The organism is Terrabacter sp. Soil810 (assembly GCF_001429645.1).
Lineage (GTDB): Bacteria > Actinomycetota > Actinomycetes > Actinomycetales > Dermatophilaceae > Terrabacter.
This window is the reverse complement of record NZ_LMSW01000011.1, coordinates 226,425-280,184: the sequence shown is the minus strand read 5'-3', so window position 1 is coordinate 280,184 and position 53,760 is coordinate 226,425. Positions and strand designations below refer to the sequence as shown.

The window sequence follows — 53,760 nt, the reverse complement described above, 5'->3', positions numbered from 1 at the left end:
CACCGAGGGCCCTGCTGACGGCGGAGCCGACACGAGCAGCCACGACGGCGGCGCCGACGGTGGGGCCGGAGCGGACCCGACCTCCTCGATCTGATGACCGCTGGCACGACGAGCCGGGTGCCCACGGACGACCGTGGGCGCTCGGCGCTGGCGCGTCTCGTGCCGTTCGCCGCCGACGAGTTCGCCCGCGACCACTGGGCGCACACGCCGGTGGTCACCCGCGCGGCCGACCTGCCGGGCGGCCTGCTCGACCTCTTCGGGGAGGACGCCGTCGACGAGCTCATCTCCCGTCGCGGTCTCCGGTCCCCCTTCCTTCGTGTCGCCAAGGGCGGGCACACCCTGGGGGACCGCGAGTTCACCCAGGGCGGCGGCGTCGGCGCGTCGGTCGCCGACCAGGTGAGCGACGACAAGCTCCTCGGCCACTTCGCCGACGGAGCCACGATCGTCCTGCAAGGGCTGCACCGCACGTGGGGCCCCCTCATCGACTTCACCCAGCAGCTCGCGGAGGAGCTGGGCCACCCGGTCCAGGCCAACGCGTACGTCACCCCGAGCCAGAACACCGGCTTCAGCGACCACTACGACGTGCACGACGTCTTCGTGCTCCAGGTGGGTGGCGAGAAGCGCTGGCGTGTCCGGCCCCCCGTGCACGACTCCCCGCTGCGCGACGAGCCGTGGACCGACCACCGGGCCGAGGTCGAGGAGATCGGGCGGCGCGCGCCGGACCACGAGTTCACGCTCCGCCCCGGCGACGTCCTCTATCTCCCCCGCGGCTGGGTGCACTCGGCGACGGCCCTCGGCGGCGTCAGCACGCACCTCACGCTGGGCGTCCACGTGTGGACGCGCCGGCACGTCGCCGACGAGCTCGTCTCCATCGCGGTCGCCGAGGCCAGCCGCGACGAGAGGATCAGGGCCTCCCTCGGCGTCGCACCCACTGGCTTCGACCACGAGGCCATCGCCCCGGACGTGGAGCTCGTGCGGGCAGCGCTCGTACGCGCCCTCGGCGAGATCGACGTGGCCACGGTCGTCGACGCCCTCGAGGCACGAGCCCGCGGCTCGCAGCGACCGGCCCCGATCAGCCCCCTCGCCCAGGTGGCGGCGGCCGACGCCCTTCGCCCCGAGACGACGCTCCGCCTGCGGCCGCACGTGGCCGCTCGGCTCGTGCCCTCCGGTGACGGCCCGGCCCGGCTGCGCAGCCGCCTCGCCGACTTCCCGGTCGAGTCGCACGACGTCGGCACGTTCGTCGCCCTGGTCGCCGGTGGCGTCCTGCGCGCCGACATGGTCGGGCTCGAGCTGGCTCGTCGGCTGATGCTCGCCGGCCTGCTCGTCGTCGCCGACGACTGACGGGACGACGCCGCCCCGATGCCCGACCCGCCTCCGGGCGGACGCGGTTTGTGGCCTCTCGACGGTCCTCGAACGTCGAGAGGCCACAAACTGGCCGGCGGATTCAGGCGCGTGCTGTCGCCCGGGGTGTCAGGCATGTGCTGACGCGGGCGGAGTCAGCGCTCGACCGCTGCGGTGAGGGACGCCCGGGCCCCGACGAGGCTCGGGCCGTACCAGGTGAGCAGCCGGCCGCTGACGAGAGCGGTGCGCGCGCGGTCGAACGCCTCGGGCCCGTCGTCGGGCGTGAAGACGTAGGGCTCGTCGGGCAGCAGGACGACGACGCCCTCACGGTCGAGCTCGTCGAGGTCGACGTGCGGGTAGCGGTCGTCGGAGCCGGCGAGGACGTTGCGCCAGCCGAGCCGGGACACGAGGTCGCCGGTGAAGGTGTCGCGGCCGACGGCCATCCACGGGTCGCGCCAGATCGCCACGGCCACGTCGACGACCGTCTCGGGCACCGGGCCTCCCCACTCGTCAGCGGCCGCGACGAGCCAGTCGGGCGTGCCCACGTCGAGCACGTCGCGGAAGAGCCGCCCGAGCGAGTCCAGTGCCGCCGGCACCGTCTCGATGTCGGTGACCCAGACGGGCACGCCGGCGTCACGCAGCCGCCGGACGTCGAGCTCGCGGTTCTCCTCCTTGTTGGCCACGACGAGGTCGGGCTCGAGCGCCTCGACGGCCCTGAGGTCGGGGTTCTTCGTGCCTCGAACCCGTTGCACGGCAAGGCCTTCCGGGTGCGTGCACCAGTCGGTGGCGCCCACGAGCCGCTCCGGGCAGGTCGTCGCCAGGGCCTCTGTGATGGACGGCACCAGCGACACGACCCGGCGTGGCGGTGTCGGCAACGACACGGCATACGCGAGGTCGTCGGCGAGCGTCACCGGCACGGTTCGTGGCCTTTCGACGGTTGGAGGGTGGGGTCAGACGTTGCGGCGGTACTGGCCGCCGACCTCGAAGAAGGCCTCGGTGACCTGCTGGAGCGAGCACACCCGTGCCGCGCGCATGAGGACGTCGAAGACGTTGCCACCCTCGATCGCCACCGCCTTGAGCTCCTCGAGCGCCGCCTTCGCCTCGACCTCGTGGGCCGCCCGGAAGGCGCGGACCCGCGAGAGCTGGCTCTGCTTCTCGTCCTCGGTGCCGCGGGCCAGCACCACGGTGCGGGGCACCTCGCCCTCGTGCGGGTTGCGGAAGGTGTTGACGCCGATGATGGGCAGGCTGCCGTCGTGCTTGCGGTGCTCGTAGAGCATCGACTCGTCCTGGATGCGCCCGCGCTGGTAGCCGGTCTCCATCGCGCCGAGCACGCCGCCACGCTCGGTGATGCGGTCGAACTCCTTGAGGACGGCGGCCTCGACGAGGTCGGTCAGCTCGTCGATGACGAACGATCCCTGGAGCGGGTTCTCGTTCATCGCGAGGCCCCACTCGCGGTTGATGATGAGCTGGATCGCGAGGGCACGGCGCACCGACTCCTCCGACGGCGTGGTCACGGCCTCGTCGAAAGCGTTGGTGTGCAAGGAGTTCGCGTTGTCGTAGATGGCGATGAGCGCCTGGAGCGTCGTGCGGATGTCGTTGAAGTCCATCTCCTGCGCGTGCAGCGAGCGGCCCGATGTCTGCACGTGGTACTTCAGCTTCTGGGACCGCTCCCCCGCGTTGTACTTCTCCTTCATCGCGACGGCCCAGATGCGGCGGGCCACACGGCCCAGCACGGAGTACTCGGGGTCCATGCCGTTGCTGAAGAAGAAGCTGAGGTTGGGCGCGAAGTCGTCGACCGCCATGCCGCGCGCGAGGTAGCTCTCGACGTAGGTGAAGCCGTTGGCGAGGGTGAACGCGAGCTGGCTGATGGGGTTGGCCCCGGCCTCGGCGATGTGGTAGCCGGAGATCGACACGGAGTAGAAGTTGCGGACCTTCCGCTCGATGAACCACTCCTGGATGTCGGCCATCATCTTGAGCGAGAACTCGGTGCTGAAGATGCAGGTGTTCTGGCCCTGGTCCTCCTTGAGGATGTCGGCCTGCACGGTGCCACGCACGTTGGCGAGGGCGTATGCCGTGAGCTCCTCGCGATCGCCGTCGCTCGGCTCCCTGCCCTCCCGCGCCCGGAAGGCGTCGAGCTGCTGGTCGATCGCGGTGTTGAGGAAGAAGGCGAGGATCGTCGGCGCCGGACCGTTGATCGTCATCGAGACGCTCGTCGTCGGGGAGACGAGGTCGAAGCCGTCGTAGAGCGCCTTCATGTCGTCGAGCGTCGCGACGGAGACGCCCGAGGTGCCGACCTTGCCGTAGACGTCGGGGCGCGGGTCGGGGTCACGGCCGTAGAGGGTCACGGAGTCGAACGCCGTCGACAGACGGGTGGCGGGCTGGCCCTCGGAGACCAGCTTGAAGCGCCGGTTGGTGCGGAACGGGTCGCCCTCCCCCGCGAACATCCGGGCGGGGTCCTCCCCCTCGCGCTTGAACGGGAAGACGCCCGCGGTGAAGGGGTAGTAGCCGGGGAGGTTCTCGCGGCGCAGGAAGCTGACGAGCTCGCCGTGGTCGCGGTAGCGCGGCAGCGAGACCCGGGGGATCTTGTTGCCCGACAGGGACTCTCGGGTCAGGACGTTGCGGATCTCCTTGCCCCGGATGCTGACGACCTGCTCGTCGCCGGAGTAGGACTCGACGACGGACGGCCAGGAGGCGAGGGCCCCGGCCACCGCGGTCGGCACGTCGGTGCGGGCCTGGTCGAGCAAGGCCTCCACGGCACGCACCGCGCTCTCGGCGCTGTCGACGTCGTCGGCCGCTGCGGCGGCCGCGAGCTCGCCGCGCACCGACTCGAGCCGCTGCACCCGGCTGGCCGCGGCGGCATACCGCTCGGTGGCCTCGTGGTAGCCGCGGACGGTGTCGCTGATCTCGGCGAGGTAGCGCACGCGCGACGCGGGCACGATGGTCGCGATGCGGGTGGACTGCCGGGTGGCGACCCGCGGCAGCACGCCCTCCTCGACCGGCATGCCCCGGTCGGCGAGCAGGCCCCGCAGCTCCTGGTAGAGCGCGGTGACGCCGTCGTCGTTGAAGGTGGCGGCCGACGTGCCGTAGACGGGCATGTCGGCGGGGTCCTTGCCGAAGGCCTCGCGGTTGCGCACCATCTGGCGGCCGACGTCGCGCAGGGCGTCCTCGGCGCCGCGACGCTCGAACTTGTTGATGGCGACGACGTCGGCGCGGTCGAGCATGTCGATCTTCTCGAGCTGGCTGCTCGCGCCGAACTCCGGCGTCATGACGTAGAGGGAGACGTCGGCGTAGTCGATGACGGCGGCGTCGCCCTGGCCGATGCCCGGCGTCTCGAGGATGACGAGGTCGAAGCCCGCGGCCCGTACGATGTCGAGGACATCGTCCAAGTGGGTCGGCACCTGCGAGCCGCCGCGCGTCGCGAGGCTGCGGAAGAAGACGCGGTCGCCGTCGAGCGAGCTCATGCGGATGCGGTCGCCGAGCAGGGCGCCGCCACCACGGCTGCGGGTCGGGTCGACGGCGAGGACGGCGACGCGGAGCTTGTCCTGCTGGTCGAGGCGCAGGCGGCGGATGAGCTCGTCGGTGAGGCTCGACTTGCCGGAGCCACCGGTGCCGGTGATGCCGAGGACCGGCACGCGGCGTCGGCCCGCGGCCTCGCGGACGGCCGCCAGCATGGCGTCGCCGATGTCGCCCTCCTGGGCGCCGGTGATGGCGCGCGCCACGGAGGCCCGCTCGCCGGCGAGCACGGCCTCGAGCGAGGGCGCACTCAGCTCCCACGGGTCGAAGTCGCAGTCGGCGACGACGGTGTTGATCATGCCGGCGAGGCCGAGGCGCTGGCCGTCCTCGGGGCTGAAGATCGTGACGCCGGACTCGCGCAGCCGTGCGATCTCCTCGGGGACGATGACGCCGCCCCCGCCGCCGACGACACGGATGTGGCCGGCGCCGTTCTCCTCGAGCAGCTTCACGAGGTACTCGAAGTACTCGACGTGGCCGCCCTGGTAGGAGCTGACGGCGACGCCCTGGACGTCCTCCTCGATCGCCGCGTCGACGACCTCCTGGACGGAGCGGTTGTGTCCGAGGTGGATGACCTCGGCGCCCTGCGTCTGCATGATGCGCCGCATGATGTTGATCGAGGCGTCGTGCCCGTCGAACAGGCTGCTGGCCGTGACGAGACGGACGTGGTGTGACGGCTGGTGGAGATCGCGCTTCGCTGCGTCGGACATGGAAAAATAGTAGGACTTCCTACTAATGGACGTCAACGCGTCCGCGTCCTACGATGACGCCATGAGTGCGCAGACCAACGCGGCGGGCAGCGCGGGCGCCGGGGTCGCCGCCGGCTCGGGCCTCGGCTTCGACCCGATCGCCCGGGCGCGGGAGCAGTGGGTCGAGCAGGGGTGGGGCCCCGCCGCCGACGGGATGGCCGCGATCACCTCCCTCATGCGCGCGCACCAGATCGTGCTCGCCCGGGTCGAGGCGACCCTCCGCCCCCTGGGGGTGACCTTCGCGCGCTACGAGGTGCTCATGCTCCTGTGGTTCAGCCGGCGCGGCTCGCTGCCCATGAAGGTCATCGGCAGCCGCCTGCAGGTGCATCCCACGAGCGTGACCAACGCGGTCGACCGCCTCGAGGACGCCGGGCTCGTGACCCGCTCGACCCACCCCGAGGACCGTCGCGCGATGCTCGTGGCCCTCACCCCGGCCGGCCGGGAGCTGGCCGAGCGCGCCACGACGGCCCTCAACACCGAGGTCTTCGAGCAGCCCGACCTCGGCGCCGCCGACGTCCGCTCGCTCGTCGACGTGCTGACCCGGCTGCGACGCGACGCGGGCGACTTCTGACCCCAGTTCGTTACGCGGACCGGCAGCGGCCGGGGCGCGACCTCGGCAGACTGGGGGGCATGCCCGACACCCCGCTGCCCCCGGACCACCTCGACCGGCTCGCGGAGCAGCGGCGCTCACTGCGGGCCCTCGCGCGTGCGGCGCAACGCCCCGGCGGCGGCTTCGGGTGGCTCGGCGACGACGGGAGGCTCGACCCGGCATACGGCGTCGAGCTGTGGATCACGGCGCGGATGACCCACGTGGCCGCCCTGGCGGTCCTCGAGGGCGACGCCTCGTTCGAGCCCGTCGTCGACCACGGCGTCGCGACCTTCGCCCCCGGCGGGCTGCTCCACGACGGCGAGCACGGCGGCTGGTTCGCCTCGGTGCACGGCGACGGGTCGCCCGACATCGCCGACAAGCGGGCCTACGAGCACGCGTTCGTCGTGCTCGCGGCGACGTCCGCCTCGGCCGCGCGGCGCCCCGGCGCGGACGAGCTGCTCGACGGCGCGCTGCAGACCTTCGAGCAGCGGTTCTGGCGGGAGTCCGACGGCCTGGCCCTCGACGTCTGGGACCGCACGTGGACCGACCTCGAGGACTACCGCGGCGTCAACGCCAACATGCACTCCCTGGAGGCGCTGCTCGCCGCGTGGGACGTGACCCGCGACCCGCGCTGGCTCGGGCACGCCCTCCGGATCACCGAGCGCGTCGTGCACGGCTTCGCGCGGTCGTGGAACTACCGGCTGCCTGAGCACTTCGACGCCCGTTGGGAGCCGCGCCCGGACTACAACCGCGACCGTCCGACCGACAAGTTCCGCCCGTTCGGCGTGACGCCGGGCCACCTGCTCGAGTGGTCGAGGCTGTCGCTGCACCTTCGCCACGCCCTCGGGGCCGAGGCGCCGGCCTGGCTGCTCGACGAGGCACGCTCGCTCTTCGACGTCGCGGTGCACGAGGGCTGGGACGTCGACGGCCACGAGGGGTTCGTCTACACCACCGACTTCGAGGGCCGGCCCGTCGTGCGCGACCGGCTGCACTGGGTCGTCACCGAGGCCATCGGCGCCGCCCGCACGCTCCACCTCGCCACCGGCGATCCCACGTATGCCGCGTGGTACGACCGCTGGTGGGAGCACGCCCACCAGTGGTTCGTCGACCCCGAGCAGGGCTCGTGGCGCCACGAGCTGTCACCCGAGCTGGTCCCGTCGAGCGTCGTCTGGCAGGGGCGCCCGGACGTCTACCACGCCTACCAAGCGTGTCTCGTCGGCGCTCTCGGCGAGATCACGTCGTTCGCGGGGGCGCTGCGCGACGGGGCGCTGCAGACGCCCCGCAGCGCCTAACCCTGCTGCTGTTCGAGCAGGGCCCAGATCTCGCTCTCCGGGTAGCGGCGATGTCCGCCCAGCGTCCGGAGGGCGTGCAGCTGGCCCGACCGGGCCCAGCGGCTCACCGTCTTGGGGTCGACGCGGAAGATCGTCGCGACCTCCGCGGGGGTCAGCAGTCTCTCGACCGCCATGTCGTCGCCGTCCATGTCTGTCCGCCTCGCCCCGTCGCAGCGTCAGTGGAGGTCTCGGACTCGGGGCTGGCTGCTCAACCCCGAGTCCGGTGGATCCCGGGTCACCGCGCGCGGTGGTCCCAGGCTCCCGACACCAGCTACGGTACGGGTAGTTAATTAGACAATCAAGCGACCAGATCGGCACATGAGATGGATCTCAGGAGGTGGTGCGCGTGAGCCCCCGCGCCCATGCCCGCGACGACGCGACGATCGCCCTTCGGGAGCTGATCCTCGCCGGCGAGCGTTACCGCATCGCGGTGGCAGCCCACCTCGACCTCACGGTGAACGAGAGCCGGGCCATCAGCTATCTCCTCGCCCGCGGACCCATGGGCCAGACGGACCTCGCAACCGAGCTGGGCCTGACGACGAGCTCGACGACGACCCTCGTCGACCGCCTCGAGCGGCGCGAGATGGTCAGACGTGTGCCCGACCCGAGCGACCGGAGACGGAGCACCGTCGAGATCCCCGAGTCCGGGGTGCGCCGGCTGCGCGAGGTGCGCGACTGGATGCCGCACGCCTTCGACCCGATCGGCGCCGACGAGCTGCCCGGCGTGGCCGCCTCGCTGGGCACCATCGCGGCCGCGCTGCGCTCGGTCACCGCCGAGATCGACGCAGCCCGGGCGGAGAGAAGCGGCCGCAAGCGCCGCTGAGCCCCGGCGCGGGCGCGGGGCGGTCAGCCGATGACGCGCTCGAGGAAGGTGTTGCCGAAGACCCGGTCCGGGTCGACCCGGTCGCGCAGCGCCCGGAAGTCGGCCATCCGCGGGTAGAGCGGCTCGAGCTCCGCGACTCCCGCGACGAAGCACTTGCCCCAGTGCGGACGCGCCCCGAGCGGCAGGAGCGCCGCCTCGATCGCCGGCAGGACGGCATACACCCGCTCCTGGTCGCGACTCCAGGTGAAGTGGACGGCCACGACGTCGTGGCCGTAGGAGCCGCTCAGCCAGAGGTCGTCGGCGACCACGGTGCGCAGCTCGCTGACCTGGAGCACCGGTGCCAGGCGCTCGCGCAGGCCGCGCATCCGCTCGATCGCGGTCAGGGCGTGCTCGCGCGGCAGGAGGTACTCGCTCTGCAGCTCCTCGCCGCGGCTCGGGGTGAAGGCCATTCGGAAGTGCGGCAGCCGGTCGAGCCACGGCCCGGGGACACCGCCCTGCACGGTCACCGCCTCGGTGTCGCCGTCTGCGAACATGTGCAACGTCGTCGCTGCCGGGGCACCGAAAGGCCGGGGCGGGGCCTCGTCGCCGCGGCTCTTGAGCCAGACCTGGTCGATGCCGGCGTCGCCCCACCGGGTGAAGAGGCTGACGCTGTAGGCGCTGCCGATGACGGCGTCGAGCCCGGACGCCAGTGTCTCCCAGGACAGCCCGGTGCGGACCTCCTGGCGCACGTCATAGGTGGGCTCGACGTCGAGGGTGACCGAGGTGACGACGCCGAGCGCACCGAGAGCGACGACGCTGCCGCCGAAGTCGGTGTCCCCACGGCCGACCGTGCGCAGCTCACCGTCCGGGCCGACGAGGTCGAGCGAAGCGACGGCCGTTGCGAGAGAGCCGTTCCCGATGCCCGAGCCGTGCGTGCCGGTCGCGACGGCACCCGCGACGGAGATGTGCGGGAGCGAGGCGAGGTTGCCGAGGGCCCACCCCTCCGCCTGGAGCGCGGTGGCGACGTCGCCGTATGCCGCCCTGCCCGTCACTCGGGCCGTGCGGGTCGACGGGTCGACGTCCACCCGGGTCGGCAGGTCATCGAGCGACACGAGCACGCCGTCGTCGACGTCCGTGATGTCGGTCAGGTCGGTGAAGCTGTGCCGCGACCCGAGGGCGCGCACGCGCGGTGCCGCAGCGACGACCTCCTGGAGGTGCTCGACCGAGCGCACCCGCTCGATGCGGGACCGGTACGTATGGCTGCCTGCCCAGTTCGTCTCGACCATCGCCCCATTGTGCTCACTCGCGGCCCGCCGGGCAGACGTATTCCACGTCACGCCGTCCGAGTCGCGCGGCGAGCAGCGAACCGGCACGCGCGGGCGTGTCACTCTGGGCGGTGGCGTCGCCCGGGTCGTACGTTCGCCACGACGCGGGTCGCCTCACCGCGGCCCCTCGGGGTCGACGTCGACCTTCTACCTCAGCCGAACCGCCGACCACCTGCAGGAGCCCCGGATGCCATCGTCCGCACCGACCACCCCGACCTCGATCGAGCTCGTCGCCGACGGCCTGGTGCTCGAGGTGGTGACGGCCGGCGCCGCGGTGCGCCGGCTGCTCGTCACGGACGCTGAGGGTGACACGAACGTCGCTCTGGGACATGCGGACCCGATGACGTACGCCGCCGACGGCGGCTACCTCGGCGCCACGATCGGACGCTACGGCAACCGTCTGTCCCGGGCCCGGTTCACGCTCGACGGCGTGGAGCACACCATCACGGCCAACGAGGGCGACAACGCCCTGCACGGCGGACTCGACGGTTTCGACCGTCGCGCGTGGACCGTCCAGGAGCAGGGCCCGAGCCACGTGCGCCTCGCGCTGCACAGCCCTGACGGCGACCAGGGCTTCCCCGGTGCCCTCGACGTCACGGTCACCTACCGCGTCGAGCCCGACCTCGTCCGCATCGACTACAGCGCCACGGTCGACCGCGCCACCGTGCTGAGCCTGACGAACCACACGTACTTCAACCTCGACGGCGAGGGCTCAGGCCCTGTCGACGAGCACGATCTGGCAGTGTCCGCGGACGCCTTCACGCCGACCGACGCCCAGCTGCTGCCGACCGGCGAGGTGCGCGACGTGACCGGGACGCCCTTCGACCTGCGCCGGCCGACCCGCCTCGGTGACGCTCTCGCCGGGGACGACGAGCAGCTCGTCCACGGCCAGGGCCTCGACCACAACTTCGTCGTGCGGGGGACGGGGCTGCGCCACGTCGCGACGCTGCGCGGCGCGTCGGGACGCACCCTCGTGATCGAGAGCGACCAGCCGGGCGTGCAGGTCTACACCGGGGCCCACTTCGACGGCACGGTCGTGGGGACCTCCGGCACGGCATACGGCCCCCGAGCCGGAATCGCGTTGGAGACGCAGGGGTTTCCCGACGCGCCCAACCACGCGCACTTCCCCTCGACGGTGCTTCGCGCCGGCGAGACCTACGCGAGCACGACGACCTGGCGACTGACCCGCGACTGAGCGACCGCGTCGCCTTCTAGTGACGTCGGCGGCGACCGCGCTCCTCGTGGAGCTCGGGGTGGACGTCCACGGGCAGCTCCTCCGGCTCGGCCCCCTCACCGGGTCGGGCCACGCCCCAGCCGTCGGCCGTGATCGTGTCGACCGGCGGGTTGCCGACGAGGTGGGACCGCTCGGCACCCTCGGGATGGTCGCGACGCGCCTGCTCGGTGTCGTCGCGGTGCTTGTTGAGGGACTCGCTCCCGTCGCGTCCACTGCGGGACCGCCGAGGTCCGACGATGAGCAGACCGATGACGAGGATCACGACGACGGCCAGCATGACGATGAGTCCTACACGATCACCCATGGCACCTCCAGGGTCCGATGCGTCACCTCCGACGGTACTCCCGTCGGCGCGGCGCGAGGCCCGTTGCGCGCGAACGGATGTCGGCGGGTCGTGGGGTCCCTCAGTGCGCGTCGCGCGCCGCGCGCGCCGCGGCGACCTTGGCCGCGCGCTCGCGTGCGAGCCGGGCCGTGGGGTCGTTGCCCTCGCCGAGCTGGGCCGGGCCGAAGACGGTCAGGCCGATCAGGCGCAGCCGGTAGCCGATGCGATACCAGATCGACAGTCCCTCACGGGGCCTCGAGGACGACACGATGCTGCCTCCAGATAGTTAGTGCACTAACTGTTAGTGTACACAGATCCCGCGACTCCGAGGACGAGGCCCGATGACCCGCAGCGCCAGCACCCCTACCGGCATCCGACCGTCACGCCGCCCGGTCACCCGCTCCCACGACGCGCCGACCGTCTCGCCCGACGACCTGCTCAAGCTCGACCAGCAGGTCTGCTTCGCCCTCGCCGTGGCCGCGCGCAACGTCATCGGTCTCTACCGACCGGTGCTCGAGCCGCTCGGGCTCACCCACCCGCAGTACCTCGTCATGCTCGCCCTGTGGGAGCGGTCCCCCCTCACCGTCCGCGAGATCGGCCGGCTGATCAGCCTCGAACCCGCCACGCTCTCCCCCCTGCTCAAGCGTCTGGAGGCCGCGGGTCTCGTGACGCGCGACCGACACCCCGACGACGAGCGTGCTCTCGCCATCACCCTGACGGAGCGCGGCAGGCGCCTGCGCGAGCAGGCGCTCGAGGTGCCGCCACAGATCGTCGAACGGCTCGGCCTGCGCATCGAGGACCTCGAGGCGCTGCACGGCTCGCTGACCCGCGTCATCGCCGCGACGACCCCAGCCGACTGAGACACGCACCGGTCCCCGGCGCAGCGACGCGCGCCTTCCGACGGCCGCCCGGGTATGGCGCTGGGCCCGGACGTTCGGTCCGGGCCCAGCCCAGCGGGTGGTCGGCGGGTGCCGACGACGAGGCGGTGTGCCGGGGTGCGGTCAGGCGGCGGGCTGGTGGTCGACGAGGGCGCCGAGCGCGTCCTCGAGGCGGCCGAAGACCGCGGGGTCGCCACGTGGACCGACCTGGTCCGCCGCGTCGTCGACGCCGGCTGAGCCTCACCGCCCGGTGGGGCGCTGCGAGGCCGCGGCCGCACCGAGGTCGTCCGGCTCGAGCCGGTGCCGCGGTTCCGGGTCGACGACGGCGCCCTCCGTGACGGCCAGGTCCGGCCCGACCCGCACGAGCACACCGGGGTCGAGCATCCGCCACCCCGGGTCCTGGTCGAGGCGCTCGCTCGCGACCACGACGCACGGGGCGTCCGCCAGGTCGTCGCTGACGACGTGCGTGCCGGACTCGCTGCGGTGGTCGAGGCCCTCGACGGGTCGACGGCGGTCGAGCAGCCAGAGGGCGTGCGTGTCGGGGTAGCGGCAGGCCCACAGCTCGGTCGGTGTCGTGAGGACGACGTTGACGGCATACACGGGCAGGTGTTCTGCCACCCAGCCGAGGGCCCGCTCCATGCCCGCACCGACGTCCCCACCGGCGGCAGCCGTCTCGGCGGTGACCAGCGCGAACAGGCGCTCGGAGTCGGTGTCTCCGCGGACGCGTCCCATCGCCGGGCCGAGGTGCTGCTCCAGGAGCGGCATGCCCTCCACCACCCCGTTGTGCGCGAAGAGGCGGCCGTCGAGCTCGAAGGGATGGGTGTTCTCCGGCCGGGGCGCGGTGCCGGATGAGTGCCGCACGTGCGCCACGAAGGTCGCACTCCGCCGCTCCTTCGCCTCGCTCGAGAACTCGGCGTCGTGCCAGGCCGCAAGAGGCTGCTTCTCGAGCACCGGGCGGCCGGCCTCGTCGAAGGTGCCGAGACCGGTGCCGTCGGGGTTGACGTGCGACTGGCGGGTCAGGCTGTCGGGCGCGTCGAGGAGCCAGAAGGTCGCGGAGACCCGCGCCCGACCGGCACTCATCCCGAAGAGACGACACACGTCTACCTGCTCTCCACGGCCTCCTTGGCCTTCGCGATGGCGAAGCCCCAACCCTGGGCGACCTTGGGCTTCGGCGGGATCGCGACCTCGTCGGGGTTCGTCACGACGTCGAGCAGCACCGGCCCGTCGGCGGCCAGAGCCCACCCGACGGCGTCGTCCAGCTGGTCGGGCTCGGTGACTCGGCGGCTCGTCAGACCCATCGCCGCAGCGACGGCCGCGAGGTCGGGGTTGTCGAGCTCGGTCCCGAACTCCGGCAGCCCACCCTGCTCCTGCTCGAGCTTGACCATGCCGAGCCTGCCGTTGTCGAAGACCACGACGACGACGGGCAGCCGGTACGTCACGGCCGTACGCAGGTCGCCGAGCAGCATCATCAGGCCGCCGTCGCCGGCGAACGCGACCACCGGACGCGTGCGGTCCAGGGCCTGCGCGCCGAGCGCCATCGGCAGCGCGTTGGCCATCGAGCCGAGGTTGTAGGAGCCCACGAGCCGCCGGGTGCCGCGCATCGTCACGAAGCGCGCGAGCCACGCGGTCGACATGCCGGTGTCGCTCGTGAAGATCGTCGTTTCGGGCGCCAGCCGGTCGACGGCCGCTGCGACGGCCTCGGGGCGGATGCGCTCGTCGGGGTTGTCGAGCACGGCGCGGGCTCGCCCGAGGAGCGTCCGGTCGTGGCCCGGGTCGAGTAGCGACCGCTGCCGATCACGCCACCTGCCGTATGCCGCGACGGCCGTCTCGAGGTGCCCGCGGTCCGCGCGTCGCTCGAGACGCGGCACGAGCCGGTCCAGGGTCGCCGCGGCGTCACCGACGAGGGCGTGCTGCACCGGCGTGCGGCGCCCGACGTGCTCCCCCCGGGCGTCGAGCTGGACCACCGTCTTCCCCGTCGGGTACCAGTCGCGGTAGGGAAAGTCGGTGCCGACGAGGACGAGCACGTCGCAGTCGTCCATGGCCTTCGCGGCAGCCGGGTTGCCGATGAGCCCTGACTGGCCCACCTCGAAGGGGTTGTCGCGCTCGAGCCCCTCCTTGGCCTTGAGCGTCAGCACCATCGGCGCGGCGAGGACGTCAGCGAGCTCGAGCACCTGCGACCGGGCCTCCCGCGCGCCGCAGCCGACGAGCAGCGTCACCGGCGCGTCTCCCGCGAGGGCGGCGACGGCGGCGTCCACCTGGGCATCCGGGGCCGCGGCCGGGACGCCGGTCGGTGCGAACGTCGCGGGCCGCACGCCCTTGTCGAGCGAGAGGTCACCGACGTCCCCGGGCAGGGTCAGCACGGCGACGCCACGCAGCGACTGGGCCGCGTTGACGGCCTGCTCGAGCAGGTAGGGCAGCTGTCCGGCAGACGTCAGGGTCTGGGACCACACGGAGACGTCGGCGAACAGGGCGTTGTTGTCGACCTCCTGGAAGAAGTCGGTCCCGATCTCGGGACTCGGCACCTGGCCGCAGATGGCGAGCACGGGCGCGTGCGACTTCTTCGCGTCGTAGAGCCCGTTGAGCAGGTGGATCGAACCGGGCCCCACCGTGCCCATGCACACCCCGAGCGAGCCGGTCAGCTGGGCCTGGGCACTGACGGCGAAGGCCGCCACCTCCTCGTGGCGCACGCCGACCCACTCGATGCGCTCCTGCCTGCGGATCGCGTCGGTGAGCGGGTTGAGGGCATCGCCGACGACGCCCCAGACCTGGGTCACGCCTGCGTCGGCCAACGAGGTGATGATGTGCTCGGCGACGGTGGTCATGGGAGGTCCTTCCTGACGGCCGGGCTGCGAACGCCGGGCCGGTGGGTGGCGGTCAGAGGTGCACGGGTCGTGCTCCCGGGCCGAAGTGGTCGGCGCTGGCGGTCGCCCAGTCGTGGGCCCAGTCCCGCGGCGGCTCGGCCACGAGCTCGCCGGGGGCGAGCCAGTCGTAGAGCTCGGCGTAGGACTGGTTGCGGGTCGCCGACACGTTGAGGCGCAGGTGGTGCGGGGACAGCTGCGAGGGGTCGGTGACGGCCATGGCCGCCATGATCCGCATCGCCTCGTCGACGGTGGCCTGCTGGTAGCGGTGGACGCGCTCGCTCTTGTCGCCGACGTCGAGCGCCCGTGCACGGCGGGCGTTCTGCGTCGCGACGCCGCTCGGGCACTTGTCGGTGTGGCAGCGCTGGGCCTGGATGCACCCCGCCGCCATCATCATCGCGCGGGCCGAGTTGGTGTAGTCCGCGCCCTGGATGACGCGCTTGACGATGTCGTTGCCGGCCGCGACCTTGCCGCTCGCGCCGATGCGGACGCGGTCGCGCAGACCCACCCCGACGAGCGCGTTGTGCACGGTCATGAGGCCGTGGGTGAGCGGCATCCCGACGTGGTCCTCGAACTCGAGCGGGGCCGCGCCGGTGCCTCCCTCGGAGCCGTCGACGACGATGAAGTCGGGTGTCGTCCCCACCTCGAGCATCGCCTTGCAGATCGCGAGGACGTCGACCCGCGACCCGACGCAGAGCTTGAAGCCGGTCGGCTTGCCCCCGGCGAGCTCACGCATGCGGCCGATGAACTCGATGAGCTCGACGGGCGTGTGGAAGACCCGGTGGCTCGACGGGCTGACGCACTTCTCGCCCTGCGGCACCTGCCGGATGTCGGCGATCTCCTTCGTCACCTTCGCGCCGGGCAGCACACCACCGATGCCGGGCTTGGCGCCCTGGCTCAGCTTGAGGGACACGCACTTGACCGACTCCCCCGATGCCTTGTCGGAGAAGGTCGCCGGGTCGAAGTCACCGTCCTTGGTGCGAGCGCCGAAGTAGCCCGTACCGATCTCCCAGACGATGTCGCCGCCGTGCTCGAGGTGGTAGGGCGACAACCCGCCCTCGCCCGTGTCGTGGGCGAAACCCCCGAGCGCTGCACCCCGGTTGAGGGCGCGGATCGCGTTGGCGGACAGGGCGCCGAAGCTCATCGCGGAGACGTTGAGCAGGGCCATGGAGTAGGGCTTCGAGCAGTCCGGGCCGCCGACGACGACACGGGCAGGCTCGTCGGGAGGGTCGGCCGGCGCGGCCGAGTGCACGAGGTACTCGTAGCCGACCTCGTTGACGTCGAGCTCCGTGCCGAAGGGGCGCTCTCCGTGGATGCCCTTGGCCCGCTCGTAGACGACCGACCGCGTGTCACGGTCGAACGGGCGGCCGTCCCAGTCGCGCTCGACGAAGTACTGCTGGAGCTCGGGCCGGATGTCCTCGAGCAGGTAGCGCAGGTGCCCGACCACGGGGTAACGGCGCAGGATCGTGTGCTTGCGCTGGAGGAGGTCCCAGGCCGCGAGTCCGACCGCACCCACGCCGGCCCCACCGACCACCCACCTGCTTCGACCCACGACAGCCTCCTCGACCGATCGGACGAGCCGTCGCACGGCCCGTGTCTCGTATGCTCCGGGCGCCCGTACCGGACGCTCAGTGCGTCGTCCGCGTCCACCCCCGACCTACCCGCGACGGTGGACCGCGTACCTGAGAGGTTCCTGAGGCACCGCCGCGCGCACCACGCTGGGTGCTGGCTGGGCACGGGCTGTGAGGCCCTTCGCAGGCAACGCCCAGCGGTCGCCCAGCGGTGCGGGGGATCGTCTGGCCCATGGGCACCCGAATCTCGCGGGCGCCGGCCTCGCACCGTCCCGCGCGACTGCTCACCGGCGTCTACGCGCTCGCCACCCTCGTGGCACTCCTGCTGACGCTCCTGGCCCGACGCCGGCCGCACCCGTTCCTGGCGGAGGGCATCTTCGGTCTCCTCAACGTGCCGGTGGCCCCGACCTTCGTGTCGGTGGTCGTCCTCGCTCTCGCCACCCGGGCGCTACTCGGCCGCAAGCGGATCGGGCTGTGGTTCGTCGCCGTCTTCCAGGTCCTCGGCATCTACGTCGGCTTCGTGGCGCTCGTCCCTGCCGCTCGGCTGCCCCGCACCGAGATGTGGGTGAGCCGAGGTGACCTGGGCCGCGGGCTCGACATCGTCTCGACGCTGGTCGCCGCCCTGGCCCTGTGGTGGCTCTGGCGGATCCGTGACGAGTTCACGGGACGGCTCCAGCGAGGCTCGTGGGGCCTCGCGCTCGCAGCCCTTGCCGTGGGTTCGGCGGTGACGCTGGGCGTCGCGTGGCTGCTCCTCGGCGCGGTCGGGGCACCCCGGTCACAGGTCGACCCCCTCGTCGACACCGTGCTCGCCGTCTTCGGAGGGATGAGCCGGCGCGCCCTGGCGCTCGTCCCGCCGTGGGTCGTCGACGTCGTGGCCGTCTGCGCCGGCCTGACGATCCTCGCGGCCGTCACGCTCTTCCTCGCCTCCGCGCGACCGCGCAGCCGCTGGTCGCCGGACCGCGAGGTGGCCCTGCGCGGGCTCCTCGCGCACCACGGCGCCGAGGACTCCCTCGGCTACTTCGCGACGCGCCGCGACAAGGCCTCCGTCTTCTCCGCCGACGGCCGGGCCGCCGTGACCTACCGGGTCGTCGCCGGGGTGTCCCTGGCGAGTGCCGACCCGATCGGTCATCCCGACAGCTGGCAGCCTGCCATCGAGGCCTGGCGCGCGGAGGCGCGTGAGTTCGGGTGGGTGCCGGCGGTGGTGGGCGCGAGCGAGCGGGGCGCCCGGGCGTATGCCGCCACCGGGGGCATGCGGGTGCTGCTCCTCGGTGACGAGGCGATCCTCGATCCCCGACGCTTCGACCTGCGTCGGACGTCGCTCTCGCCGGTGCGCCACGCCGTCGCGCGGGCGACGCGGGCCGGACTCGAGGTGCGCGTGCGGCGACAGCGCGAGCTGCGGGCCGACGAGCTCGCCGAGATCACCGAGCGCGCCGAGGCGTGGCGCAGCGGAGAGACCGACCGGGGCTTCTCGATGGCCCTCGGTCGGGGCGGCGACCTCGCGGACGGCGACGTCCTGCACGTGACCGCGCACGCTGCCGAAGCGTCGCTCGTCGGGGTGCTGTCCCTCGTGCCGTGGGGGCGCTCGGGGGTCTCGCTCGACGTCATGCGGCGCTCCCCCGACGCCCCGAACGGCGTCACCGAGCTCATGGTGAGCGAGCTGCTCGCCCGTTCCCGCCGGCTGGGCCTGGCCCGGGTCTCGCTCAACTTCTGCATGTTCCGCACCGTCTTCGAGGATGCCGAGAGGCTCGGGTCCGGGTCCCTGACGCGGGTGGGCGCCTCGGTGCTCGGGCTCTTCGACCGCATCTGGCAGCTCGAGCGCCTCTACCGCGCGAACGAGAAGTACGAGCCGACGTGGCAGCCGCGGTTCCTCTGCTACGACGATGCCGTGTCGCTGCCGCAGGTGGTCCTCGCCGTCGGGGCTGCCGAGGGGTTCGTGCGCCACCCGTCTCTCCGGAGCGTGCCCACCGAGCTCGACCCCGTGCACCTCGCGCAGGCGGCCTCGATCAGCGCACCCCCCGTCGACGTCGAGGCGCTCGGCCCGCGCCGGTCCGACCAGTTCCGCTACCGGGTCGCGGCGCTGGACCGGATGCGCGAGGCCGGGGTCGACGCCTACCCCGTCGGCGCCGCGTCGGTCACGACCACCCCGGTCGCCGCCCTCGGCCCGGACGCGTGGCGGACCCCTCGGACACTGTCGGTCGTCGGACGCGTCCGGGAGGTGCGCGACCACGGAGGCGTCGCCTTCGCCACTCTCGTGGACGGTGAGGCGCGGCTGCAGGTGCTGTTCGACGCGGCCCGGGTCGGTCGCCCCTGCCTCGACCGGCTCACGTCGTTCGTCGACGTCGGCGACCTCGTGCGCGTCGAGGGCACGACGGGCCGTTCGCGGACGGGCACCCCGAGCCTGCTCGCCGAGGCCTGGCGGATGGAGGCCAAGTGCCTGCACCCGGTCCCCTTCCGCGCCTTCGACGACCCCGGGACCCGGGCGCGCCGACGCTCGACCGACCTGCTCGTCCACCCGCGCGACGTCGAGCTGCTCCGGCGCCGGTCCGCCGTCGTCGGTTCGATCCGGCGGACGCTGGGCGACGCCGGCTTCCTCGAGGTGGAGACGCCCATGCTCCACACGACCCACGGCGGCGCGAGCGCGCGGCCGTTCCGGACCTTCATCAACGCGTACGGCATCGATCTGTCGCTGCGCATCGCGCCCGAGCTGCACCTCAAGCGACTCCTCGTGGCCGGCCTCGGCCCGGTCTTCGAGCTGGGTCGCAACTTCCGCAACGAGGGGGCGGACGCGACGCACAACCCCGAGTTCACCTCGCTGGAGGTCTACCAGCCGCACGCCGACTACACGACGATGCGTCATCTCACCGAGCGGCTCGTCCGCGAGGCGGCACGCACCGTCCACGGTCGCGAGGCGATCCCGTTGCCGCTCACCGGATCGGGCGGCTCGGACGGCTCGGACGGCGTCGAGCTCGTCGACATCAGCGGCGAGTGGCCCGTCGTGTCCGTGCTCGACGCCGTGTCGGACGCGGTCGGGCGGCGGGTCACCGTCGAGACCGACTTCGACGTGCTGCTCGGCCTCGCCGAGGACCACGGCATCGCGGTGCGCCCCGAGATGGGCGCCGGGGCCGTCATCGAGGAGCTCTACGCCGAGCTCGTCGAGCCGGTGACCGTCCTGCCCACCTTCTACACGGACTTCCCCGTCGAGACCTCGCCCCTGACCCGACCGCACCGCAGCGCGCCGGGGCTCGCCGAGCGCTGGGACCTCGTCGTGGCGGGCATGGAGGTCGGCACGGCCTACAGCGAGCTGACCGACCCCGTCGACCAGCGGGCGCGGCTCACCGAGCAGTCGCTCAAGGCCGCCGCGGGCGACCCCGAGGCGATGGAGGTCGACGAGGACTTCCTCCACGCGCTCGAGCTGGGGATGCCGCCCAGCGGTGGCCTCGGCATCGGCGTCGACCGCCTCGTCATGCTCCTCACCCACAGCTCGATCCGCTCGGTGCTGACGTTCCCGTTCGTGCGCCCGGTGACCACGCGCCGGGCCGACCGCGAGACGAGCCCGGCATGGAGCTGACCGATGCCGGCCCCGTCGTCCTGCTCGCCGTGCTCGCCCTCGTCGTGTTCGGGCTCGTCGTCGCCGGATGGCCCCGGTGGGGCAGCAGGGTCGGGCGCGCCGTCGTGCGTGGCGTCCAGGTCGTGCTGCTCAACGTCCTCGTCCTCGCGCTCGCCGGCGCCGCCCTCAACGACCAGTACCTCTTCTACTCGAGCTGGGGCGACCTCTTCGGCTCCCGCTCGACGTCCGTCCAGGTGCACCACGGCGGGACGAGCCCGGAGGTCGTGTCGGCCCCCGTGTCGGGCCCCGGGCTCCGAGGCGTGGCGGCACCGGCCGTGCTGCCGCCGCTCCCCCAGCCGGGCTCGCGGCTGCAGACGTACACGGTGGTCGACTCGCGGTCGAACGCCGAGGGACAGGTCTACGTGCACCTGCCGGTCGGCTACGACCCCCGGTCCTCCCGCACCTACCCCGTCATCCTGGGCCTGCACGGCTTCCCGAGCGGACCCCGGGGCTTCCTCAAGCTCGACTTCCTCAGCTCCGTCGACGCCCTGACCGCCGAGGGCCGACTGGCCCCCTCGATCGTCGTCGTGCCGCGCATCGACACCCCGGCGAGCCTCGACACCGAGTGCGTCAACGGTGGTGCAGGACAGCCACAGACGGACACGTGGCTCGCCCACGACATCCCCGCGTGGACCGTGCACCACTTCCACGTCAAGCAGACCCGGACGTCGTGGGCCACGCTCGGATACTCCTACGGCGCATGGTGCGCGGCGTCCCTGTCGATGCGCCACCCCGACGTCTTCGGGGCCGCCGTCGTGCTCCTCGGCTACTTCCGCCCGGACTTCAGCGCGGCGTACGACCCCCTGACGGCGGCGAGCGGGCGTGGCTACGACCTCGTCACGATGGCGCGCACGGCACCGCCGCCCGTGGCGATGTGGGTGCTGACCTCCCGCGAGGACCCGCTGTCGTACCCGACGACCTCGAAGTTCCTCAGCGTCGCCCGCAGCCCGCTCGACGTCACCGGCACCGTCCTCGCCCACGGCGGCCACCGCGACTCGGTGTTCACGCCGTACGTCCCGGCCGCCCTCGTGTGGCTGGCACAGACCCTGCCGGGCTTCCGTGCGTGAGCGCCGGCGCCGGATGCCGTCGCGCCGGGTCGCGGTGCTGATCGGGATCGCAGTCGTCATGGCGCTGGCGCTGGGCGGTGTCGTGCCCGGTCTCGGGACGACCGACGTGCTGCGTGAGTCCGGCCCAGCCACGAAACCGACTGTCACGAGCGGGATCCCGTCGGCGGGATCGTCGCCGACAGCATCTCCGACGCCGCCCGGACCGCTGACGGTCGTCGGGCTGGGGGACTCGGTGCCCTCGGCGGAGACGTGCGGATGCACGGGCTACGTCGAGCAGGTCGGTGAGCGGCTGGGGCGGCTGACGCACCGGAGCTGGGTGGTGCACAACGACGCGAACGGGGGCTGGACCACGGCGGACGTCGAGGACGACCTCTCGTCGCCCGCGACGCGCGACCACCTCGCGGACGCCGACCTCGTCATCGTCGAGGTGGGCGCCAACGACTTCGACCTCGACCGCGTCGACGACCAGGGCTGCTTCCCGGCCGCGGGGTCGGACTGCTGGTCCACCACCCTCGCCGGACTGCACGACGGCCTGACCCGGATCATCGCGGCGATAAGTCGTATCGACCACCGGCCCGACCTGCGCATCGCCCTCCTCGGCTACTGGAACGTCACGGTCGACGGCTCGGTGGGGCGGGCCCTCGGCGAGGACTTCGTCCTCGGCAGCGACTCGCTGACCCGGCTCGTCAACGACACGGTCCAGCAGGTGGCCGCGTCGACGGGCGCCGTCTACGTCGACGCGTACAGCCCGCTCAAGGGCGCGTCGGGCACCCGGGACCCGACGGGCGACCTGCTCGACGACGGCGACCACCCGAACGCGAACGGGCACGCACTGCTCTCCTCGGCCGTCGTGGACGAGCTGGCCACCGCGAGGTCGGTCGCAGCCTGGCGTGCAGCCCCCTGAGCGTCGACCGGAGTGCGGATGGACGGACAGGGTCATGCGTCATACCCATTCAACCGAGATCCCAACAACCGCAAGCGTGCCGGACCGCTGGGCGTTGACGGCGCACCCTCCGGTGCGGTTGCGTGGGGAGGCATGACCGTCATCGGCTTCCACTGCTCGCACGAGCAGATCGACCCCGCCCAGCTCCTCCAGGACGTCCGCGCGGCGCAGGACGCCGGCTTCACGGCTGCCATGTCGTCCGACCACATCTCGCCGTGGAGCAGCCGGCAGGGCGAGTCCGGGTACGCGTGGAGCTGGCTGGGCGCGGCCCTGGCGACCACGTCCCTGCCCTTCGGCGTCGTCACGGCTCCGGGGCAGCGCTACCACCCTGCCGTCACGGCACAGGCCATCGCGACGCTCGGGCAGATGTTCCCCGGACGCTTCTGGGCTGCCCTGGGGTCGGGCGAGGCCTCGAACGAGCGAGTGACCGGGGAGGTGTGGCCGCGCAAGGAGGTCCGTGACGCCCGCCTCCTCGAGTGCGTCGACGTCATCCGACGCCTTCTCTCCGGAGAGGAGGTCAGCCACGACGGCCTCGTCTCGGTCAACCGAGCGCGGCTCTGGACGCTGGCGGACCCGGTGCCCGACCTCGTCGGGCCGGCGGTGACCGCCGAGACGGCCGCGCGTCACGCCGGCTGGGCCGACGGCCTCATCACCGTGAACCAGCCGCCCGACACCCTGCGTCGCGTGCTGGGCGCCTATCGCGACGCCGGCGGCAAGGGTCCCGCACGCCTGCAGGTGCACGTCAGCTGGGCGCCCACGGAGGACGAGGCCCTGCACGTCGCCCACGACCAGTGGCGCAGCAACGTGATCGGGCCGCCGGTCGCGTGGGACACCGAGACCGTCGAGGCCTTCGACCTCATCGGCGAGAAGGTCTCGCCCGAGCAGGTCCGCGAGGCCGTGCTCGTCTCGTCCGACCTCGGGCGCCACGCCCAGTGGCTCCAGGACTACGTCGACATGGGCTGGGACGAGCTCTACGTCCACTTCGTCGGCCGGCACCAGGCCCCCTTCATCGACGCCTTCGGCACCACCGTGCTGCCGCGGCTGTCTCCGACGAGTCCGGTGGCACAGGGCGACGCGCCGCAGGGCGCACGGGAGGTGGCCTCATGAGGATGAGCGACACGGGCGACGTGTGGTGGAAGAACGCGGTCCTCTACTGCGCCGACATCGAGACGTTCCAGGACTCCGACGGTGACGGCGTGGGCGACCTGCGCGGGATGACCGACCGCATCGAGTACCTCGCCGACCTCGGCGTGACGTGCCTGTGGCTCATGCCGTTCTACCCGACGGCCCGCAAGGACGACGGCTACGACATCACCGACTTCTTCGGCGTCGACCCACGCCTCGGCACCCTGGGCGACTTCGTCGAGCTCGTGCGCACCGCCCGGGACCACGGCATCCGGGTCGTCGTCGACTTCGTCATGAACCACACGTCCGACCAGCACCCGTGGTTCAAGTCCGCGCGGCGCAGCCGCGAGGACCCGTACCGCGACTACTACGTGTGGAGCCGCACGAAGCCGCGGTCGAGCCCCAAGGACGTCGTCTTCCCGGACCAGGAGGACAGCATCTGGGAGCGGGACGAGAAGACGGGCGACTACTACCTCCACCACTTCTACAAGCACCAGCCCGACCTCAACGTCGCGAATCCGGCTGTCCAGGAGGAGATCTCACGGACGCTCGGCTTCTGGCTCGAGCTCGGGGTGTCCGGGTTCCGGGTGGATGCCGTGCCGTTCCTCTTCGCCCGCGACGGGGTGCCCGGCGTCGACGACGCGGATGCCTTCAACCCCGACCGCTACCTCGGTGACGTCCGGTCCTTCGTGACCCGCCGGGTGGGCGACGCCGTGCTCCTCGGCGAGGTCAACCTGCCCTACCCGGAGCAGCGCCGGTTCTTCGGCGGCGACGACGGGGACGGGCTCAACATGCAGTTCGACTTCATCGGGATGCAGCGCTTCTACCTCTCCCTGGCTCGCGGCGACGCCGGCCCGCTCGCCGCTGCGCTGCGCGAGAGGCCCCCGCTCGACATCACGAGCCAGTGGGCGAGCTTCGTGCGCAACCACGACGAGCTGACCCTCGACAAGCTCACCAAGAAGGAGCGGCACGAGGTCTTCGACGCCTTCGGGCCCGACCCCGACATGCAGCTCTACGACCGAGGTCTGCGACGCCGCCTCCCGCCCATGGTCAGCGGTGACGAGCGGAGGGTGCGGCTCGCGTACTCCCTGACGTTCTCGCTGCCCGGCACCCCGGTGCTCTTCTACGGCGAGGAGATCGGCATGGGCGAGAACCTCGACGTGCCGGGGCGGCTCGCGGTGCGCACCCCCATGCAGTGGACCTCCGCACCGAGCGGCGGCTTCTCGACCGCGACCCCGCGCCGCCTCACCCGGCCCATGCCCGACGGGGTCTGGGGACCGGAGCACGTCAACGTCTCCGACCAGCGACGGGACCCGGGCTCGCTGTGGTGGTTCGTGCGCAGTCTGGCCCGTCGCTACCGGCAGCTGCCCGAGAGCGGGTGGGCGACGGTCGAGGTGCTCGACCACCCCGTGCCGTCTGTCCTGGCGCACGTCAGCCGCTGCGACGACTGGGCCATGCTCGCCGTGCACAACCTCGGCGAGGAGGGAGCCGTCGTGCCGCTCACGGTGCCGGGTCTCCCGGCGGGCGCGCGGCTCGTCGACGTGCTCGGGGACCGGCCCGACCTCGACGTCTCGGCATCGGGGCGGGTCGAGATCGACCTCGAGGCCTACGGCTTCCGCTGGCTGCTCGTCGTACGCGACGGCGAGGACCCTCTCCTCTGAGGTTCTGCCCTGGGCGCCTCAGTGGTGGCGCAGGGCGGAGATGAGCTGTGACTTGTTCATGCTCGACCGGCCCTCGATGCCCACCTCGCGGGCGCGCTTCATCAGCTGGTCCTTCGTCATGTCCTCGTAGTCGCCCGCCCGGCCGCCCTTGCGGCTCACGGCGGAGCGAGAGCTCGCGGCAGCCGCGTTGGAGACGCGAGCAGCCTTCTCCTTGCTCGCCCCGTCGTCGCGCAGCGACTCGTAAAGATGCTTGTCCTTGACCGATGGTCCGGGTGTCCTGCGTGCCATGGTGCCTCCTTGGTCGAGACCTGCACCGTGCGCCTACCCACTCACCTCGCGCTCGACACGTCAGGTTGCACTCAGCCGTTGTTGCGTCTGGCGGCTCGGTCGCCCAGTGTCGCGAAGCGGTCGACGACGGGCGACCCGAGCCTCCGTCGTGCCTCGACGCCGTCGACGGTGTGCGCCCCAGCGCGTGACGGCGCGCTCGGCAGCAGCCGGCCCATGAGCCCCATCACGCGCGTCGTCGTCGCCGGCGCGAGGCCCCGCACCCGGATCCCGACCCACGCCAACGGCGTCAGCACGACCATCGGCCTACCGGCCAGCACCGCGTCCACGATGCGCCGAGCGGCTCGGTCGGCGTCGATCGAGAGCAGCGGGAGCGAGGCGGCGGGGGCGAACCACGCGTACTCGGCGGCGGGATCGCCGCCGAAACTCGCGTGCAGGTGTCCCCCGGTCCGCATCAGACCGGGGACGATCGTCGTGGCCGTGACGCCGCTACCGCTCAGGGCTGATGCGAGGCCGTCCGAGAAGCCGACGGCGGCGAACTTCGCCGTCGCGTACGGCAGCAGGTGCGGCGGAGACCATGCCGCCGACCGACGTCACCGTCCCGATCCTCCCGTGCCCCCGGCGACGCATGTGCGGCAGCACCGTCATGGCCGCATGGATGGGGCCCCAGGCCATGGTCTCGATGGCGTCCTCGAACTCGTGCAGGACCAGTGACTCGGCGGGAGCCGTCTGGATGATGCCGGCCGCCACGGTGACGAGGACCTCGATGGGGCCGATGGAGTGCTCGACGCGACCGACGAGGTCACCCACCTCGTGGCGGTCACGGACGTCGCAGCGCTCGGCGCGGACCGGCCCGAAGGCCTCCAGTGCTCTCGCCGCACCTCGACCTCCGCCACGTCCCGGGCCGCGACGACGACCAGGTGGCCACGTCTCAAGAGCTGCTCGGCGATGAGGAGACCGAGGCCTCGGGACGCGCCGAGAACGAGGGCCACGGGTCGCTCGGGGACGATCTCTTGGTTCGGGCACATGTTCGCTCCTCGCCTCCACCCCGACACCTGTCCACCCCTGGGTTTTCCCACGGGCGCGCATGGGTAGGACCGCGTCATGAAGGCACTGACCTGGCACGGCACCGAGGACGTTCGGGTGACCGACGTACGCGACCCCGTCATCGCTCACACCACCGACGCCGTCGTGCGTGTCACGTCGACGGCCATCTGCGGCTCCGACCTGCACCTCTACCGGGTGCTCGCGCCGTACCTGCAACCGGGAGACGTCCTCGGGCACGAGTTCATGGGGATCGTCGAGGAGATCGGTCCGGACGTGGCCACGCTCGCGGTCGGTGACCGCGTCGTCGTGCCGTTCAACATCTCGTGCGGCCGGTGCTGGATGTGCCAGCGAGGCCTCTTCGCGCAGTGCGAGACGACGCAGAACACCGACGCCGGTAAGGGCGCCAGTCTCTTCGGCTACACCAGCCTCTACGGCTCGGTGCCCGGCGGCCAGGCGGAGTACGTCCGCGTCCCCCACGCCGACTTCGGACCCATCGTCATCCCCGACGAGATGCCCGACGAGCGCTTCCTCTACCTCTCTGACATCCTGCCCACCGCCTGGCAGGCCGTGGAGTATGCCGACGTCAACGGCAACGACACCCTTGCCGTCCTCGGCCTGGGTCCGGTCGGACAGCTCGCGGTCCGGTCGGCGCTGCACCGTGGCGTCGGTCGGGTCATCGGCGTGGACCTCGTGGCGGATCGGGTCGAGAAGGCCCGAGCCTGGGGCGCCGAGGTCGTGGACGCCTCGGACACTGACGTCACCCAGGCCCTGCTCGAGCTCACGGACGGCCGGGGACCCGACGCGGTCATCGATGCCGTCGGCATGGAGGCTCACGGAAACCCGATGTCGGAGAAGGTCATCGGCGCGGCCAGCCGTCTCCCGAAGCCCATGGCCCGGGGTGCCGTCGAACGTTTTGGGATCGACCGGCTCGCCGCACTCCATACCGCGGTGTCGGCCGTGCGCCGCGGCGGCACGCTCTCGATCAGCGGCGTCTACGGCGGCGCGGTCGACCCCATGCCGATGATGGAGCTCTTCGACAAGGGCCTCACCATCCGCATGGGCCAGTGCCACGTGCGCCGGTGGAGCGACGAGCTGCTCGACATCGTCCGGACCGACGACGACGTGCTCGGCCTCGAGGATCTCGCGACGCACCACGGAAGCCTCGAGGACGCCCCTGACCTCTACCGGATCTTCCAGGAGAAACAGGACGCGTGCCTCAAGGTCGTCCTGCGGCCCTGAGAGGCCGCCTCACCATCCAGCAGCCGGGACCAGCACCGCACAGCAAGGAGACCACCGATGAGCGTGACGAGCTTCCAGGACCTGCCCCTCGCCGACCGTGACCGGGCGTGGGACGGCGACGCAGCCGAGAAGCGGGTGCGCGAGTGGGCCGGCGCCACGGGCGAGCCCAACGAGAAGTACCGCGACGCCCACGTCTGGTACGACGCCGACAACACGACGAACTTCACGGCATACAAGCTGCTCGTGGCCGACGTCGTCGACGGTCGGCTACGCGCCGTCCCGCGTGGGGTGATGGCCGCGGCCGCCGTCATGCAGGGGTCGCGGGGCGGAGTCGACCTGCCCGACCAGGACCGCGGCCGCGTGCGCAGCCACCTCGAGAAGTACTACGCCAAGATGGGCGAGGACGCGCCGTGGGAGCGCGACGACTGACCGACCGACCTCAGAAGACCGCGCCACCGCCGGTGACACCGAGGACAGTGCCCGACACGTAGCTCGCGTCCGCCGGGGACGCCAGGAAGACGTATGCCGGCGCGACCTCGCCCGGCTGGCCGGCGCGGCCCAGCGGGGTGTCCGCCCCGAACGTCTCGATCTTCTTGCTGTCACGTGTTGCGGGCTGCAGGGGCGTCCAGATCGGTCCCGGTGCCACGGCGTTCACGCGGATCCCCTTGGGGCCCAATGACGCCGCGAGATTGACGGTGAGGTTGTTGAGCGCTGCCTTGGTCGCCGCGTAGTCGAGCAGGGCCGGCGACGGGTCGTAGGCCTGGATCGAGGTCGTGTTGATGATCGCCGAGCCGGGCTGCAAATGCGGCAGCGCCGCCTGGCACAGCCAGATCACGGCGTGCAGGTTGGTGCGCAGCACACGCTCGACGTGCTCCGGCTGGAGGCCCACGAGCCCCTCGGGGCCGCGGTCCCAGTGGTAGCCGGCGTTGTTGACGAGGATGTCGAGGCCACCGAGCCCGCGCACCGCGTCGGCGACGGCGTGCATGCAGGCCTCGCGCTCGACGAGGTCACCGGGCACGAGCACGCCGGTGCGGCCTGCCTTCTCGATCCACCCGAGCGTGTCCTCGGCGTCGGACTGCTCCCCCGGCAGGTAGCTGATCGCGACGTCGGCACCCTCGCGGGCGTAGGCGATGGCGACCGCGCGTCCGATCCCGGAGTCGCCACCGGTGATGAGCGCTCGCTTGCCCTCGAGCCTGCCGTGCCCGACGTAGGTCTCCTCGCCGTGGTCGGGCACGGGACGCATCTCGCTCGTCAGCCCGGGCGGCTCCTGCTGCTGGGCGGGGAATCCACCCTCGTCGTCATGGCGCACCATGCTCTCGGCGCGGTCGGCGATCTTGGACACGGTCGGTCCTTCCAGTGGGGAGCGGTACGCCCTCCCCCTACCCGTCGCGGGCAGGGTGACGCGGTCAGTCGTCTGAGGTCGTCACGTCGTGCGGCATTCCCACCGGCTTGGACTCAGGGGAGCCGCGCTCACGCAGGTAGATCGCGAAGACGGCCATCGAGCCGATGGCCAGCATCTCGGACTGCCAGTTCTGAAGGGTCCGCGACCAGAAGTCCGGACCCGCGACGTAGTCCCCGAGACCGATCGGGTCGCGCAGATCGCGCATCCGCTGCTGGTTCTCGGCCACCCGCCCGGTCACGGCCTGGGCGCACCACGACAGCACGAAGACGACGCCCATGACCAGCAGGAGCGAGTGGGAGTAGACCGAGCGGCGCCATCCGCCCCGCTGGGCCCACCTCGGTGAGTCGGGCCGCGCAAACCGACCGACGAGCTGCTCCTCGTCGGAGCCGCGCCCCTCGTCACCCGGCTTCTTCGACTCCGACGAACCCCTCTGGACGAGCCAGATCGTCAGCAGGATGTAGAGGGTGAACTGGAGGTACTCCGACTGCCAGTTCTCGAGCAGATCCACGGCAAAGGACGACGACGTCACGTAACGGAGCATCGAGATCTGTTGCAGCCCAATGGTTCTCGCAGTCTCGTCGTACTCGGCCAGTCCGGAGATGGCTTGGCCGACGACGAAGACCAGCAGAAGCACACCGAAGACGATGGTCAGGCTGTTGTGCTGCCACGCGGCCTTCACGCCGCCGCGGTGCCCGGTGCTCATCGACCCATCACCCCGACGGCAAAGGCCAGCACGAAGCCTGTGGCGATGACGACGCAGTAGAGGAGGAACATCACCTTCACGTCAGTCTCCCTCGACGGGACAGCGGTACGGCACGGCGTCGTCGGACGACGCGCGTGTGCATCCCGCGGCCGTCACCAGCCAGCCGGTGTCGAATCTCGCCAGAAAGACCACCTGGCCCGACAGGACCACCTGGGCGGAGTCGATGGCGACGGTGACGGTCCGGATGCTGTCAGGAGCACGCAGACGAGCGTCCCGCAGGCCTGCGGCGCAGTCTCCCGCATCGTCTGCCAGCCGCTCCACGGTGCGCGGGGCGAGCAGTGTGCACGCTGCCGCCGGGTCCGACCCGGCCAGGCCGAGGAATCGCTGTGTCACCGCCGTCACCTCCGGCTCGTCGGCGGTTGAGCAGGCCGTCAGGGAGAGGCCGGCGACGACGGCGACAAGGGCGGGACACGTGACGCGCACATGGTGGGCGTACCCGACCCCTGCGCCAACCAAACACGAGCGGTTCCCAGTGGACACAAGCGAACTCAGTGGCCGCATCCGACGGCATCCCGACGGTTGCGAAAACCGTGCTCGCGTGGCACTGTCGAAAGGTCTGAGCGGTCCAATCACAGCGCCGACTCCGTCACCGCACCCCGGAGATGAGTCATGTCGCAGCGCCCTCAGCACCCCCGGATGTCGTTCGCCGAGCGCGACGTGGAGACGTCCGAGCTCTTCCGCCGTCTCGCGGCCACCGACACACCGGAGGAGTCGGAGCAGGTCGTGGAGCAGATCGTGCACCTCTATCTCGACCTCTGCGCCTCCATGGCCGGCCGCTACGACGGACGCGGTGTCGAGCACGAGGACCTCGTCCAGGTCGCCCGGCTGGCCCTCGTCAAGGCCGTCCGTCGCTACGAGCCGGGCCACGCCCCGTCCTTCGCCGCCTACGCGGTGCCCACGATCTCCGGCGAGCTCAAGCGGTGGTTCCGTGACCGCGGGTGGGTCGTGCGGCCGCCCCGGCGTCTGCAGGAGCTGCGCGCCAACCTGCAGTCCGTGCGTTCCCGACTCGAGCAGGAGCTCGGCGCCACGCCCACGGACGCCGAGCTGGCCGAGGCGGTCGGGGCGACCGTCGAGGAGGTCCGCGAGGTGGCCACAGCAGCCACTGGCTTCCGCCCGCTGTCGCTCGACTGCAGCCCCTCCGACGAGGATCGGCCGGGCCTCGCGGCGTTTCTCGCGGCGGACGACGATGGTCTCGCCGGTGCGGACGACCGCGTGTGCCTCGCCGAGGCCCTGACCGAGCTCGACGACGACGAGCGCGAGCTGCTCCTCATGCGCTACGTCGAGGGCATGACCCAGCGCGAGATCGGCGAGGCGCGCGGCGTCAGCCAGATGCAGGTGTCACGGACCCTGCGCCGCATCACGGTGCGCCTCCACGACCAGCTCACCGAGCACGATCCCGACTCGCACGAGCCGCCTGACGTCACCGACGAGATGAGCACCGCCTCGTGAGGGGCTGAGCCCGAGCCGTCTCATTCCGCGGCGGGCTCGCGCCGCGGACGGTCACCGGCGATCGGCGGCAGCGCCCCGGTGTCGGCCACCTGCAGGGCCACCTCGTGCAGCTTGCGGTTGGAGTTCTGGCTCGCCATCCGGAGCAGCCCGAATGCCTGGTCGCGCGTGACGCGGTGCCGGGCCATGAGCACGCCCATGGCCACGCCGATCTCGCGGTTGGACAGCAGGGCTTTCTGGAGGTTCTCGACCCGCTCCTGGTTGGCCGTCAGCGCGACGGCCAGTGCGCCGTGCGTCGCCAGCATCAGCCCGACGAGCTCGGACCGTTCTCCGAAGGCGGCCACCTCGTCGGAGTAGATGTTGAGGCCGTCGACGCGGTCGCCGATGTCGTGGCCGAGCCGGTAGGACAGCATGCTGCGCATGCCGAGCTCTCTCGACACCCGCTCGCCGTACTCGGGCCACCGGTCGTCGTACCGCAGGTCGCGTGGGCGGTAGAGCGTGTCGTCGACGATGGCATCGAGGCACGGCCCGGAGCCGACGGCGTACTGGATCGCGTCGGCCCGACGGGCGATGTCGTCGGTGGCGGCCACGGTGCGGAAACGGTCGTGCTCGTAGCTCGTGACGCTCGCCCACCTCGCGCCCGGCACGCGCTCGACGGCAGCCCGGGCGAGCGCGTCGAGGGTGTCGTCGGGACCCATGGAGCCGAGGTCCGACCCGAGCGTCGCGAACGTCTCGGCGACGTCGCGGAGTGCATCGTCACCCGGTGCCGGCTCGTCCACGCCCAAGGCTTCCACCACGCTTCCTTCTCCGTCGACCGTAGCCCCCGATGCACCGTGTGGCGAGGAATCACGGACCGGCGATGCTCGGGTTGCACGTGTGCACCGCCGGCGGTGCAATGGACACAGCGTGCCATGCGTCCCGGGGCGTCTGCTGCGCAGGTCTGCCGGCCGAAAAAGGAGCCGGCAGGCCGCAGGAGCCGGGTGGCGTGGACGAGAACGTCCGGGTCTANCCGGGTCTCGCCGGGTCTCGCCGGGTCTCGCCGGGTCTCGCCGGGTCTCGCCGGGTCTCGCCGCGCCCGATCGTCGGCCCCCGGCGATCGGCGGGCCACCGTGGCGGGTAGGTCATCATGAGGCCCACCCCGAGGAGCAAACCCCGCATGTCGTCATGTCGATCAACCTGATCTACCTCATCGCCGGTCTGGCGATGTTGCTCGCGGCCGTGCTCCCGGCTGTCCTCGACCGGTATGCCGTGTCGGCCGCGATGGTGCTCCTCGTCCTCGGCATGGGCATCGGCCTGCTGCCCCTGCCCGAGGGGATGCGCCTCGACCCCGTGGTGATCCGGCCCCAGGTGGAGCGGGTCACCGAGTTCACCATCCTCGTCGCGCTGATGGGCGTCGGCCTCGCTATCGACCGCTCCTTCGACTGGCGCAGCCGCTCGTCGTGGGCGTCGTGGTCCCCGACGTGGCGTCTGCTCGCCATCGCGATGCCCCTGACGATCGCGTCGGTGGCACTGCTCGGCTGGGGCCTCGGGGTCGCCCCGGCCGCCGCGCTGCTGCTCGGCGCCGCACTCGCCCCGACCGACCCGGTGCTCGCGAGCGACGTCCAGGTCGAGGGGCCGCGCGTCGACGGCGAGAACGCCGTCGAGACCTCGGACGACCCGGGTGACTCGACCGGCGACGGGGTGGACGACGACGAGGAGGCACTCGGCGAGCCCGTGGACGAGAAGGACGACGTCCGTTTCGCGCTCACCTCCGAGGCAGGCCTCAACGACGGACTGGCCTTCCCGTTCGTCACCGCAGCCATCCTGCTCGCCTCGGCCGGCAGCGTCTCGTCGTGGGGCCTGCACTGGCTGGCATGGGACCTCGTCGGCAAGGTCGTCATCGGCGTCCTCGTCGGCGTCGCCGTCGGCTGGGGCCTGGCCAAGGTCGCGTTCCGGTCGCCGCGCCGCTCGCTGCGCCTCGCCGAGCAGGGCGAGCCCCTCCTCGCTCTCGCCGCCCTCGTCATGACCTACGGCCTGAGCCAGCTCGTCGGTGGCTACGGCTTCCTCTCGGTCTTCGCGTGCGGCATGACCCTGCGTGCGGCCGAGCGCAACCACCGTTACCACCGGACGATGCACGAGGTCGTGCAGCGCCTCGAGCGGCTGCTGACCCTCATCATCCTGCTCATGCTCGGCATGGCGATGACCAAGGGTGTGCTCGGTGAGCTCGACTGGCGCGGTGTCCTCATCGCGGTCGCCCTCGTCTTCGTGGTGCGCCCGCTCTCCGGCTGGGCGAGCCTGCGACTGCGCGCGCGTCCCGCCGACCTCCCGGGTGGCCTCGGCCGGCGCGAGACCCTCGCGACCGCGTTCTTCGGGGTGCGCGGCATCGGCTCGCTCTACTACCTCGCCTTCGCCGCGGGCGAGCACGCCTTCGCGGACGAGCGGTGGCTGTGGTCGACGATCGCGTTCACCATCCTGCTGTCGGTCATGGTGCACGGCACGCTCGCCACGCCCGTGATGCGCTACCTCGAGCGCCGTCGCGAGCGCGGCGGGGTCGCCCGGCCCGCCTGACGGCATACGCCCCCACGCCCCCGGGTCCGGCGAAACCTCGCATACCTCGCGGGATCCGCCGGAACGGTGTGGCCCGGCCGCCACCCGGGTATGGGACGGGTGGAGGCTCCAGACCAGCGGCCCCCCGAACCCGCGCCGGCGCCCCCTCCATCGGTGCGTCGGGCGGCGTGCACCGAGAGGCACCCGGTTTGAGCCCCGTCATCGCATCCGTCCCCGCAGGCCACGTCTACGTCCGCCACCTCGCCCCTCCCGACGGCGACACGACGGTGACGAGGCTGCCGGACCCTCGTCCGCGTGCCGACGTGCCCGACGCGCAGTGGTGGCCTCCGCGCATGCTCGAGCCCGGCTGGGTCGACGCGCACGCGGGTGAGTTCGACGTCATGCACGTCCACTTCGGCTTCGATGCCGTGGCTCCCGACGACCTCTCGCAGGTCGTGTCGAGCCTGCGGCGCCACGGCCGACCCCTCGTGCTCACGGTGCACGACCTGCGCAACCCGCACCACCACGAGCGGGACCTGCACGACGCGCAGCTAGGGGTCCTCGTCGAGGCGGCGGACGCCGTGCTGACCCTCACCCCCGGGGCTGCGGCGGAGATCGCCGAGCGGTGGGGCCGCGAGGCCCGCGTCGTCCCCCATCCGCACGTCGTCGACGAGCCGCTCATCTCCCGGCCGCGGGTCCCCCACTCCGGCTTCGTGATCGGCGTCCACGCCAAGAGCCTCCGCGCGGGCATGGACCCCCTACCGGTCATCGAGGAGATCGTCGCCACGCTTCCCGACCTCCCGGGCGCCCGGCTCCGCGTCGATGCGCACACCGACGTCATGACACCCGGCCACCCCCGACACGCCACCGACCTCGAGCCCCGGCTCCGCGAGCTCGCCGCCGCGGACCACGTCGAGCTGCACGTGCACGACTACTTCAGCGACGACGAGCTCTGGGACTACCTCCAGTCTCTCGACGTGTCGGTGCTGCCGTACCGGTTCGGCACGCACTCGGGCTGGCTCGAGGCCTGCCACGATCTCGGGACCACCGTCGTGGCACCCGACTGCGGCCACTACGCCGACCAGCGCCCGTGTCTGCTCTACGGCGCACCCGGTTCCGGCTTCGACAGCGGTGCACCGCCGCTGCGCGACACCCTCGTTCGCGCCTACCGCGACCGTCCGTCGTGGCGGGCCCGGCCGGAGGAGCGCAGACGCGAGCGCCACGAGGTCTCGCGCGCGCACGAGCAGGTGTATGCCGCCGTGCTGGCCACCGCAGCGAAGCGGGGTGTGGCGTGCGCATCGTGATCCTCGCGGCGGCCAAGCACCCGATCGCGGAGCCGTTCGCGGGTGGACTGGAGTCGCTCACCTGGCACCTCGTCCGGGGGCTGCGGGCTCGAGGTGTCGACGTGTCGTTCTTCGCCGGGCCGGGCAGCGACCCGGGGCTCGGAGCGACCGAGCTCGACGTCGCACCCCTGCGGCTCAGCGACACGGCCCGGAGCGACACGTCGATGGTCCCCGAAGTGTGGCTGCGCGAGCACCACGCGTACCTGCAGGTCATGCTGGCGCTCCAGCGACGCCCCGACGTCGCGGTGGTGCACAACAACAGCCTCCACCACCTCCCGGTCGCGATGGCCGACTCACTGCCGTCGCCCGTGCTGACCACCCTTCACACCCCGCCCACGCCGTGGCTCGAACCCGCCATCGAAATCAGCTCCCGATCGCGGAACCCCTTGCGCCACAGCCACTTCGTCGCCGTCAGCGAGCACACCGCGAGATCGTGGGCCCACGTCACCCCGGCTCACGTCGTGCACAACGGGGTCGACGTCGACCGGTGGGTCCCCGGACCCGGCGGTGACGACCTCGTGTGGGTGGGCCGCCTCGTGCCGGAGAAGGCCCCGCACCGGGCCATCGCCATGGCGCGGGCGGCCGGCCGTCGGCTGCGCATCGCCGGGCCGGTCGGCGACGCGGGCTACTTCGCCCGGCACGTCGCGGGTGAGCTGGGCGACGACGTCGACTACGTCGGCCACCTCGACACCGACGGCCTCGTCGCCCTCGTCGGCTCGAGCGCGGCGATGCTCGTGACGCCGGAGTGGGACGAGCCGTACGGCCTCGTCGCCGCGGAGTCCCTCGCCTGCGGCACCCCCGTCGTGGCCCTCGACCGCGGCGGGCTCCGCGAGTTCGTCGTTCCCGGCGTCGGGGTGCTGCTCCACCGCGACCGTGACGACGCGGCGGCCGCCGAGGCCGTGTCCGCCGCGGTCGACCTCGACCGCGGGGCCTGTCGGTCGCACGCCGTCGCGGCCTGCTCGATCGACCGCATGGTCGAGAGCTACCTCGCCGTCTACGAGTCACTCCCCGCGCTGTCGGGCGCGGCATGATCGGCTACTACGTCCATCACCAGGGACTCGGCCACCTCACGCGTCTGCAGGCGATCGCAGAGCACCTGCGGGCGCCGGTCACCGGGATCAGCTCGCTGCCCGCACCCGAGGGGTGGGCTTCGGACTGGCTGCACCTCGACCGTGACGACCGGATGCCGGCGGCCGATGTCACCGGGGCCGACCCCACGGCGGGTGGCGTGCTGCACTGGGTGCCGCGGCACGACCTCGGGCTGGCGGGTCGGGCGGCTGCCCTGACCGCATGGGTCGCCCGGACGCGCCCGTCGCTCGTCGTCGTCGACGTGTCCGTCGAGGTCACGGCGCTCCTCCGGCTCTGCGGGGTGCCGGTCGTCGTGGTCGCGATGCCGGGAGAGCGCACCGACCGCGCCCACGCCCTCGCGTACGACCTCGCCGACGCCCTGCTCGCACCCTGGCCGGAAGCAGCCCACGCCGGAGAGTGGCCCGCGGCCCGGCGCGCCAGGCTGTGGGCGGTCGGCGGCATGTCGCGCTTCGACGGTCGGGTCCCCCCGAGCCGACGCCCGTCCGTCAGGCCCGCGACGCGCCGCGTCCTCGTTCTCTGGGGCGGGGGCGGACGGTCCACGTCGGCTGCCGAGGTCGCCGCGGCCTGTGCCGCCACACCCGGCTGGGAGTGGGTCGAGCGCGGGCCGGGTTCGCCGTCACCCGACCTCTGGGCCGAGCTCGCATCCGCGGACGTCGTCGTCACGCACGGTGGCCAGAACGCGGTCGCCGAGGTCGCCGCGGCCCGACGCCCCGCGGTCGTCGTGGCCCAGCCGCGCCCGTTCGACGAGCAGGTCGCCACGGCTGCCGCCGTCGACCGGCTCGGTGTCGCCGTCGGCGTCCCCACCTGGCCGCACGCGTCGGCGTGGCCCGGTCTGCTCGAGCGGGCCCTCGACCGTGGCGGGGAGGGCTGGCGCCGGTGGTCGACCGGTCACGGGGCGGCCTCGGCCGCAGCGAGGATCGACGAGCTCGCCGACGAGCACGGCCGGGTGGCTCACGACGTCCGGACGGCATCGTGATCCGTCCGGAATCCGCCCGGGCCGCGGCACGGGCGGAGGCATCGCGGGACGAGCGGCGCCCCGTCGTGGCCGTCGTGACGATCGTGCACGGGCGCCACGCCCACCTCGAGCGCCAGCTGTGGGGCCTGCGGCGGCAGACCCGACCACCCGACACCCACGTGGTCGTCGCCATGGACGACCCCGACGTCGCGGCGCTGGCCACGGCCCAGGCCGGGGACTGGGAGGTACGCGTCCCGCGTCTGCCGAGACGGGAGGGACACCTGCCCCTGGCGGCTGCGCGCAACCTCGGCGTCGACGTCGCCGCCCGCGCCGGTGCCGAGCACGTCGTGCTCCTCGACGTCGACTGCATCCCCTCGCCCGGGCTCGTCGAGCGGTATGCCGCCGTGCTGGACGACGAGCGCAGGCGGACTCCCGAGCAGGGCGGGACGCCGCTCGTCCTGTCGGGCGAGGTGGCCTATCTCCCTCCCCCGCCGGCCGGACACGACTACCGCGACCTCGACCTGGCGGCCCTGGCTGCACCGCACCCGGGTCGGCCGGTCCTGGCGACGGACGAGGTGCGGCCCGCCGACGACCTGCGCCTCTTCTGGTCCCTCTCGTTCGCCCTGACCGTGCGTTCGTGGGAGGCGGTCGGGGGCTTCGACGAGGCCTACGTCGGCTACGGCGGCGAGGACACCGACTTCGGCCAGCGCCTCGGTGCCGCAGGTGGGAGCCTCCTCTGGGTCGGGGGCGCCAGAGCGCACCACCAGCACCACCCCACGACGTCGCCGCCCGTGCAGCACGTGCACGACGTCGTCGCCAACGCCAACCGCTTCGCGCAGCGATGGGGCTGGTGGCCGATGGAGGGCTGGCTCGACGCGTTCGCCGCGCTGGGGCTCGCCCGGCGAGCGCCCGACGGCCAGTGGCAGGTCAGCGGGCCAGGACGACCGTGCTGAGGGCGTGCTCGACGACGGCCCGGCTCGTCGAACCGAGGGCCATCCCGGCGAACCCGCCGCTCCCGGTCGCTCCCAGGACGACGGCGTCCGCCACCGCGGACAGGCCGATCAGCTGCTCGGCAGCGTGGCCCGAGAGCACCTTCTGCTCGACGACGACGTCCGGGAAGTCGTCGGTCACCTCGTCCACGACCTCCCCGAGGTAGGCTCGGGTGGCCTCCTCGGGGTCGGCCGTGAACCACCACGGCGACGCACCGACACGCTCGGGCGGCGCCAGCGGGTAGAGGTGCCACACGGCAACCGCGACGACCACGGAGCCCTTGGCGCGTGCATCGGCACAGGCCCAGCGCAGCGCGTTCCGGCTCTGCTTCGAGCCGTCCACGCCCACGACGATCCTGCCCATCTGCCGAGCCGCGTCGACCCCCGACGCCCCGTCGGCCCGTGCCGCCGCACTGGGCGCCTCGGAGGTCGCCGGACTGGGCTCGGGCCGTGTCGTCTCGTCCATCGTGCTCACCTCTGTGCCCAGCGTCCGCCCCGGACACGGGCGCGCGACAGGTGCGTCGGTCCTGTCCGTTCCGGGACCTTGGTCCCGACACCCGGCGACCTTCGGCCGTGGCACCGGGCGGCCCGTCACGCGCACGATCGAGGCAGCGCCGCGCCCGACGGCGTCGACCAGGGAGAGCACCATGTGCACCGTCCTCATCACGTACTCCACCCCACCGCCACCGCCTGACACCGTCCCCCAGGTCACCGGCGAGAGCCCGTCCGGTGCGGGCACCGACGCGACGGCCGGGCCGGACTCCTCCTTCGCGGCGACGACCGCCGGCATCGACGAGGCCATCGCCGCCGCGATCGCCGACGAGCTCGCCCATGCCGGGCACCGGGTCACGTGTCGCCCCTGCGTGGCCATCACGTCGACGGACGGCTTCGAGCTCGTCGTCTCGGTCGACCACCTGCACGTCAGCCACTGGAGCGGGAGACCCTCGGTGCCCATCCGGCCGACCGAGCCGCCCGACGGCGGGACCGCGGTCGGGCCGGAGGACGGCCGGTCGACGATCCCGATGACCTGGTGCGCCGACTGGCGCGCGGTCGACGCGTGGGCCCGGAGCGTCGGCGACCACCTCGCCCACTTCCTCGAGCTGCGCACCGAGCTGGCCCGGGTCCGGGCCGAGCTCGACCGGTGTCGCGCCATGCTGCGCGCCGTGACGCCCGAGCCGAGGCACGTCAGCGCCGTCGAGCTGGGCCGCCCGGTCGGGCGTGACACCTCCCGCATCCACCGCCCGCAGTACCTGGCCTCGGCCGGCCCGACCTCGAGGACCTGACATGACGACGACGTCCGGACAGCACCCAACAGGCGAGGGCACCGACGGCACCCGCCGGTCGCCCGGGAGCGACCGCGCCGAGCAGCCGCACGGGCAGCGGTCGAGCCGGCGGATCAACTACGCCGACCTGACGCCCGCCGAGTCCCAGGCCCTCCTCGAGTCCCGCGACGTCGGCCGGATCGGGTGGAACGCGGGCCACGGACCGCAGATCTTCCCGATCAGCTACGCGTGCGCGGCCGACCTCATCGTCTTCCGCACGTCGCCCTTCGGGGTGCTCTCCGAGCTCGTGCGCCCGACCCAGGTCGTCTTCGAGGTGGACGACCTCGACGACACCGCGCACACGGGGTGGAGCGTCATCGCCCGCGGTCGCGCGCAGGCCGTCGCGTCGCCCGCCCTGCTGACGCACCTGTGGACCGTCGAGGGCGCCGAGCCTTGGGCCGGAGGCGTGCGCAACGTCTTCATCGGCATCAGCGTCGAGCGGATCACCGGCCGCTCCTTCGGGTCGCAGCGGGTCCCGCCCGCCGCGCGACGCAGTGCCCGCTGAGCACCGCTCGCGACCTGCCCCAACGACCCACCGGCCGGACCGCGCGGGCCTAGCCTTGGGTGATGACGGCGACGCGCACCACCGGTCGACGGGTGCGGGCACCCGCTGGCCCGGCGCGGACGGCACGTTGATGGTCGAGCGACGGTCGTCCTCGCCCAGTCCCTCCGGTTCGCACCCGGTGGGGTCGGTGGTGGGGTCGGTGGGCTCGGCGGAGGACCGCCTCCGTGGTCTGCTCGCCGCCAACCGCTCCGTCGTCTCCGAGCTCGCCCTGCCCGCGGTGCTGAGGCGCATCGTGGAGGCCGCCCGGACGGTCGCGGGCGCCCGCTACGCCGCGCTCGGGGTCATCGGCGTCGACGGCCGGCTCGAGCAGTTCATCCACTCGGGCATGGATCCCGACGTGGTCGAGCGGATCGGCCACCTGCCCACCGGTCGGGGGGTGCTGGGCGCGGTCATCGAGGAGCCCGAGCCGATCCGGTTGCACGCCATCTCGGACGACCCGCGATCCGTCGGCTTCCCTGCCGGACACCCGCCCATGCACGGCTTCCTCGGCGTCCCGGTGCGCTCGCGCGGCGAGGTCTTCGGCAACCTCTACTTCGCCGAGCGACTCGACGGCTCGGACTTCACCTCCGACGACGAGGACCTCGTCGTCGCCCTGGCGGCCAGTGCCGGCGTGGCCATCGAGAACGCCCGCCTCTACGAGGAGTCCCGGCGACGGCAGGAGTGGCTGCGCGCCTCGGCCGAGATCAGCCGCGACCTGCTGCGGCCCGGCCTGGGGGACGACGTGCTCGTCCGCATCGCCGACGCGGTGCTGCGCCTGGCCGACGCCGACGTCGTCACCCTCGACTTCCCCGAGCACGGTGCCGTCGTCCCCACCGGCACCGACGGACCGCTCGCGCATGCCGTCCGGCTCGTCGTCGAGGTCGCGCGCGGCCTGGGCGCGAACGACCTCGTCGGGACGTCCTACCGCTCGGGCCCGTCCCTGGCCGGCACGGCGATGCGCGAGCGGCGGGCGGTACTCGCCGAGACGCCGGGGCCGGCCGACCCGACTCTCGCCTCGGTCGCCGAGGACGGCTCGGGCGGACCGGCCATGGCGTGCCCCCTCGTCGGCGAGGCGGGCGTGCGCGGCGCCGTCGTCGTCGCCCGACGGGCGGGGAGCCGTCCCTTCACGCCCGCGGACGTCGAGATGGCCGAGCAGCTCGCGACCCACGCGGCCCTCGCGCTCGAGCTCGCGGACGGCCGCGCGGACGAGGAGCGCGTCGCCGTGCTCGAGGACCGCCACCGGATCGCCCGCGACCTCCACGACCACGTCATCCAGCGCATCTTCGCCACGGCGCTGACGCTCCAGGCGGCCAGCGAGCGCGCGGCCGACACCGCGGTGCGCGGGACCCTCGGCCGTGCCGTCGAGGATCTCGACGAGACGATCCGGACGATCCGCGCGTCGATCTTCGAGCTCCAGGAGCCGCCGTCGTCGCCCGACGCACGCGCCGTGCTGCTCGAGGTCGTGTCCGCCGCCACCGCGGGCGTCGGCGTCGAGCCGACCCTGCGGCTCGAGGGCCCCGTCGCCACCGTCATCGACCCGGTCCTGCTCCACGACGTCACGGCGGTGCTCCGCGAGGCCCTGACCAACGTCGTCAAGCACGCCCGCTGCACGGCGGTCAACGTCCGCGTCGCCGTCACGGCCGAGGAGGTCACGGTCGAGGTGACCGACGACGGCCCCGCCACGCGGGGCCACGACGGCGGCCCGTCCGGCNNNGGAGCACCGGGAGCACCGGGAGCACCGGGAGCACCGGGAGCACCGGGAGCACCGGGAGCACCGACCGGGCCGACCGACCGCTCGAGCGCCGGCACCGCGGCCTCGCCAACCTCACGAGCCGTGCCCGCCACCGCGGAGGGGACTGCACGCTCACGACCGACGAGAGGGAGACGGTACTGACATGGACCGCCCTGCTGAGCCCGTGACGACCCCGATCACCGTGTTCCTGCTCGACGACCACGAGATCGTGCGACGCGGCCTCGTCGACCTGCTCGAGTCGCACGACGGGTTCCGGGTCGTCGGAGAGGCCGGCACCGCCGCGGAGGCGCTGCGTCGCATCCCCACGCTCGCCCCGCAGGTGGCGCTGCTCGACGCGCGCCTGCCCGACGGGAGCGGCATCGACGTGTGCCGCGACGTGCAGGTGACCAGCCCCGGCACCCGCTGTCTCATCCTCACCTCCTACGACGACGACGACGCCCTCTTCGCCGCCGTCATGGCGGGCGCCTCGGGATACCTGCTCAAGCAGATCCGCGGCACCTCGCTGACCGAGGCGGTGGCGCACGTCGCGGCCGGTCACTCGCTCATCGACCCTGCACTCGTCGAGCGCCTCCTCGAGCGGATCCGCCGACCCCAGGGCGACGGCCCGGCGAACGGCACGGGCACGCACGCGCCGGGACGGAGTGGCCCGGCCCGGCCGGGTTCGCGCACCGACACCCTGACCGACCGGGAGCAGGAGATCCTCACCCTCATCGCCGAGGGGCTGACCAACCGCCAGATCGGCGAGCGCCTGCACCTCGCCGAGAAGACCGTCAAGAACTACGTGTCGGGCCTGCTCGCCAAGCTCGGCTTCGCGCGGCGCACCCAGGCCGCGGTGTACGGCGCCCAGCACGGCGCGGAGCCGGCGGAGCGTGGCGAACGCCCGTGACGGCATACGCGAGCCGGCGGCTGTAACGGAAGGGCGTGGGCCGCGATGGTATGGGTGAGGCGGCACCCGATCCCCCGAGCGGGTGCCGTCTCGCTGTCTGCCCGGCACCTCGACCCGAGAGCGACGCCACCGCCGCCCCTGACTGGTTGAAGGGCGACGATGCCGCCAGGTGACGTGTACCCAGCCCGGTCATCCTCAGTCGCGGCGGACCGAGAGGGGCCGCCCCGATCGGCCCGGTCGCGCAGCCCGCTCGGCACCACGGGTCGGGAGTGTCCCCTAGGCTGGTCAGGCGCCATTCGCGGTCGAGCAGAGGCCGCCGGCGGGGTACCAGTAGGAGTTTTCGCATGGAGCCACACGTCGTGGCGGGCACCTCGCCCAGAGACGGGGTCGACACGGTCTTCGGAGCGGCCGACGACACCGATGACCACCTGACACCCGTCGAGACCTACCTCCTCGAGGCCCTCGAGCGGCTCGACGCCGCCGAGTCCCGAGCCCTCCAGCTCGAGGCCGCCCTCGCCCACAGCCGTGACATCGGCGCCGCCATCGGCATCCTCATGGCGCTGCGCCGCCTCACCCGCGAGGAGGCGTTCGACGACCTCCGCCGAGCCAGCATGGCCCGCAACGTCAAGCTGCACCTGCTCGCCCTGGAGGTCGTCGAGACCGGGTCGATCAGCCGAGGCTGACCCGCGCGAAGTGCGCTCCGGCCATGCTCCGACCATGCTCCGACCATGCTCCGACCATGCTCCGGCCACGCTCCGGCACACGGTGCTTCTGCTGGAGGCTCCGGAGCGGCATGATGGCGCTCGGTGACCTGCGCACGACGCCAGGCCGGGAGGAGCACGATGCAGCCGGACGGCGCCGCCGCACAGGAGCCGCGACCGCAGGCCGCGCCGGACCCGTCACCCGCCCCACAGGACGGGCAGCGCCGCAGCCAGGTGCGCCGTGAGCTGGGATCGGGCTTCCGCCGCTCACTCGGCCTCACGGCGCTCGGCACCCTCCTGCCGGGTGCGGGTCTGACGCAGACCCGGAGCCGCTGGGTCGGCTGGACCATCCTCGGCGTCACCCTGGCCGCCCTCGCCGTCGGCGCGTACGGCCTGCTCACCCAGGGCGCCACGAGCGCCGCGCTCATGGTCGTCGCGCGACCCGGTCTGCTCCGCGGCGCCGTGATCGTCATCGCGCTGTGGGGACTCGTCTGGTGCGCGTCGATCGTCCTCACCGCCGTCCAGGCCCGACCCGGCACGCTCGACCGGGCCCGTACCCGCCTGCTCGCAGCCTTCACGACCCTCATGGTGCTCGTGGTCGGCGGCGGGGCCTGGACGGCGGCGGACTACGCCCTCATCACCCAGGACACCGTCGAGGTCGTCTTCTCGGCGCCACCGGCGCGACCCGGCGTCGGCGCGAAGGTCGTCGAGGGCGACGACCCGTGGGCTGAGCAGGCCCGGGTCAACCTCCTGCTGCTCGGCTCCGACGCGGGCTCCGACCGCGTCGGCACCCGCACGGACTCGATGATCGTCGCGAGCATCGACACGCGCTCCGGGCGCACGACGCTCATCTCGATGCCCCGCAACCTGCTCAAGGCGCCGCTCGCCCCCGGCAGCCCCCTCCTCGCCCGCTACCCGTCCGGCCGCTTCGGCTCCCCCGAGCGATCCTGCGCCCAGAACGAGCCCGGCGTGACCGGCCAGTGCATGCTCACCAACCTCTACAACGAGGCGGAGGCGTATGCCGTCGACCACCCGGGCGCGTATCCCCAAGGCGTCGTGCCGGGCCGGGAGGAGATCCGCGGCGCCGTCCAGCAGATCGTCGGGCTCACGATCGACCACGTCGTCGTCATCGACCTCAAGGGCTTCTCCCTCCTCATCGACGCCATGGGCGGGCTCGACATCAACGTCAAGAACGCCGGCACCGGGGGGCCCCTGCCGATCGGCGGCCACGTGACGGCCGACCAGCGCATCGTCGACGTCAAGGCGTACTTCACCCCCGGGCGCCAGCACCTCGACGGGTGGCGTTCGCTCTGGTACGCGCGCTCCCGCGCCGCCGACAACGACACCTTCCGGCAGGCCCGGCAGCGATGCGTCGTCCAGGCGATCGTCGAGCAGGTCAACCCGGCGAAGATGGTGGGGCAGTACCCGCAGCTGGCCCGGATCGCCCGCGACAACATCTACACCGACATCCCGGCCCAGAGCCTCCCCGCCTTCGTCGACCTCGTCGAGCGGGCGCAGAAGGCCAAGGTCAACAGCGTGACCCTGACCCTCGACGACGGCATCACGCCGTGGGACCCCGACTACGCGAAGATCCGCGCTCTCGTCAGGAAGGGGATCGCCGCACCGAAGCCGGCGAAGACGCCGACGCCGACGACGCCCCGATCCCCCGATGGCGCGGGCACGGCGACCCGGACCCCGCGCACTCCCGCGACGCCGAGCCCGACGACGACGCCGTACGCCCAGTGCTGAGGGCCGTCGTGCGCGCTCTCGGGCCCCGCACGGGCTGACCCGCCCGACCCCGTCCGGCCGGACAGGATCACCCTCGACGGGGGAATCGCCCCGGCCTTCACCGCTCCTAGCCTGACGACCATGAGGACCAGCCCGATCGTCGTCGTCGCCCTCCTGTCGGTCAGCGTCGTCCCTCTCGCCGCGTGCACCTCGCAGCCGGACCCCGTGCAGGCGCGCATCACCAACCCGGCTCGCGGCACCAGCGTCAACGCCGAGGTCGGCCGCATCCGGCTCCTCGCGACGCGCGTCGACGCGCCCGAGGACCGCAAGCTGCTCGGCGGGTCCAACACCGGCCTGTTCACGACGCTCGCCAACGACGGCGACGCCGCCGACCGGCTCGTGGGCGTGAGCTCGGTGTACGCGCGTCAGGTCGTCATGCGCCAGGGCACCGACGGGCCCGAGGCCCCCGTGCAGGTCGACGTCCCGGGCAACGGCGTCGTGTCCCTGCAGTACCCCGGCGGTCTGCACCTCGAGATGGTCGACCTCAAGCTCGACGTACGGGCGGGTCGGCTCCTGCCTGTGAGCTTCCGCTTCGAGAAGGCCGGCAGCGTGACGGTCAACGTCTTCGTCGACGGCTTCGGCCTGCCGACCGTCTCCCCGGTCTCGCCCGTCGCGCCGGCCACCAGCTGATCCGGCCCGGGCGGGCCCGCCCGGGCCGATCCGGCCGATCCGGCCACGCCGTCAGTCCGTGCGGACCAGGTCGAGCACGCCCGGCGGCTCGTGCCAGATCTCGCGGGAGACCTGCTCCGGGTAGTCCGTGACCGAAGGCTCCGCGTCGAAGAGTCGCGTCGCACCGGTGTCGTGGGACGGCCAGCCGGGATCGCCACTGGTCGCGAACGCCGTCCACGCGAGCCGCATCTGCTCCGACACCGCCTCGGCCTCCGCCGTCGGCTCACCGATGAGCACGGCCGGCTGGCCCTGCGTGAGGTTGCCGAACACGAGGGGCACGTCGAGGCCGTGACAGGCGCCGAGCACGCCCCCCATGCCCGGGGCCGGCCAGGTCAGCTCGTAGAGGTGGGCCCGGCCGCCCGCCGCCAGCTGGGCCTGCGCGAGGTGCAGGGACGGCATGCGGAAGAGCCAGTCCGACCGCACGACGTCGTAGAGCTCCTCGGGGTCGGGGAAGCTGTCGCGGTAGCGCTGCGGGTCCGGGCCGAAGATCTCGGCGGCCTCGGCGGCCTGGTCCTCGGTGACCTCGCCGAGCAGTCCGGCGAGCGCCGTGAGCAGCCGCTGCTCGTGGCGCGTGTGACCGACCAGCACCGCCACCCGGCCGGTCAGCCCGAGCCACGGCGTCGTCGGGAGCACGTCCCCGTCGACGACCGGCGCGAAGGGCACCAGCGCGTGGGCGGCTCGGCCCCAGCGGTCCGCGTGGCGCGGCATCGTCGCCGCCACGGCGTCACCGGCCGCCGGCAGTGCCCAGGGGTCGGCCCCGGGCAGCTCGGCGGGGTCGAGGTCGATCGCCGCCGCGCACGCCCGCGTGATGTCGCCGGCCAGCCGGGGGGTGAAGTAGGTGCCGGGCATGCTCTGCACGACGGCCCGGTGGAAGAGTCCGGCGGCACGCGGCATGGCGAGAAGGGCCGCCACCGAGCCGCCGCCGGCGGACTGGCCGAAGACCGTGACGCGGTCCGGGTCACCACCGAACGCCCCGATGTTGTCGCGGACCCACTCGAGGGCCGCGACCTGGTCGAGCAGGCCGCGGTTCGGCGGCGTCCCCTCGACCCAGCCGAAGCCGTCCAGGCCCACCCGGTAGTTGAAGGTCACCAGGACGACCCCGCCCCGGGCGAGAGTGCTTCCGTCGTACTCCGGAAGACCTGACCTGCCGAAGACGTAGGCGCCGCCCTGGATCCAGACGATGACGGGCAGCCGGCCGTCGAGGTCGGGTGACCACACGTTGAGGGTCAGCCAGTCGTCACCGCGGTCGGCCAGGGCGTCCATCCCGAAGGCTCCCGACTGCGGCGGCGCCGCCCCGAAGGTCACGGCCTCGCGCACGCCGTGCCAGGGCCGCACCGGCTCGGGTGCGGCGAACGGGACCGGCGGAGCCGCGTACGGGATGCCCTTGAAGACCACGAGGTCGCCGTCGGTGACCCCGCGGACGACGCCACCCGTCACCAACAGGTCGATGTCCACCAGACGATTGTCGCCACCGCGGCCGGCGCGGCGCCAGCCGTTTGCGCGGGACCGGCCGGGACCCCGGTGCCGGCCGAGGACGTCCCGCGACGTCGGTCAGGGCCCCGGCGGGTGCGGATCGGGCGCGGAGGCGAAGACGTTGAGCCCGAGCGCCCGGCTCAGCGAGCGCGTGATGAGCTGGCCCCGGACGCTGTTGCCCGCGGCGTCGAGCGGCGGCGACCACGCGGCCAGTCCGCCCTTGCCCGGCGCGACCGTCACGACGGCGCCACTGACGCCGCTCTTGCCCGGGAGCCCGACCTCCCAGAGCCAGTCGCCCGACAGCTCGTAGAGGCCCGCGGTCGCCATGACGGCCAGCACGCGCGCGCACGTCCCGTCCGACACGACCCGCTCGCCCGTCACCGGGTTGACGCCGCCGTCGGCGAGCGTCGCGGCCATGACGGCGAGGTCGTGGACGTCGACGGACAGCGAGCACTGTCGGGTGTAGAGGTCGGTCGCGACGTCGGGGTCGCAGTGCACCCGGCCGTAGCTGTGCAGCAGGTGGGCGATGCCGCGGTTGCGCAGGTTCGTGCCCGACTCGCACGCGTACACGTCCTCGTCGACGGCGAGACGTCGTCCGGCGAAGGCCGAGAGCCCGTCGACGACGACGGCCCACGCGGCCTCGGCGCCGCTGCCGTCGCGGCTGAGCCCGGCCACCTCCGGGGTGAGGCTCGTCGTGGCGATGGCGCCGGCGTTGACCATGGGGTTCATGGTGCGGTGGTCGTGCACCTCGACGGCCATCACCGAGTTGAAGGGCAGGCCGGTCGCGTTGGCGCCCAGCAGGTCTCGCGACCGGTCGTGCCCGAGCGCCTCGACGACGAGGGCCAGCACGAAGGGTTTGGACACGCTCTGGATCGAGAAGCGCACGCCGACGTCGCCGATCTCGAAGGCGCGCCCCGACACCGAGACGACGGAGGCGGCGCACCAGGCCGGGTCGGCCCCGGCGAGCTGTGGGATGTACGTCGCGACCTCCCCGTCGGCCACGTGGCGGTGCCGGTCGTATGCGGCCCGCAGCAGTCCCCCGACCGTGGCGTCGTCGGGCAGGTGGCCGGTCGACACCCTGGCGACCGGACCGTCCGGCGCCACGGACCGGGGGTCGCCGACGGGGCCTGGGACGCTGCCCCCGGACCGGTCCGCCCTCACGTCCACGTCACGTCACCGGCTGCCGACGGCGTCAGTTGAGGTGAACGGGAGCGCTTGGACCCCAAGGGATCCCGATCAGATACCACGCGACGAAGAAGAGGATCCACGTGACGAGGACGATGGCGGTGTACGGGATCATCATCGACACGACCGTGCCGAGTCCGGCCTTCTTCTGGTAGCGCTGGCACACGAGAACGATGAAGGGCAGGTACACCATGAGCGGTGTGATGACGTTCATCGGTCCGTCGCCGACGCGGTAGGCCGCGATGACCGTCTGCGGCGCGATCCCGAGCCGGTAGAAGAGGGGGATGAAGATCGGCGCCAGGATCGCCCACTTGGGGATGACGCCCGGCATGATCAGGTCGATGACGGCCACGAGCAGGATGAAGCCGACGAGGAGCGCGAGCGCCCCGATGTTGGCGCTCTCGAGGATGTCGGCCAGCCCCGTCGCCGCGAGCCTGCTCATGTTCGAGTAGTTGAAGTACGCGATGAACTGGGCGATGAGCAGCATGAGGAAGATCAGGCCGCCGAGGCCGTTGAAGGTCTTGACGATCGCGTTGATGACGTTCGTGCTGCCCATGAGCGTCTTCGCCCCCCGGCCGTAGCCGAGTCCTGCCGCGAGGAAGAGCATCGAGATGATGAAGAGCAGGCTGCTCATGAAGGGTGAGGAGCCGAAGATCTCACCGGTGTCGGGGTTGCGTAGCGGAGCGTTCGGCAGGGCGGTGAGGAGGGTGACGACGGCGACGGCCACGAGCGTCCAGATGAGCGACATGCGCAGGCCGCGGGACTCGAGGGCCATCTCCTCGTCGGTTTGCGCCGTCTCTGCGGCCGCGGCCTCGGGGGCCTCGGCGGCCTCGGGGGCCTCGGACCGGTTCCAGGCTCCCAGGCGGGGCTCGAGGAGACGTTCGGTCACCCACGTCATGACGACGGCGCAGAAGAGGAGCGACGCCGTGCTGAAGAAGAAGTTCTGGGTGACGTTGAGCTCCACGTCGGGCGCGACGAGGCCGATGGTCTCGTTCGTCACCTCGGTGATGATGCCGTCCGCCGGAGTGATGAGGACGTTGACGAAGAAGGCCGCGCTGACGCCGGCGTATGCCGCCGCGATGCCGGCGAGCGGGTGGCGCCCGAGCGAGACGAACGCCGCGGCCCCGAGCGGGATCAGCACGAGGTAGCCGGCGTCGGAGGCGACGCTCGAGATGCCACCCAGGAGCACGATGATGAAGGTGATCGCGCCGCGCGGGGCGACCTTGACCATCTTGCGGATCAGGGCTGCGATGAGCCCCGCCTCCTCGGCCACGCCGACACCGATCATCGCGACGAGGATGACGGCGACGACGCCGAAGTCGTTGAAGTTCTGCACGGCCGTCGTGAAGATGAAACGGATGCCGTCGCCCGTGAGCAGGCTGTTGGCGGTGATCGTCTCGCGCTCGATCTCGTAGTCCGGGACCGCACCGACCGGCGGGTGCGGGTAGCCGGGCACGACGGTGCCGCCCTCGTAGTCCGGCACCGCGGGGACCGAGCCGGGCTCGGCGACGTCGGCCGTGACGCTCGCGCCGGTGAGGTAGAGCACGTGCGAGAGCACGATGACGATGATGATGAGCCCGAGGAAGATCAGGGCCGGGTGCGGCACCTTGTTGCCGAGGCGCTCGATCGCGTCGAGGAAGCGCTGGGTCCCGCCCGGCTTGCCCGAGGCCGCTCCGTCCTCGTCGGCGGCCGGGTCCGGTGTCTGGGCGATGGTGCTCACGCGTCCACCTCCGCCGGCCTCTCGAACGCGCAGGCGAGCTCGACGAGGAGCCTGCTGCCGAAGCCGGTGGCCCCCTTGTTGCGCCAGCCCCTGGCCTCCGGGAGCTGGGCCGTGCCGGCGATGTCGATGTGGGCCCACGGTTTGCCGCCGACGAACTCCTCGAGGAAGAGGGCGGCCGTGATCTGGCCGGCGTTGGGTCCGCCCATGTTCGTCATGTCGGCGATCGGCGAGTCGAGCTGCGAGCGGTAGCGGCGGTGCAGCGGCATCGGCCAGACCGGCTCGTCGACCGCGTCACCGGCCGCGCGGACCTGCTCGACGAGCGCGTCCGAGTTGCCCACGACGCCGGCGATGTCGACGCCCAGCGCCCGCAGGCACGCGCCCGTCAGAGTGGCGATGTCGACGATCGCGTCGACGTCGAGCTCGACGGCCAGGGCGAGGGCGTCGGCCATGACGAGGCGTCCCTCGGCATCGGTGTTGAGCACCTCGACGGTCTTGCCGTTGCGCATCCGGAGCACGTCGCCGAGCTTGAGCGCCGAGCCGGAGGGCATGTTGTCGGTGCACATGAGATAGCCGGTCACCTCCGTCCGGCACCCGACGTCGCGCAGGGCGGTCATCGCCGCGAGCACGGTTGCGGCACCGGTCATGTCGTTCTTCATCTGCGCGTGCGACTCGTCGCTCGGCTTGAGGCTGATGCCGCCGGAGTCGTACATGATGCCCTTGCCGACGAAGGCGAGGTGCCCTCGTGACTCGCCCTCCGGCGCGTAGTGCAGGCGGACCATGCGGGGCTCCTCGACACTGCCGAGGTTGACCCCGAGCAGTCCGCCGCAGCCCATCTCGATGAGCTCGTCGAGCCCGACGACGTCGACCTCGAGGCCGGCGTCCGGGCCGAGCTCCTGGGCGACCTCGCCGATGCGGGTCGCCGTGAGCGCCGCGGCCGGACAGTTGGCGAGGTCGCGGCCCAGGGCTGCCGCCCGAGCGCGCACCTCACCCCGACGGACGCCCTCGACGACCGCTTCGGAGTGGTCGGCCGGGGTCACGATGACGAGCCGCTCGAGGACGGGGTCGTCGTCGGACTCGCTGATGCGGAAGCGCCAGCGGGCGAGGAGGACACCCTCGGTCACGGCCCGGGCGAAGTCGCCGGGCGACAGCCCGATCTCCCGGTCGGGCAGCTCCACCGCGAGTCGGGTGTGCTGCGGCACGGCCCGTGCGAACGTCGCGGCGAGGTCGCGGACCGCGGCCTCGTCGACGTCGTCGACCCTGCCGATGCCGACCGCGACGAGGGCTCGCCCCCCGCCAGGGAGCACGATCGTCTGCCCGCGTTTGCCGGTGAAGCCCGCCGCGGCGAGAGCGGCGGCGTCCTGCCCGAGCTCGGAGGGTGGCTCGGCACCCTCTGCGACGGGCACCGCGACCGCTCCGACCTCGTCGGCACCGGGCAGCTGGGTCAGGACGTCGACCGTGGCGGACGAGCGCGTGGACGGGATGGGATCCAGAGTGCGCATGGCTGGAGTGCTCACGCCCAACTCCTTCCGGAGGCGATGAACCGTGGTCCCTCCGAGCATGGCCGTCCCGAGGCCGGGCCCGATTCACCCGTCGTGGGTGACCGCACCACGGCCCAGTGCCCGGACGATGGGGCCATGAGCCCGGCCACGACGAGCCTGGTCGTCCTCGGCGCGACCGTCGTCCTCTTCGTCTGGAACCGGCTGCCCGTGGGTGGGGTGGCCGTCCTCACCTGCCTCACGCTCTACGCGACCGGCCTCGTCGACGCGGACACGGCGCTGTCCGGCTTCGGTGACCCCGTCGTCGTCTTCATCGCCTCCCTCTTCGTCGTGAGCGAGGCCATCGACTCGGCCGGCGTGACGACGTGGGCCGGCCAGCGGCTCATCGACGTCGTCGGCGACGGGGCGGTGCGGCTCATGGTCGCCGTGCTCGGCCTGTGCGCCGTGCTCACTGCCGTCATCACCCTCAACGGCTCCGTCGCCGCCCTGCTGCCCATGGTGCTCGTCCTCGCCACCCGCATCCGGCGGTCGCCGTCACTCATGCTCATGCCGATGGCCTTCGCCGGGAGCGCCGGCTCGCTCCTCGCGCTGACCGGCAGCCCGGTCAACGTCATCGTCTCGAACGCAGCCGTCGAGGCCGGTTCGGAGCCGTTCGGCTTCTTCGACTTCGCTGTCGTCGGGCTGCCTCTCGTGATCGGCACCGTGACGCTCGGCGTCCTCCTCGGACCCCGGGTGCTCCCCCGACGGACCTCGTCGCAGCCGGTGCGTGACCTCGGCCGTCACGCGAACCGGCTCGCGGCGTACTACGAGCTGTACGACGGCTTCTACCGCCTCCGGGTCCGTCCCGGGTCGCCCGTCGTCGGGGTGCCGTCAGCGCGGCTCGACCTCGCGGCATACCCGGGGGTGACGCTCATCGGCGTGCAGAGCGCGGGCGGACACGCCGTGACGGGCTCGACCCCGGTGGGCGACGACGACGTTGTCGTCGTCAGCGGGGCGAGCGAGGCGGTGAGCCGGCTCGTGCCCGAGCTGCGTCTCGCCGTCGCGATGCGGCCGATCACGGTCGAGTCGGCCGGGATCATGAACCGCGAGGTGGGTGTGGCCGAGGTCGTCGTGCCCCCGCGTTCGCCGCTGGTCGGCGAGACGACCTTCCCCGGACAGATGCGGGCTAGCGACCTCGTGGTGCTCGGCATCCGTCGGCTCGGCAAGGACGTGGGGGCCACGCCGGTCGAGCTGACCGCCGGTGACAGCCTCCTGCTGCACGGCACGTGGACGGCCATCGAGGAGCTCGTCCACGATCGGGACGTGCTGCTCGTCGACTCACCGGATCTCGTTCGGCGACAGGCAGTTCCGCTCGGCCCGCGGTCGGGACGGGCCGTCGTCGTCCTGCTCGTCATGGTCGTGGTGCTCGCTCTCGGGGTCGTGCCCCCGGCGATCGCGGGCCTCGCCGCGGCGACCGCGATGGTGCTGACCAGGGTCATCAGCGTCAACCAGGCCTACCGTGCCGTCTCGTGGCAGACCGTCGTGCTCATCGGCGGCCTCATCCCGCTGTCGACCGCGATCGAGACGAGCGGTGCGGCAGACCTCGTCGCCAAGGGGCTCATCGACGTCGTGGGCGACGGCCGACCCTACGTGCTGCTCGTCGCGCTCTTCGCCCTGACCGCGATCGTCGGCCAGGTCGTCAGCAACACCGCCACGGTGCTCATCGTCGTGCCGATCGCCGTCGCGGCGGCCCAGGAGACCGGTGTCTCCGTGCAGCCGGTGCTCATGCTCGTCGCGGTCGCCGGCGCCGCATCGCTGCTCACCCCGATCGCGACGCCGGCCAACATGATGATCATGGGTCCGGGCGGCTACCGCTTCGGCGACTACTGGCGCCTGGGGCTGCCGGTCCTGCTGCTGTGGATGGCGGTGGCCGTGGCCGTCATCCCCCTCGTGTGGCGTTTCTGAGGGCCGCGGCCTCGGCGACGTGCCCGCGACGCCACCTCGTCACCGTCACCGCACCGAGCGCGAGGGGCACGAGCATCCAGCACACGCGGAAGACGACGAGGCCGGCGACCGCCTCCGCCTCGAACAGCCCCTGCTCCAGGCCCAGGATCGCGATGACGGCGGCGTCGAGCACCCCGACCCCGGCGAGCGGCAGAGCCGTGAGCGGGTAGCTGACGAGCAGGGCCACGACGATGGTCACGGTGGGCGCCACGACGGCGGGCACCCCGGCGAAGCGCAGCGACA

49 protein-coding genes and 1 pseudogene (1 of these 50 cut by a window edge) are annotated in these 53,760 nt (G+C 72.5%); 28 read left to right on the top strand and 22 right to left on the bottom strand.

Annotated features, from left to right (window positions below):
- Positions 1–93 precede the first annotated feature (93 nt).
- Positions 94–1,341: a cupin domain-containing protein gene (locus ASG96_RS07170; protein ID WP_057587559.1), complete on the top strand. Its 1,248-nt coding sequence runs from the start codon at positions 94–96 to the stop codon at positions 1,339–1,341.
- A 155-nt stretch (positions 1,342–1,496) separates the two neighbouring features.
- On the opposite strand, the gene ASG96_RS07165 is transcribed toward ASG96_RS07170, so the two are convergent.
- Positions 1,497–2,258 (bottom strand): helical backbone metal receptor, encoded by a 762-nt coding sequence (locus tag ASG96_RS07165; protein WP_057587557.1) that lies wholly within the window; start codon positions 2,256–2,258, stop codon positions 1,497–1,499.
- Positions 2,259–2,291: 33 nt separating this feature from the next.
- Complete coding sequence (icmF, locus tag ASG96_RS07160; protein ID WP_057587555.1) at positions 2,292–5,561, bottom strand: fused isobutyryl-CoA mutase/GTPase IcmF; 3,270 nt, start codon at positions 5,559–5,561, stop codon at positions 2,292–2,294.
- 61 nt (positions 5,562–5,622) lie between these two features.
- Here icmF and ASG96_RS07155 point away from each other — a divergent pair, with 61 nt between their 5' ends.
- Together ASG96_RS07155 and ASG96_RS07150 are read left to right on the top strand one after the other, a co-directional pair.
- Entirely contained in the window at positions 5,623–6,171 is a 549-nt protein-coding gene (locus ASG96_RS07155) for a MarR family winged helix-turn-helix transcriptional regulator (protein WP_056754497.1), read from the top strand.
- 59 nt (positions 6,172–6,230) lie between these two features.
- Positions 6,231–7,481: an AGE family epimerase/isomerase gene (locus ASG96_RS07150; RefSeq protein WP_057587553.1), complete on the top strand. Its 1,251-nt coding sequence runs from the start codon at positions 6,231–6,233 to the stop codon at positions 7,479–7,481.
- Here the strand turns inward: ASG96_RS07150 and ASG96_RS07145 are convergent.
- The gene (locus tag ASG96_RS07145; protein WP_057587551.1) at positions 7,478–7,669 is read right to left on the bottom strand and encodes a BldC family transcriptional regulator; all 192 of its coding nucleotides are present in this window, start codon (positions 7,667–7,669) and stop codon (positions 7,478–7,480) included. The two genes, ASG96_RS07150 and ASG96_RS07145, sit on opposite strands and share 4 nt — an antisense overlap.
- A gap of 197 nt (positions 7,670–7,866) precedes the next feature.
- Here ASG96_RS07145 and ASG96_RS07140 point away from each other — a divergent pair, with 197 nt between their 5' ends.
- Positions 7,867–8,343 carry a MarR family winged helix-turn-helix transcriptional regulator gene (locus tag ASG96_RS07140; RefSeq protein ID WP_157610728.1) on the top strand — a complete coding sequence of 159 codons (477 nt, stop codon included), beginning with the start codon at positions 7,867–7,869 and terminating at the stop codon, positions 8,341–8,343.
- Between the two features lie 23 nt (positions 8,344–8,366).
- On the opposite strand, the gene ASG96_RS07135 is transcribed toward ASG96_RS07140, so the two are convergent.
- Positions 8,367–9,608 carry a D-arabinono-1,4-lactone oxidase gene (locus ASG96_RS07135; protein ID WP_057587548.1) on the bottom strand — a complete coding sequence of 414 codons (1,242 nt, stop codon included), beginning with the start codon at positions 9,606–9,608 and terminating at the stop codon, positions 8,367–8,369.
- A gap of 226 nt (positions 9,609–9,834) precedes the next feature.
- On the opposite strand from ASG96_RS07135, the gene ASG96_RS07130 reads away from it, so the two are divergent.
- On the top strand, positions 9,835–10,842 hold the full coding sequence (locus tag ASG96_RS07130; RefSeq protein ID WP_057587546.1) for an aldose epimerase family protein: 1,008 nt from the start codon (positions 9,835–9,837) through the stop codon (positions 10,840–10,842).
- Between the two features lie 16 nt (positions 10,843–10,858).
- Here ASG96_RS07130 and ASG96_RS07125 read toward each other — a convergent pair whose 3' ends face one another.
- Both ASG96_RS07125 and ASG96_RS07120 read right to left on the bottom strand, forming a co-directional pair.
- Entirely contained in the window at positions 10,859–11,185 is a 327-nt protein-coding gene (locus ASG96_RS07125) for a hypothetical protein (RefSeq protein WP_057587544.1), read from the bottom strand.
- Between the two features lie 100 nt (positions 11,186–11,285).
- Complete coding sequence (locus tag ASG96_RS07120) at positions 11,286–11,471, bottom strand: hypothetical protein (protein ID WP_056752649.1); 186 nt, start codon at positions 11,469–11,471, stop codon at positions 11,286–11,288.
- Positions 11,472–11,544: 73 nt separating this feature from the next.
- Between ASG96_RS07120 and ASG96_RS07115 the strand changes: the two genes are divergently transcribed.
- The gene (locus ASG96_RS07115) at positions 11,545–12,063 is read left to right on the top strand and encodes a MarR family winged helix-turn-helix transcriptional regulator (protein WP_056752647.1); all 519 of its coding nucleotides are present in this window, start codon (positions 11,545–11,547) and stop codon (positions 12,061–12,063) included.
- A 258-nt stretch (positions 12,064–12,321) separates the two neighbouring features.
- Here ASG96_RS07115 and ASG96_RS07110 read toward each other — a convergent pair whose 3' ends face one another.
- From ASG96_RS07110 to ASG96_RS07100, 3 genes are read right to left on the bottom strand one after another with little or no spacing between them, the layout of a single operon-like run.
- Positions 12,322–13,179 carry a class II glutamine amidotransferase gene (locus ASG96_RS07110; RefSeq protein ID WP_057587542.1) on the bottom strand — a complete coding sequence of 286 codons (858 nt, stop codon included), beginning with the start codon at positions 13,177–13,179 and terminating at the stop codon, positions 12,322–12,324.
- Positions 13,180–13,181: 2 nt separating this feature from the next.
- Complete coding sequence (locus tag ASG96_RS07105) at positions 13,182–14,903, bottom strand: thiamine pyrophosphate-dependent enzyme (protein WP_057587540.1); 1,722 nt, start codon at positions 14,901–14,903, stop codon at positions 13,182–13,184.
- A 52-nt stretch (positions 14,904–14,955) separates the two neighbouring features.
- Positions 14,956–16,491 carry an FMN-binding glutamate synthase family protein gene (locus ASG96_RS07100; RefSeq protein WP_235509098.1) on the bottom strand — a complete coding sequence of 512 codons (1,536 nt, stop codon included), beginning with the start codon at positions 16,489–16,491 and terminating at the stop codon, positions 14,956–14,958.
- A 251-nt stretch (positions 16,492–16,742) separates the two neighbouring features.
- On the opposite strand from ASG96_RS07100, the gene lysX reads away from it, so the two are divergent.
- The 5 genes from lysX (at position 16,743) to ASG96_RS07075 (ending at position 24,913) form a co-directional block, all read left to right on the top strand.
- Positions 16,743–20,078 (top strand): bifunctional lysylphosphatidylglycerol synthetase/lysine--tRNA ligase LysX, encoded by a 3,336-nt coding sequence (gene lysX, locus ASG96_RS07095; RefSeq protein ID WP_057587537.1) that lies wholly within the window; start codon positions 16,743–16,745, stop codon positions 20,076–20,078.
- Positions 20,069–21,184, top strand: coding sequence for an esterase family protein (locus ASG96_RS07090; RefSeq protein ID WP_057587535.1), 1,116 nt, complete (start codon positions 20,069–20,071; stop codon positions 21,182–21,184). The genes lysX and ASG96_RS07090 overlap by 10 nt, the downstream gene beginning before the upstream one ends.
- Entirely contained in the window at positions 21,177–22,088 is a 912-nt protein-coding gene (locus ASG96_RS07085) for an SGNH/GDSL hydrolase family protein (RefSeq protein WP_056752629.1), read from the top strand. The genes ASG96_RS07090 and ASG96_RS07085 overlap by 8 nt, the downstream gene beginning before the upstream one ends.
- Positions 22,089–22,220: 132 nt before the next feature.
- Positions 22,221–23,234 carry a TIGR03885 family FMN-dependent LLM class oxidoreductase gene (locus tag ASG96_RS07080; RefSeq protein ID WP_056752627.1) on the top strand — a complete coding sequence of 338 codons (1,014 nt, stop codon included), beginning with the start codon at positions 22,221–22,223 and terminating at the stop codon, positions 23,232–23,234.
- On the top strand, positions 23,231–24,913 hold the full coding sequence (locus tag ASG96_RS07075) for an alpha-amylase family protein (RefSeq protein ID WP_057587534.1): 1,683 nt from the start codon (positions 23,231–23,233) through the stop codon (positions 24,911–24,913). Before ASG96_RS07080 ends, ASG96_RS07075 begins: the two co-directional genes overlap by 4 nt.
- Positions 24,914–24,931: 18 nt before the next feature.
- Here ASG96_RS07075 and ASG96_RS07070 read toward each other — a convergent pair whose 3' ends face one another.
- The 3 genes from ASG96_RS07070 to ASG96_RS24120 form a co-directional block, all read right to left on the bottom strand.
- Entirely contained in the window at positions 24,932–25,201 is a 270-nt protein-coding gene (locus ASG96_RS07070) for a Rho termination factor N-terminal domain-containing protein (protein ID WP_056752622.1), read from the bottom strand.
- A 71-nt stretch (positions 25,202–25,272) separates the two neighbouring features.
- On the bottom strand, positions 25,273–25,653 hold the full coding sequence (locus tag ASG96_RS24125) for a hypothetical protein (protein ID WP_235509097.1): 381 nt from the start codon (positions 25,651–25,653) through the stop codon (positions 25,273–25,275).
- 34 nt (positions 25,654–25,687) lie between these two features.
- Complete coding sequence (locus ASG96_RS24120; protein WP_235509096.1) at positions 25,688–26,287, bottom strand: SDR family NAD(P)-dependent oxidoreductase; 600 nt, start codon at positions 26,285–26,287, stop codon at positions 25,688–25,690.
- A gap of 15 nt (positions 26,288–26,302) precedes the next feature.
- Between ASG96_RS24120 and ASG96_RS07060 the strand changes: the two genes are divergently transcribed.
- Together ASG96_RS07060 and ASG96_RS07055 are read left to right on the top strand one after the other, a co-directional pair.
- Positions 26,303–27,484 (top strand): zinc-dependent alcohol dehydrogenase, encoded by a 1,182-nt coding sequence (locus tag ASG96_RS07060; protein ID WP_057587532.1) that lies wholly within the window; start codon positions 26,303–26,305, stop codon positions 27,482–27,484.
- Positions 27,485–27,541: 57 nt separating this feature from the next.
- Entirely contained in the window at positions 27,542–27,913 is a 372-nt protein-coding gene (locus ASG96_RS07055; RefSeq protein WP_057587530.1) for a hypothetical protein, read from the top strand.
- A gap of 10 nt (positions 27,914–27,923) precedes the next feature.
- Here the strand turns inward: ASG96_RS07055 and ASG96_RS07050 are convergent, their stop codons facing one another.
- From ASG96_RS07050 to ASG96_RS07040, 3 genes are all read right to left on the bottom strand, one after another.
- The gene (locus ASG96_RS07050) at positions 27,924–28,796 is read right to left on the bottom strand and encodes an SDR family oxidoreductase (protein ID WP_057588347.1); all 873 of its coding nucleotides are present in this window, start codon (positions 28,794–28,796) and stop codon (positions 27,924–27,926) included.
- A 94-nt stretch (positions 28,797–28,890) separates the two neighbouring features.
- Entirely contained in the window at positions 28,891–29,589 is a 699-nt protein-coding gene (locus tag ASG96_RS07045; RefSeq protein WP_056752611.1) for a DUF6766 family protein, read from the bottom strand.
- An 81-nt stretch (positions 29,590–29,670) separates the two neighbouring features.
- A complete protein-coding gene (locus ASG96_RS07040) occupies positions 29,671–29,982 on the bottom strand; it encodes a hypothetical protein (RefSeq protein WP_200958535.1) in 312 nt (103 codons plus the stop codon).
- A 276-nt stretch (positions 29,983–30,258) separates the two neighbouring features.
- Between ASG96_RS07040 and ASG96_RS07035 the strand changes: the two genes are divergently transcribed.
- Entirely contained in the window at positions 30,259–31,098 is an 840-nt protein-coding gene (locus tag ASG96_RS07035) for a sigma-70 family RNA polymerase sigma factor (protein WP_082588497.1), read from the top strand.
- A gap of 20 nt (positions 31,099–31,118) precedes the next feature.
- On the opposite strand, the gene ASG96_RS07030 is transcribed toward ASG96_RS07035, so the two are convergent.
- Positions 31,119–31,892, bottom strand: a complete 774-nt coding sequence (locus tag ASG96_RS07030) for an ANTAR domain-containing protein (protein WP_235509095.1) — start codon at positions 31,890–31,892, stop codon at positions 31,119–31,121.
- 367 nt (positions 31,893–32,259) lie between these two features.
- Here ASG96_RS07030 and ASG96_RS07025 point away from each other — a divergent pair, with 367 nt between their 5' ends.
- The 5 genes from ASG96_RS07025 to ASG96_RS07005 all read left to right on the top strand — a co-directional run bounded on the left by ASG96_RS07025 (position 32,260) and on the right by ASG96_RS07005 (position 37,961).
- Positions 32,260–33,642, top strand: a complete 1,383-nt coding sequence (locus ASG96_RS07025) for a sodium:proton antiporter (protein WP_057587526.1) — start codon at positions 32,260–32,262, stop codon at positions 33,640–33,642.
- 188 nt (positions 33,643–33,830) lie between these two features.
- On the top strand, positions 33,831–34,925 hold the full coding sequence (locus tag ASG96_RS07020; protein WP_082588496.1) for a glycosyltransferase: 1,095 nt from the start codon (positions 33,831–33,833) through the stop codon (positions 34,923–34,925).
- Positions 34,913–35,995 (top strand): glycosyltransferase, encoded by a 1,083-nt coding sequence (locus tag ASG96_RS07015; protein ID WP_057587524.1) that lies wholly within the window; start codon positions 34,913–34,915, stop codon positions 35,993–35,995. Before ASG96_RS07020 ends, ASG96_RS07015 begins: the two co-directional genes overlap by 13 nt.
- A complete protein-coding gene (locus tag ASG96_RS07010; RefSeq protein WP_057587522.1) occupies positions 35,992–37,029 on the top strand; it encodes a glycosyltransferase in 1,038 nt (345 codons plus the stop codon). The genes ASG96_RS07015 and ASG96_RS07010 overlap by 4 nt, the downstream gene beginning before the upstream one ends.
- On the top strand, positions 37,026–37,961 hold the full coding sequence (locus ASG96_RS07005; protein ID WP_235509094.1) for a glycosyltransferase family 2 protein: 936 nt from the start codon (positions 37,026–37,028) through the stop codon (positions 37,959–37,961). Before ASG96_RS07010 ends, ASG96_RS07005 begins: the two co-directional genes overlap by 4 nt.
- On the opposite strand, the gene ASG96_RS23190 is transcribed toward ASG96_RS07005, so the two are convergent.
- Positions 37,936–38,463 carry a universal stress protein gene (locus tag ASG96_RS23190; protein WP_157610722.1) on the bottom strand — a complete coding sequence of 176 codons (528 nt, stop codon included), beginning with the start codon at positions 38,461–38,463 and terminating at the stop codon, positions 37,936–37,938. The two genes, ASG96_RS07005 and ASG96_RS23190, sit on opposite strands and share 26 nt — an antisense overlap.
- A gap of 181 nt (positions 38,464–38,644) precedes the next feature.
- Between ASG96_RS23190 and ASG96_RS23185 the strand changes: the two genes are divergently transcribed.
- The 8 genes and pseudogenes from ASG96_RS23185 to ASG96_RS06965 all read left to right on the top strand — a co-directional run bounded on the left by ASG96_RS23185 (position 38,645) and on the right by ASG96_RS06965 (position 45,621).
- Positions 38,645–39,280, top strand: a complete 636-nt coding sequence (locus tag ASG96_RS23185; protein WP_056752588.1) for a hypothetical protein — start codon at positions 38,645–38,647, stop codon at positions 39,278–39,280.
- A 1-nt stretch (position 39,281) separates the two neighbouring features.
- Positions 39,282–39,824, top strand: a complete 543-nt coding sequence (locus ASG96_RS06990; RefSeq protein ID WP_056752585.1) for a pyridoxamine 5'-phosphate oxidase family protein — start codon at positions 39,282–39,284, stop codon at positions 39,822–39,824.
- Between the two features lie 130 nt (positions 39,825–39,954).
- A pseudogene (locus tag ASG96_RS24625) lies at positions 39,955–41,574 on the top strand (GAF domain-containing protein); the annotation flags it as partial.
- Between the two features lie 3 nt (positions 41,575–41,577).
- Positions 41,578–41,783: hypothetical protein (locus tag ASG96_RS24115; RefSeq protein ID WP_235509093.1), on the top strand; the 206-nt coding region annotated here is incomplete at its 5' end.
- Complete coding sequence (locus ASG96_RS06980; protein ID WP_057587513.1) at positions 41,759–42,502, top strand: response regulator transcription factor; 744 nt, start codon at positions 41,759–41,761, stop codon at positions 42,500–42,502. The genes ASG96_RS24115 and ASG96_RS06980, both read left to right, overlap by 25 nt.
- A 344-nt stretch (positions 42,503–42,846) precedes the next feature.
- Positions 42,847–43,185 carry an ANTAR domain-containing protein gene (locus tag ASG96_RS06975; RefSeq protein ID WP_056752578.1) on the top strand — a complete coding sequence of 113 codons (339 nt, stop codon included), beginning with the start codon at positions 42,847–42,849 and terminating at the stop codon, positions 43,183–43,185.
- Between the two features lie 159 nt (positions 43,186–43,344).
- Positions 43,345–44,952, top strand: a complete 1,608-nt coding sequence (locus ASG96_RS06970; protein ID WP_057587511.1) for an LCP family protein — start codon at positions 43,345–43,347, stop codon at positions 44,950–44,952.
- Positions 44,953–45,072: 120 nt separating this feature from the next.
- Positions 45,073–45,621 (top strand): copper chaperone PCu(A)C, encoded by a 549-nt coding sequence (locus tag ASG96_RS06965; protein ID WP_057587509.1) that lies wholly within the window; start codon positions 45,073–45,075, stop codon positions 45,619–45,621.
- Positions 45,622–45,672: 51 nt separating this feature from the next.
- On the opposite strand, the gene ASG96_RS06960 is transcribed toward ASG96_RS06965, so the two are convergent.
- From ASG96_RS06960 to ASG96_RS06945, 4 genes are all read right to left on the bottom strand, one after another.
- The gene (locus tag ASG96_RS06960) at positions 45,673–47,115 is read right to left on the bottom strand and encodes a carboxylesterase/lipase family protein (protein WP_057587507.1); all 1,443 of its coding nucleotides are present in this window, start codon (positions 47,113–47,115) and stop codon (positions 45,673–45,675) included.
- Positions 47,116–47,211: 96 nt separating this feature from the next.
- Positions 47,212–48,210 (bottom strand): glutaminase A, encoded by a 999-nt coding sequence (gene glsA / locus ASG96_RS06955; RefSeq protein ID WP_235509092.1) that lies wholly within the window; start codon positions 48,208–48,210, stop codon positions 47,212–47,214.
- 115 nt (positions 48,211–48,325) lie between these two features.
- The gene (locus tag ASG96_RS06950; RefSeq protein ID WP_057587506.1) at positions 48,326–50,038 is read right to left on the bottom strand and encodes an AbgT family transporter; all 1,713 of its coding nucleotides are present in this window, start codon (positions 50,036–50,038) and stop codon (positions 48,326–48,328) included.
- Entirely contained in the window at positions 50,035–51,552 is a 1,518-nt protein-coding gene (locus tag ASG96_RS06945) for a M17 family metallopeptidase (RefSeq protein ID WP_235509091.1), read from the bottom strand. The genes ASG96_RS06950 and ASG96_RS06945 overlap by 4 nt, the downstream gene beginning before the upstream one ends.
- Before the next feature lie 120 nt (positions 51,553–51,672).
- Here ASG96_RS06945 and ASG96_RS06940 point away from each other — a divergent pair, with 120 nt between their 5' ends.
- Positions 51,673–53,478 carry an SLC13 family permease gene (locus ASG96_RS06940; RefSeq protein WP_057587501.1) on the top strand — a complete coding sequence of 602 codons (1,806 nt, stop codon included), beginning with the start codon at positions 51,673–51,675 and terminating at the stop codon, positions 53,476–53,478.
- Here ASG96_RS06940 and ASG96_RS06935 read toward each other — a convergent pair.
- Positions 53,453–53,760 carry the end of a lysylphosphatidylglycerol synthase domain-containing protein gene (locus ASG96_RS06935; RefSeq protein WP_162262028.1) on the bottom strand. The gene runs 718 nt beyond the window's last position, so only the last 308 of its 1,026 coding nucleotides appear in the window; its start codon lies beyond the right edge, outside the window — the gene reads right to left on this strand; its stop codon occupies positions 53,453–53,455. The two genes, ASG96_RS06940 and ASG96_RS06935, sit on opposite strands and share 26 nt — an antisense overlap.

What these genes read in the sequence shown, in the direction of transcription:
- ASG96_RS06980 (WP_057587513.1), top strand. Translation starts at nt 41,759, where the DNA reads ATGGACCGCCCTGCTGAGCCCGTGACGACCCCGATCACCGTGTTCCTG.
- ASG96_RS07075 (WP_057587534.1), top strand. Translation starts at nt 23,231, where the DNA reads ATGAGGATGAGCGACACGGGCGACGTGTGGTGGAAGAACGCGGTCCTC.
- ASG96_RS07155 (WP_056754497.1), top strand. Translation starts at nt 5,623, where the DNA reads ATGAGTGCGCAGACCAACGCGGCGGGCAGCGCGGGCGCCGGGGTCGCC.
- ASG96_RS07010 (WP_057587522.1), top strand. Translation starts at nt 35,992, where the DNA reads ATGATCGGCTACTACGTCCATCACCAGGGACTCGGCCACCTCACGCGT.
- ASG96_RS06965 (WP_057587509.1), top strand. Translation starts at nt 45,073, where the DNA reads ATGAGGACCAGCCCGATCGTCGTCGTCGCCCTCCTGTCGGTCAGCGTC.
- ASG96_RS06940 (WP_057587501.1), top strand. Translation starts at nt 51,673, where the DNA reads ATGAGCCCGGCCACGACGAGCCTGGTCGTCCTCGGCGCGACCGTCGTC.
- ASG96_RS24120 (WP_235509096.1), bottom strand. Translation starts at nt 26,287, where the DNA reads ATGCGCGCCCGTGGGAAAACCCAGGGGTGGACAGGTGTCGGGGTGGAG.
- ASG96_RS07045 (WP_056752611.1), bottom strand. Translation starts at nt 29,589, where the DNA reads ATGAGCACCGGGCACCGCGGCGGCGTGAAGGCCGCGTGGCAGCACAAC.
- ASG96_RS07150 (WP_057587553.1), top strand. Translation starts at nt 6,231, where the DNA reads ATGCCCGACACCCCGCTGCCCCCGGACCACCTCGACCGGCTCGCGGAG.
- ASG96_RS07145 (WP_057587551.1), bottom strand. Translation starts at nt 7,669, where the DNA reads ATGGACGGCGACGACATGGCGGTCGAGAGACTGCTGACCCCCGCGGAG.
- ASG96_RS07115 (WP_056752647.1), top strand. Translation starts at nt 11,545, where the DNA reads ATGACCCGCAGCGCCAGCACCCCTACCGGCATCCGACCGTCACGCCGC.
- ASG96_RS07135 (WP_057587548.1), bottom strand. Translation starts at nt 9,608, where the DNA reads ATGGTCGAGACGAACTGGGCAGGCAGCCATACGTACCGGTCCCGCATC.
- ASG96_RS07025 (WP_057587526.1), top strand. Translation starts at nt 32,260, where the DNA reads ATGTCGATCAACCTGATCTACCTCATCGCCGGTCTGGCGATGTTGCTC.
- lysX (WP_057587537.1), top strand. Translation starts at nt 16,743, where the DNA reads ATGGGCACCCGAATCTCGCGGGCGCCGGCCTCGCACCGTCCCGCGCGA.
- ASG96_RS06970 (WP_057587511.1), top strand. Translation starts at nt 43,345, where the DNA reads ATGCAGCCGGACGGCGCCGCCGCACAGGAGCCGCGACCGCAGGCCGCG.
- ASG96_RS07060 (WP_057587532.1), top strand. Translation starts at nt 26,303, where the DNA reads ATGAAGGCACTGACCTGGCACGGCACCGAGGACGTTCGGGTGACCGAC.
- ASG96_RS23190 (WP_157610722.1), bottom strand. Translation starts at nt 38,463, where the DNA reads ATGGACGAGACGACACGGCCCGAGCCCAGTCCGGCGACCTCCGAGGCG.
- ASG96_RS07080 (WP_056752627.1), top strand. Translation starts at nt 22,221, where the DNA reads ATGACCGTCATCGGCTTCCACTGCTCGCACGAGCAGATCGACCCCGCC.
- ASG96_RS07130 (WP_057587546.1), top strand. Translation starts at nt 9,835, where the DNA reads ATGCCATCGTCCGCACCGACCACCCCGACCTCGATCGAGCTCGTCGCC.
- ASG96_RS06975 (WP_056752578.1), top strand. Translation starts at nt 42,847, where the DNA reads ATGGAGCCACACGTCGTGGCGGGCACCTCGCCCAGAGACGGGGTCGAC.
- ASG96_RS23185 (WP_056752588.1), top strand. Translation starts at nt 38,645, where the DNA reads ATGTGCACCGTCCTCATCACGTACTCCACCCCACCGCCACCGCCTGAC.
- ASG96_RS07035 (WP_082588497.1), top strand. Translation starts at nt 30,259, where the DNA reads ATGTCGCAGCGCCCTCAGCACCCCCGGATGTCGTTCGCCGAGCGCGAC.
- ASG96_RS24125 (WP_235509097.1), bottom strand. Translation starts at nt 25,653, where the DNA reads ATGCGGACCGGGGGACACCTGCACGCGAGTTTCGGCGGCGATCCCGCC.
- ASG96_RS07050 (WP_057588347.1), bottom strand. Translation starts at nt 28,796, where the DNA reads ATGGTGCGCCATGACGACGAGGGTGGATTCCCCGCCCAGCAGCAGGAG.
- ASG96_RS06990 (WP_056752585.1), top strand. Translation starts at nt 39,282, where the DNA reads ATGACGACGACGTCCGGACAGCACCCAACAGGCGAGGGCACCGACGGC.
- ASG96_RS07170 (WP_057587559.1), top strand. Translation starts at nt 94, where the DNA reads ATGACCGCTGGCACGACGAGCCGGGTGCCCACGGACGACCGTGGGCGC.
- ASG96_RS07090 (WP_057587535.1), top strand. Translation starts at nt 20,069, where the DNA reads ATGGAGCTGACCGATGCCGGCCCCGTCGTCCTGCTCGCCGTGCTCGCC.
- ASG96_RS07070 (WP_056752622.1), bottom strand. Translation starts at nt 25,201, where the DNA reads ATGGCACGCAGGACACCCGGACCATCGGTCAAGGACAAGCATCTTTAC.
- icmF (WP_057587555.1), bottom strand. Translation starts at nt 5,561, where the DNA reads ATGTCCGACGCAGCGAAGCGCGATCTCCACCAGCCGTCACACCACGTC.
- ASG96_RS07125 (WP_057587544.1), bottom strand. Translation starts at nt 11,185, where the DNA reads ATGGGTGATCGTGTAGGACTCATCGTCATGCTGGCCGTCGTCGTGATC.
- ASG96_RS07055 (WP_057587530.1), top strand. Translation starts at nt 27,542, where the DNA reads ATGAGCGTGACGAGCTTCCAGGACCTGCCCCTCGCCGACCGTGACCGG.
- ASG96_RS07105 (WP_057587540.1), bottom strand. Translation starts at nt 14,903, where the DNA reads ATGACCACCGTCGCCGAGCACATCATCACCTCGTTGGCCGACGCAGGC.